The following is a 57,671-nucleotide window of genomic DNA, read 5'->3' on the forward strand; positions in this document are numbered from 1 at the left end:
GCGGTGCTCCCTGCCCGCGAGCGCGGCCCGTGATCGACCCGGCCGGCGCGTTTGGCGTCGGTGCGGTCCGGACGCTCCTGTCGGTCCGGCGTGGCACCGCGCGTCGGCTCGTTGCGTTCGCCGCGTTCGCCGCGAGTGACGTCGTGTCGCCCGCCGTCGGGTCGCCCCGCGTCGGCCCGACCCGGCTCGTGCCGCACCGGCTCCGCCCGCCCGGCCTCCGTCGTGCGCCCCTCGTGCCCACGTCCCTCGTGGCCGCGGCCGTCCGACCCACGCCCCTCGTGCGCCCGCGGGTCCGGTCGCCCGCCGTCGGGTCGGGTCGACTCGTGCCGGCCCGACTCGGGGCGGGACGTCGAACGTCCCTCGACCGGCACCCGCCCGGCCTCCGCCCGTCCCGACTCGGCCCGGCTCGCCGCGGCGCGCTCGGGCCGGGTGTCCTCGTCCCGCCGCGCACCGTCCCGGCGGGCCGCCTCACGCCTGGCCCGGTCCCGATCCCGCTCGCGCGTCGGAGTGGGAACCGTCCGGCCGCCGTCGGTCCGGCCCGCGGCGGCGACCGGGGCCGAGCCGGACGCGGTCGCCGCCGCGGCCGATCCGCGGCTCGGGGTGCCGCGTTCGGCCTCGCGTTGGCGTGCGATCGCGGCCAGCCGTTCGCGTACCTGTTCGGCGGACGGTCGCATCCGGGGGTCCTTGGACAGGCAGGCCGAGATCAACGGCACCACCTGCTCCGGCACCCCCTCCAGATCCGGCTCCTCGTGCACGACGCGGTACAGCAGCGCGTCCACCGGCCCCGACCCGAACGGCGGTGCGCCGCGGCCCGCGTAGGCCAGCGTGACGCCCAGCGCGAATATGTCGGTGGCCGGGGTTACGGTCTGCCCGCGCACCTGCTCCGGGGCCAGAAATCCCGGTGAGCCGACCGCGGTTCCGGTCACCGTCAGGGTGCCCGCGCCGTCCGCGTAGGCGATGCCGAAGTCGATGATCTGCGGCCCGTCGGGAGACAGCAGGATGTTCGACGGCTTCACGTCGCGGTGCACGACGCCGACCGCGTGTACGGACACCAGGCCGTCGGCCACCGCCGAGCCGACCCGGGCCAGGTCCAGACAGCCCAGCGGGCCGCGATCGCCGACTCGGCGCTGCAGCGAGGGGCCTGGCACGTAGACGGTGGCCAGCCAGGGGCGGTCGGCGCTCGCGTCGGCGTCCACGAGGGCGGCCGTGCGATTGCCGCGGACCATCCTTGCGGCGTCCACCTCGCGGGCGAACCGGGAGCGGAACTCCGGGTTCCCGGCCAGCTCTTGGCGGATCAGCTTGAGCGCGACCCGGTTGCCGTGTCGGTCCACGCCGAGATAGACCACGCCCATGCCGCCGGCGCCGAGCCGACGCAACAACCGATACGAACCGACGATGCGCGGATCCTGCCGTCGCAGCCGCACCATCGTCATGTGTGCCCGATCCCCTCGCGTGTTGCCGTCGTCCGGGTGTCGTGTGCCCGAATCCCCTGTGTGCGACACACGTTAGAGGAACGCCGGTGCCCGGCGCGGTAAGGCGCCCCGGAGTCGGCGCCGGACCACCCGCATCGGGGAGACGGTCGATGTCGGACCTGTGGGAGAAGATGGGGGTAATCGGTCGAAGGGGGCACGTATGAAGGGCGATCGGGTCGAGATAGTGGTCGACGCGGGCGACAGCACCAAGACCTACGAGATGACCGCGACGCGCGCGGGGCGCCGGCTGGATGTCGCGGTCCGCCGCGGTGTCGTCGAGGTGAGCGAACTGACCCGGACGGGCACCGTGGTGCGCACCGCGCGGTTCATGGCCAGTCGGGTGCTCGCACTGGTCGAGCAGCCGTTGGACCGCCCCGGCGCCGACTGACGCGTTGTCCGGTGGCTCGGTCGGCCGTCGGGTGCCGGCGGTCGAGTGCGGGCCGCCGGGGGCGGGTTCGCGGATCCGAGCCGACCCGCACCGGTAGCCTGTCCGGTCGAAGATCCGGACATGCCGGTGCGGGAACGGAACGGGGTGCGCCTAGGTGACGAGCCGTCAGGGCAGCGTGGGAGCCATCGCGCGGCGACTCGCGGACGCGTTCACCTGGCGGGAGACCCCGTGGGGCACCTTCGCCGACGCGTCCGGCTGGTGGCACGACCCCGAGGTGTTGGCCATGCTCGGTCCCGGACTCGGCGCGCTGCACGCGGAGGCGCGGCCCACCCTGATCGTCGGCATCGAGACCCGAGGTCTGGTCCTGGGGCCGATCACGGCGCTGCACCTGGGCGTCGGCTTCGTCGAGATCCGCAAGGATCGACGGATCGTGGGCGACGGGGGGCGGCCCGGCGAGGACCCCATGTTGCGCGCCGCCACCCCACCCGAATACCAGGACGGCGGCCTCACCCTGGTGGTCCCCGGCCGGCTGTTCCGCCCGGGCGATCGCGTGCTCCTGGTCGACGAGTGGATCGAGACCGGCGCGCAGGCCAGCGCCGTGCGGCGGATGGTCACCGAGGCCGGCGCCGACTGGATCGGCGCGGCGGTCGTGGTGGACGCGTGCGCGCCGCACGTGCGGGCCCGACTCGACGTGCGTGGCCTGCTCACCGAGGACGACCTGCCGGCCTGAGCCCGAACCGGGCCGCGCCGGCGCGGGGGCGATCGCCCCCGGCGCGGTCAGGCCGCCGTCGTGGTTTTCTCCCGCTCGTGCTCGTGTTCCTGCTCCTGCTCGCGCAACAGCGCGGCGCGTTCGGTCTCGCCCAGACCCGCCCACACACCTCGGCGTTCCGGGACCGACATCGCGTGCTCGTGGCAGCGCCGCCGCACCGGGCAGGAGATGCAGACCTTCTTGGCGACCCGCTCGCGGGCCCGGCGCTCGCCGGGTCGCTCCTGGTCGTCACCGAAGAAGAGCCCGGCGTCCAGGCCCCTGCATGCCGCGTCCTCCTGCCACCCGTAACGCGGTGGTGTCGGTATGGCGATCCGTGTGGTCCCCATCGCCCCGTTCTCCTCCTGCTCGACGGTGCCAACGGTCAACGCGGGTCCCCATCCCGGCGGACCCTCATGCTCCTACCGACGCACCGGGTGGGAGACCGGTTTCCTCCCGCCGGGAATTCGGCTCCCGTTCGCCCAGGGTTGAGGGCGATCCCTCACCCGGGGTGTTTCGGGCACCTCAACAACCAGGTCACAAGTCGGCCGTACGCCTGCCCGATGGCCGACGCCCGCCGGCGGTCCGGGTAGCGTGATCGAAGACCTCCGGCGGGCTGCCGGGGGTTCGTGGACGTTCGGGAGGAATCTGGTGGGCAGCAAGATGCGGCGGATCCCGTCGGCCGTGCCGTTGGCGTTGTCCGTTGTCGTGGTGGCCGCGCTGACCTCGTGCAGCGGCGGCGGCGACGAGAAGAAGGACACGTCCGAGACGACGGCCAGGAACTTCCTGACCGCGTGGCAGAGCGGCGATCTGCCGAAGGCCGCGTCCTTCACGGACAACCCCACCACGGCACAGCAGGGACTGGACACCACGGGCAAGCAGCTCGGCATCGTCAAGGCCGAGTACAAGCCCGGTACGTACACCAAGGGCAAGGACAACGCGCCCGCCACACTCAGCTACAACGCGACGCTGACCCTCAAGGGCGTGACCGACCCGGTCAAGATCGAGTCGACCGTCCCGGTGGTCACCGCGAACGGCAAGACCACCGTGCACTGGACACAGTCCATCGTGCACCCGCAACTCGCCGACACCGGCAAGATCAAGCGTGACCGCACGCTGCCCAAGCGCGGCGAGATCCTGGACCGCTCGGGCAAGGCGCTGGCCACCTCGACGCCGGTGGTGGCGTTGTCCCTGTGGCCGGCCAAGATCACCAACCCGGACGCGCTGTACGCCGCGCTCGCCGACCCGCTGTTCGACCTGGACATAGCCAAGCTCAAGTCCCGGGTCGCGGCCGCGGATCCGAACCAGTCGCTGCCTCTGGTGACCCTGCGCAAGGAGAAGTGGGACGGCAACGGCCAGCTCAAGCTGGCCGGTCTGGGCGGGATACAGGTCAAGGAGAGCACCCAGCAGGCCAGCGACGTGGCGAAGCAGATCGTCGGCACCGTCGGCTCCGGCGACAACGCGGACCTGCTCAAGAACGCCGACCCGAGCGCGTCCTCCGCGGACTCGGTGGGCGCTTCCGGTCTGCAGTATCGCTACGAGAAGAAGCTGGCCGGCACCGCCGCGCTGAAGATCAGCATCGTGGACGCCGCCGGCTCGGAGAAGACCACGCTGGTCGATGTCAAGGGCAAGCCGTCCGAGCCGCTGAAGACCACCCTGGACCCGAACACGCAGAAGCGGGCCGAGGAGGCGCTCAAGGCGGTCACCGGCGGCAACAACGCCTCGATCGTGGTGATCGACGCCAAGACCGGAGGCATCTCGGCCGCCGCGAACACCCCCGCCAACGGCGACAATCGTGCCTTCACCGGTCGGTACCCACCGGGCTCGACCTTCAAGACCGTGTCCTCCGGGGCGCTGCTGCGGGCCGGCCTCAAGCCGACCGACAAGGTGCCGTGCGAGAACACGCTCGTGGTCAACGGCCAGACCTTCAAGAACTACGACGGTCTCCAGCCGATGCCCAACGCGCTCTTCCAGGACGACTTCGCGCAGTCCTGCAACACGGCGTTCATCGGCAACCGGTCGAAGATCGAGAACGACACGCTGAACAAGCTGGCGGCCGATCAGTTCGGGATCGGCGCCAAGTGGGACGTCGGCACGGTGACCTTCGACGGCTCGGTGCCCGCGGCCAACAGCGAGAACGACAAGGCCGCGTCGATGATCGGCCAGGGCCGGGTGCTGGCCAGTCCGCTGGTGATGGCCTCGGTCGCGGCGACGATCGCCTCCGGCAAGTTCAACCAGCCGGTGCTCGCGCCGGACGACGTGCCCGGTCGGGTGCCCTCGCACGATCTGGACCCGGCGATCGCCGGTCAGCTCAAGGCGCTGATGCAGGGCGTGGTGGCCAACGGCTCGGGCAAGATGCTTCAGGGCATCCCGGGCACCGTCGGTGCCAAGACCGGCACCGCCGAGTTCGACGAGAAGGGCGAGACCCTCACGCACGGCTGGATGATCGCGTTCAAGGACGATGTCGCGATCGCGGTGCTGGTGGAGAAGGGCAAGTCCGGCGGCTCGGCGGCGGGACCGGTGGTGAAGGCCTTCTTCGGCTGATCCGCCCGTGATCGGGTGCGGTGTCGGGCAGTTCCCCCGCTCGGGGGCGATCCGGATCGTCCGCGCCGGTCAGCTTGCGCAGCAGGGGCAGTTCCCCCGCACGAGGGGCGATTTCACCCACCTGCGGGGGAGTTCCCCCACACGATCGACGAGACGGCCCCGGCGCACATCGTGCGTCGGGGCCGTCTCGTGCGTCGGGACGCGCCTTGTGCGCTCCCTGTGCCTCCGGAGACACCTGGACACGGTCCGTAGGCGATGCGAGCGTGAGTGGTGACCGGCAATGACAGCGGCGATCGTTTTCGCTCTCCGAAGGGAGTCGACGTCATGTCGAACAATGTCACCCTGGTGGCCCGGGTTCCGGTGCTGCCCTCCGCCGACGCGGATCGTCCGATCGAGTTGAGGTTCGGTCCGCACACCGACGCCGAAGGCCGTCCCACGACCGAGTGGACGGTCGAACGACTGACCGCGGACCAAGCCGTGAATCTGGTGGAGGATCTGGCCGCGATGCTGGGCCTGAGCGTGGTCGCTCCGGCCGAGCTTCGGGTGGTGTCCTGACGGATCTCACCACCGTGCCCGTCCCACTCGCGTGGCGCCCCGTGCGCCGTACGGGTGGGACGTCGGCGTGCTGCGGCGGCTTTCGGGCCGGCGGGCCGCGCTCGCGCCGCACAATGGCCGCGTGAGCAGCAAGACCGCAACAGAACCGAGTACGGCCGCCGGCGATCCGCCCACTCGCGCGCCCGGTGCCGCCGGCCGCCGCGAGCCGCCCTTCGGCCCGGTCGGCGGGCGCCGCAAGGAGGCGGATCCGCGCCCGACGGGCCCGCGGGTACGGATGTTCCTCCCGGACGGACAACACCTGGAGGTCACCCTGGTGAGCTGGCATCAGTACCGGGACGGCAGTTGGCGCGCCCGCGTGCGCTGGCCCGTCTGGGGGGCGTACGGCTTCGCCGCCGACGTGCAGACCAGGGCCTGGGCGATGGAGTCGTTCGTGCCCGCGAGCGTACTGGGCCCGCTCGACGGCCAGGACTACGGCATCGTGCGCCGGGATCGACCGCGCGTGCAGGTGCCCAAACAGCAGTGAGCCGGTCCCGGTCGGGCGCGCGTGACGCGCCGGCGCACGCCGGGCGGGGCACGTCCGGGCACACCCGGGCGGCGAACGCGCGAACGTGGACGGTACAGTCCATAGCTTGCGGTGACGAAACGGCAACACGGTTTCCCCGAAACAACGGGCAACGGGTACATGTGTCCTAAATCCTGTTGCTCCAGGGTTGCCGGCCACCGATGCTTGCGGCATGTTCGATCCGGTCATCACCTCGCATGACGCTCTCCTTGGCCTGCTCCGCAGCGGCCACGGTCAGGGCGCCCGGCGGGCCCTCGTCGCCGACCGCGTCGCTGTGCTCGACGCGCTCGACGGCTGTGTGGTCCGCGATCCCCGTGCCGTTCCGGCCACCGAGTCGCGGTCGCTGTACTACGCACGCCTGTACACGGACCTCGACGCCGGTCTCGACGGCCTCGCCCGACATCTCCTGTGCGACGACGACTGGACGGACGAGGACGCGGACCGCACCGCGCTCCCGCTCGCCGTCCTGGGCACCCTCGCCCGTCTCGGCCGCGCCGACGCGACCGCGCTGCTGCGCGCGTACGTCGAGGAGGGCCGCGACTGGGCGGAGGCGTTGGACCGGCTCGCCGCGGTCGGCCAGGACACGGCCCTGGCCGGTCTGCTGGAGGTGGTCCTGGAGCGCGGCGAGGACGACGAGCTCTACGACTGCGTCAAGCGCTCCACCGGGATGCGCCCGTGGCGGGTCTGGGCGGCCGAGAACGAGCGGGTGCGCGCGGTCGTGGAACAGGTCGACCTGGACTGGTGGCGGTGGGAGTTGACCCGCTCGATCAAGATCCCGACCGGGCCGCCGACCGCGCCCGCGCAGACCGTCGACCAGGTGCTCGCCGAGGCCGCCGACGGTCCCCGACAATCGCTCGCGTGCGGACGACGGCTGAGCGCGGTCGCCGGGCCCGAGCACCGCGGCGCGATCCTGGCCGCCGCGTGGGCCGGGCCGGACGGCGCCAGATCGGCCGCGCTGAGATACCTCGGCGAACAGGGCGACGGCGCACTCCTGGACCTGGCCGAAGGGGCACTCGCGCCGGAGACGCCGGCCGGGGTGCGGCTTGCCGCCGCGCACGCCATCGGCGGCCTGCGCAGCCCGGCCGCGGTCGCCCGGGCCCGGGTCTGGGCCGGCCGCGAGGACCTGCTCGGCGAGGTCGCGGTGCGGATACTGGCCGGCGCCGGGGAAGCCGTCGACGGGCCGATCCTGCTGGACGCCCTGCGCACCCGGGTGGCCGCGCCGATGCGCGTCGGCGACCCGATCACCGATCAGGCCGACCACTTCCGCCTGTGCGACCTGGTCGCCGGCATCGGGCGGCTGGCCCTGGTCGACGCGCTCGACCTGGTCAAGGGCGTCTACCAGGAGGCCGCGTCCGCCGGCCTGCGCGCCTGCGCGGTGCAGACGCTGGCCCGGATAGAGCCCTCGTTCGCCGCCGACACGGCCGTGGAAGCCCTGTGGGACTGCCAGGCCGACACCCGATTGATCGCCGCGCGCCACGTGGACGCGCGCCGCCCCGAGGCCGTGACGCGACTGCGCCGGCTTGCGGGCGACCCGGCCGAGCAGGACGACGTGCGCACCGCCGCCCTGGCCAGGCTGAGCGAGATGTAGCCGCACACCCGCCGCCCCGCGCCCGTTCGGCCCCCTCCGGCGCGGGCGGGCGCCGAACCTGTCGGCGAGACGTCCTAGGCTTTACTCCCATGACCGTTCCCGCCCGAGCCGGCCTGCCCGGGGAAGCGCCGCCGACTTCCGGCCCGGCGCTGCCCCCGGGCGCGGCACACCCGCGCTCCGGGGTGACCGAGGAGGGGCTCGCCCGCCGCCTCAAGGCCCTCGCCTGTACCGCGCCGCTGCACGACCTCGAGGCGCGCAAGGCGAACCTGGCGGGCGAGTACACCGTCTACGCGATGGCCGAGCTCGGTCTCAGCGCGATCGACCTGGTCACCATCACGATGGACTTCGACACCGGGGCCGACCACGACGAGATCGTGGCCCGGCTCCGCCCCCGGGTGGCCGCGCAGGCCCCCGGGCGCGACCCCGCCGAGTACGAACGGGTCGCGCGCTGGGTGTTGGAGAACCTGATCAACGTCGGCAGCGTGGACCGCGGCTTTCGCGCGGTCTACGGGATGTGGACCCGAGAGGGTGAATACATCCGCCGCGACTACGACTTCAAACTGCTCGAAGAGGTCCCCGGCCCGGACGGGCACATCTTTCTGCGCGCCACCGACGAGGCGATCAACGTCCTGGTCGGCGCACTGGACACCGACGTCACCAGCGCCCAGATCGCCGCCGACGTCAAGCTCGAACACCTGATTCGGCGCGGCCGGTTGGCCGAGGCCAGGTTCGCCGCCGAACAGGCCCGCTACCGCACCGTGCAGTACGCCGAATCGCTGCGCCGCGCGCTGGACGCGACCCGGCGCAACGTGCGCGCGGTGGACTGGTTGCAGGGCGTGCCGGACCTGATCGACGAGGCGTTCGAGCACGTCGCCGACCGCTACCGGCACGAGAACGCGATCCTGATCAACATCCGGCGGGCCCGGGACGAGGCCGAGGAGAGCGAGCGCAAACGCGGTGCGGCCGAACTGGTCGACATCGTGCAGGACTGCATCCGGCGGCACACCCAGTTGCAGACCCGGTTGATGGAGGCCGGCCCGCTGTTCCGGGCCGAGCAGGACCGGCAGGCGTTCGCCGCGCCGAGCACCCGTACCGGGCTCGACCTCTACGGGCAACTGCTGGGCCCGCTCCTGGAGTTGCCGGTCGGCGACGCGCGGCGGGTGAGCGACCGGTTCTTCGCCGCGGGCACCGGGCTGCGCACGCCGGTCGCGGTGCGGCTGCACGACCTGACCGAGATGTTGCTCACCCCGCCCGCGCCGCGCGACCACCTGGGCGCCGAACTGCCCGAGCCGGACGTCTCGCTCACCCCCGACGACAGCCGCTACAGCGAGAGCCAGCACGACGCGGCGGCCCGGCTCCTGGACATCCCGCCGGAGACCCCACGCCGGCTCTCCGGGCTGCTCGCCGAGGCCCGCGAAGGGGATCCCGACCTCGGCTACCTGGTCGCGCTGCTCGCCTTCCACGCGGCCTCCCCGCCGGTGGGCACCGCGCTGCGCCAGGGCGATCGCACCCTCCTGGTGGCCGTGGACGACGGCACCGAACTCGACGACCACGAGGTCGGCGGCGCCGACCTGATCATCGGCACGGCGGTCCTGACCGGCGCGCGACCCGAGCCGGAAGGGCCCACCCCCGCATGAACCACGACACGGTCACCGAGGCCGCGCCGATCACCTCGGCCGACGTCGGCGACGCCGCCCGGCTGGTCGCCTTCGGGCTCCAGCCCAAGTTGCTGCCCGCGCGCGACGCCGAGTACGGCGACCTGATCCGCAGACACCGGGAGGACCCGCGCTTCGCCGCGCTGGCCGGGGCGGTCGCGGCCGGGCTGGGGCTGGTGGTGCTGGAGGTGTCGCCGCGCGCCGGGATGGCGGTCACCGCCGGCGAGGACTCGGTGTTCGCGGTCCGGATGGGCGACTACGCGCGCCGGGCCGGTACCGAGTCGGCCGACCGGTTCCTGCACGGCCTCGCCCACCTCGCGGTGGCCGCGATGGCCTTCCCGCGCCCCGAGGACCTCGCCGACGACGCCTACGTGGGCCGGCTCAGCGTGCACGGCGTGGACGCCTTCGTGCGCCAGGCCTGCCTGCGGCTGGAGGAACGCGCCGAGCAGCGCGGCGAGATCAGCGACCCCGAGGTGGACGGCCCCGGCCTGGAGGCGGCCTGGCGGGTCTACGCCCGGCGCAGCGCCACCGGCGCGACCAAGGACGCCCGCAGGTTGGCCGCGTCCACCATCGGGATCGTGGCCAAGGCGGTCGCGTTCCTGGTCGACTCGGGCTTTTTGCAGCGGGTCTCCGACGACGCGGGCGGTACGTACCGCAGCACCGCCCGCTATCAGCTCCAGGTGCGCGACACGGCCGGTTCGGCGGCCATGTCCGAGCTGCTGGAGCTGGGTGTGGTGGCGGTCACCGACGGCAGTCCGAGTCTGCTGGCCGCCGCGATCGACGGCGGCGAGCTGGCGCCCGGCGCCGGCCTGCCCTTCCACGGGGTCTGACCCCCGGTCGTCGCGGCGTCGGGCCGGGCCGTTTCGGGCCGATCCGGCGGCGAACCCGGTCCGTCGTGTGCGGTCCGCGGGCGCCGGGTGCCCCGACCGTCGGGTGTTTTCCCCGCCGGGAGATCGTCCGTCGGACGATCCTCCCTTGTGTGATGTCTTGTCCTGTGCTTCGACCAGAGAGATTTGACCGCCGATGTACGAGCTGTCCCGGGTCCGCCTGTTTTCCATCGGGCCCGCCGGTGCGCGTTACGCCGACACCGTGCTCGACCTGCGCGGCGTCGGTGCGCCCGTGCCCGATCCGGCGCCCAGGCAGGCGCAGCTCTTCGAGGGCGAGCCGGTCGGGCCGCCGCGCCGACCGGCGCCGGCGGGCGTGTTGTTCCTGGAGAACGGCGGCGGCAAGTCGGTCCTGCTCAAGCTGATCTTCTCGGTGATGTTGCCCGGACACCGCAACACGCTCGGCGGCGCCAGCTCGGGCGTGCTGCGCAAGTTCCTGCTCGCCGACGACTGCGGGCACGTCGCGCTGGAATGGCAACACGTGCTCACCGGCGAGACGGTCGTGGTCGGCAAGGTCAGCGAGTGGCGCGGGCGCCAGGTCTCCTCGGACCCGCGCAAGTTCGCCGAGAGCTGGTACTCGTTCCGGCCCGGCCCCGGGCTCACCCTGGACGGGCTGCCGGTGCAGGTCGGCGGGCGGCGGCGGACCATGCGCGGCTTCCGCGACGCGATGAGCGAACTGCACAAGGTCTACCCGGACGTGGACGTGGTGTGGGAGGAGATCCACGACCGCTGGATCGAGCACCTGAACGCGCTCGGCCTGGATCCCGAACTGTTCCGCTACCAGCGCGAGATGAACGCCGACGAGGGTGAGGCGGCGGGTCTGTTCGCGGTCAAGAACGACGCGGACTTCGTCGACCTGCTGCTGCGCGCGGTCTCCGATCCGGCCGACACCGACGGGCTGGCCGACCTGGTCGACGGGTTCGCGGTCAAGCTCGCCCAGCGGGCCGAACTGACCGCCGAGCGGGACTTCGTCGAAGGCGCGGTCGAACTGCTCGACGCGGTGGGCGAGGCGGCCGGCCGGCGTACCCGGGTGCGGGCGGCGCATCGCGGCGCCGAGGACACCGCGCGCGGCCTCGGCCGCGAACTGGGCGCCCGGGCCGAACGCGAGCGTGAACGGGCCGCCGAACTGGCCCGCCGGGTCGCCGAGTCCAGCGCCGCGGTGGAGGCCGCCGACCGGGCCCGGGCACATGCCGCGCTGGTCACCGCCGAGATCACCCACCGGCACGCCGGGATGCGGCTGACCGGCGCGGAGAAGGACGCCGCGCGGCTCAAGCGCGAACTGGGCGACGCCCGCGGGCTGCACTCGGCCTGGTTGGCCACCGAGGCGGTGCTGCGGCACCGGGCGGCGGTGGACCGCGCGGAGCGGGTGGACGTGGCGATCCGGGCGGCCGAACGCGACGCGGCGCCCGCGCTGGCCGCCCGTCAGGAGGCCGCCGGCGCGCTGGTGCGGGCGCTGCACGCCGCCGCCGCCGGGGCCGAGGGCCGGGCGGACACCGAGGAGCGCCGGGCCGCCGAGTTGCAGGAGCGCGGCGAGCGGGCCCAACGGGCCGCCACCACCGCGGCGACCGAGGCGCAGCGCACCCGCAGCGAGGCCGCGCACCTGCGCGGCCGGCTCGCCGAGGTGGGCGCCGAGCTCGACCTCGCGGTGCAGGCGGGCTGGCTCGACGACGACGGTGATCCGGCCGAGTCCGCCGCGCACGCCTCGGACGAGGAGAAGGAGGCCGCCGCCGCGTGGGCCGAGGCCCGGGCGAGCGCCGAACAGCTCGCCGCGGGAGTGCGCGAGGCCGAGTCGGCGCGCGGGCGGGCCGAGTTGGTCGCGGCGCGGGCGGCGGACCGGCTGGGCGTGGCCGAGGCCGACCTGGCCGCGGTGCACACGAACGCGGCGGCGCTGGCGGCCGAGCCGCGGGTGCGCGAACTGCTGGGTCCCGACGCGGAGGAGGCGGTCGGCGAGCAGGCCGCGCGGGCCTTCGACCGGGCCGCCGACGTGCTGCGCGAACTGCTCGCCGAGGCGGTCACCGACGGTGAGCGCACCCTGTTCCAACTGCGCACCGGCGCCGCCGACGACTCGCGGATCCTGGGTGCGCTGGGCGACGGCGGTCTGCTGCCCGCCGGACCGGACGTGCTGGCCGCGGTCGAACTCCTGGGCGAGCACGGCATTCCGGCGCTGCCGGGCTGGCGCTACCTGGCCCAGTCGGTGCCCGCCGAGCGGCACTCGGCGGTGCTTGCGGCCCGGCCCGAGCTGGTCGACGGCGTGATCGTGACCATGCACGACGCGATGGGCCGGGCCGCGGAGGTGCTCGCCGAGGCCGCGTTGCTGCCGCGCTCGGCGGTCGCGGTGGGCACGCCACAGGCGCTGCTCGAACCCGGCCCGGACCGCCCCGACACGTTCCTGGTGCCGCCGAACCCGGCGATGCACGACGAGCGCGCCGCCGACACCGAGCGGGACGCGCTGCGCCGGCGGGCGGGGGAGCGGCAGGAGGCGATCCGGGTGCGGGCCGCGCGCCTGGAGGGCGACCGGGCGTTGGCCGGGCGACTGGCGACCTGGCGGGCCGCGTGTCCGGCGGGGCGGCTCGACGCGCTGTTCGAGGCGGTCACCGACGCGCGGCTCGAACTGGCCGCCGCGCAGGCCGCGGGCGAGGCCGCGGAGATCGCCGCGGTGAGCGCCGAGCAGGCCCGGGCGCAGGCGGTGGATCGCCGCGATCGGCGGATGGACGCCGCGCAGACCGCGCGCCGGCGGGCCGACGCGCTGGCCGGGCTGGCCTTTCGGCTGCGCGAGCGGGCCGGCTGGGGGCGCCGCATTCGCGAGTTGGAACAGGAGACCGGCGAACACGAGGCGGGCGTCGAGGCGGACCGTACGCTGGCCCGGACCGCCGACGAGGACCGCCGGCAGGCGCAGCGCTCCGCCGACGACGCCCGGCGTACCGCGCGGGCGCTGCGTGAGGAGCGGGCCGAGATCACCGGTGCGCTGGAGGAGCAGGTCGCCGACGTGCCGGCCGACGAGGCCGCCGCGCGTGCGTCGTTGCCCGCGTTGCGTGAGGCGTACCGCACGGCCCGCGCGCTCTACGAGAAGGTCGGCGTGGGCGCCGACCTGCGCGCCGAGCAGGCCCGGGCGGAGAGCGAGGAGTCCGCCGCGCAGAGCACGCTGGACCGGCTCAGTGCGAAGGTGCGTCGTCAGGCGGCCGAGCTCCTGGACGGTTTCGACGGCTCCGACGGTCCGTCCCGGTTGGCCGCGGCCGGCCGCGCCGAGGATCACGTACGCACCCTGGAGGGTCGGGCCGACGCGGCCAGCGAACTGCTGGGCCGACTGCGCGGCGAGGTCGAGCGGCATGCGCCGGCCGAGGGCCGCGAGCATCACCTGGACCTGCCCGAGGAACAGCGGCCCCGGGACGGCGCGCACGCGCTGGAACTGCTGCGTGCCGCCGGCTCCGAGCACGCCGCCCGGACCGAGGCGCTGACCTGGGCCCGCGAGACGCACGGCCGGCTGGCCCGCGAGCACACCGACGCCGACCACGCGGCGGGCGCCTTCGGTGAGGTGGCCGCCTCGCTCACGGACACGCTGCCGGCCGTGCCGGTGGACCCCGAGCAGCCGCCCGCCATCCCCTTCGCGGGCCCGGTCGCCGACGCGCGGGACGCGGCGACCACGTGTCGGCGCGCGCTGCGGGCGGCCGCGGCCGACCTGTCCGCCGCCGAGGCCCAGGTCCGAGACCGGACCGAGACGCTCGTGCGGCACGCGGGCGCGGCCCGGTTCGAGCAGGTCCGGATGCCCGCCCGGCAGCAGATCCGGGAGCTGCCGCCGGCCGCGCTGGCCGAGCACGCGCCCGCGTGGTCGGCCGCGTTCGCACCGCGGCTGCGCGTACTCACCGACGAACTGCGCCAGATCGAGCGCAACCGGGACAGCATCGTGGACCGGATGCGCGGCATGGTCGAGGCCGCGTTGACCACGCTGCGCGCGGCCCAGCGGTTGTCCCGCCTGCCGGAGGAACTCGGCGAGTGGTCCGGCCAGGAGTTCCTGCGCATCCGGTTCGACGAGCCGGACGCGGCGGGCCTGGTGGAGGCGCTGGGCGAGGTGGTCGACGAGGCGACGCGCACGATCAAGCGTGGCCGGGACGGCACGGTCGGCGGCGTGCGTCGGGACGGGATGACACTGCTCCTGCGTGGGGTGCACGCGGCGTTGCGCCCGCGCGGGGTGCAGGTGGAGATCCTCAAGCCGGACTCGGTGCTGCGGGCCGAGCGGGTGCCGGTGGGGCAGATGGGCGACGTGTTCTCCGGCGGGCAACTGCTCACCGCGGCCATCGCGCTGTACTGCACGATGGCGGCGCTGCGCAGCAACGATCGTGGTCGGGCCCGGCACCGGCACGCCGGGACGTTGTTCCTGGACAACCCGATCGGGCGGGCCAACGCGTCCTATCTGCTGGAGTTGCAGCGCGCGGTCGCGGACGCGCTCGGCGTGCAACTGGTGTACACGACGGGCCTGTTCGATACCACCGCACTGGCCGAGTTCCCGCTGGTGGTGCGGCTGCGCAACGATGCGGACCTGCGTGCCGGGCTCAAGTACATCTCGGTCGAGGAGCACCTGCGGCCCGGGTTGCCGGTGCCGCAGGATCCGGACGCGCCGCAGATCGTCGGCGAGATCCACGCGACCCGGGTCTTTCGCCGACCGCCCGAGACCGCCGCGGAGCCGATCGGTTAGCGCGGGTCGGTCGGGCCGGACGGGTCGAAGGCGCCGGCCGGGCCGGCGGGAAAGGGCGCGTACACCGCGTCCGTGCGGTCCCGTCGGCCCGTGCGCATGCCCTCGGGCACCGGCCACTGTCCGGCGGCGTCGTCGACCCGGACCCAGTCGGTGACGGCCACCCGGCGGGCGATCCGCCACACGCCCTCGCGTCGGGCGAAGTCGTCGATGTAGCGGAAGCCGGTGATCAGGTTGCCGCTGGGCGCCGGGTCGGCGCTGCGATGGAAGGCCGTCCCGTACGTCTCCGAACGGGCGAGATCGGGCGTGTCGTCGCGGAATTCCACCAGGTGGTTGCCGGTGAGATGCATGGTCGAGGTGTACCGGGGGAGCAATCGCCCGATCCATGCGAGGTATTGGTCCACCGTCCCGATGAAGCTGCCGTGCTCGTCGGTGGCGTCGGGGTGGTAGCACGCGCGGACGGCGTCCAGGTCCATCCGGTCGATGCCCCGGCAGTAGCGCAGGACCACGTCGTGGATGGCCTGACGGTCGATCAGCCTGCGCAGCTCCAGGTCCCTGCCGAAGTCGTTCATGACGCACGACACTACGGTCGGGAGGCATACATCCGGCCGGCCGGGGGGACACCGAACAGTTCCGGGCGGCGACGACGCGGCGACGACGAGGGTGATCAGATGGAACCGGCTCTGCGCGAACACGCGGGCACCGTGCGGGAGCTGGCCTCGCGCTGGCTCGACTCGATGTTGAGCGACCCCGGGGTGCGGGGGGCCGGCGGCGACGTGGTGTGCTCGCCGACCGGTCTGTGGCTCGCGCTCGCGGCGGTGGCCACCGGAGCGGAGGGCGACACCGCGGAGGAACTCGCCGATCTGGTCGGCCTGGCGTGGCGCGAGTCGGCGCCGGTGGTGAGCGCGGTGGCGCGCGATCTGGCCGGCACCGAGGCGCTCGCGGTGGCGACCGGGGTGTGGAGCGCGGTGCCGCTGCGCGAGGGATTCCGGGCGGCGCTGCCGGGCATCGGGTTCGGCGCGTTGCGGGCGCAGGCCGAGCTGGACGCGTGGGTGGCCCGGGCCACCGACGGGCTGATCGAGCGCATACCCGTCGAACTCGACGCGTGGACGCGTGTGGTCCTGGTCAACGCGCTCGCGCTGCGGGCCCGCTGGCACGAGGAGTTCGACGTCGCGCGCACGCACGACCGGCACTTCCACGCCGCCGACGGCACCCGTACCCCGGTGCCGACGATGCACCGCGAGGTGCCGGCTTCCCAGGTGTGGACGATTTCCGGCCGGGACGGCGAGGTCACCGTGGTCGAGTTGGTGTGCGCGGGGGAGCAGCCCGCCCGGGTGCGGTTCGCGCTCGGCCCGGAGCACGCGCCGCCGGCGTCGGTGATCACCGCCGCGTGGGCGCCGCGCGACACGGGAAAGGCGTACGAGGGCGAGGACGTCGAGGTGCGGCTGCCGCGCTTCGAGCTGCGCACCCGGCTGGAGGTGCTGCCGCACCTGATCGACCTGGGGGTGCGGACCGCGTCGACCGACGACGCGGACTTCGGCGGCATGACGGACGAGCCGGTGCGGATCGACCAGGTGGTCTAGGAGTCGCTGTTGCGGATCGCCGAGGAGGGCGTCGAGGCCACCGCGCTGACCACGGTCACGCTGGACTGGATGAGCCACGAGCCCGAACCGGTGCGGCGGCTGGTGGCCTTCGATCGGCCGTTCGCGTGCGTGGTGATGGACGCGTCCGGCTACGTACCGCTGTTCGCGGCCTTCCAGGCCACGGCACCGCGGGACGCGCCCGATCAGGGGTTGTGACGGCGGATCGAGGTGATCGGCCCGCTCGTCAGGCCCAGTGCCGTGCCACCGCCGCCCGCGCGGCGCGTGCGTACGGTGCGGCGCCGAGCCCGACCAGCCCAGGATTGATCACCTCGACGCTGACCAGCCCGTCGTACCCCTTGGTCAGCAGCGCGTCCCGGAACGTGCCGAGCTCGAACACCCCTTCGCCGGGAAAGACCCGTCGCGACATGCACTCGGTGTAGAAATCCGCGCCCGGCGGCAGCAGTTCGGGGTGGTCGTCGATCTGCACGTAGGCGATCTCGGCGACCGGCAACGCGTCGAGTGTGGCCCAGGTGTCCGCGCCCTGGAAGAAGTGCCACGCGTCGACCAGGACACCGGAGTTCGCGGTCCCCGCGTGCGCCACCAGGGTGCGGGCGTCGGCGATGGTGGCGACCGGGGTGAACGGCAGGAACTCGACCGCCGCGCGCGCCCCGGCCTGCGCGATGATCTCGGCGCAGCGGGCGAACAGGTCCGCGCAGCGCGCGTCGGGCGCGAGCATGACCATCCCGAGCGCGAAGTCGGCGCCGAACGCCGCGCACGCCTCGGCCACCTGCCGCGCCCCGGCCAACGCGGCGGCCTCGTCCGCGTCGACCACGAAGCCCAGCATCTCCGGGCAGCGCAGCCCGGCCGCCGCCACCTCGGCGGCGAGTTCGGCGAGCGGCCGACCGTAGCCGAGCACGGAGAACACGTCGAGGCCGATCGCGGTGAACCCGGCGTCGTGCACCGCCGCCAACAGCTCGGGCAGGGACGGGGGTTCCTTCGTCCCGGCGAACGGCGAGAAGGCGAACGTGTTGAGGCACAGGGTCGACATGGCATCTGACGGTACATCAGGTATTCGGCCGGTTGTGGTAGTCCTGATCAACCATCAGGACCGCGGAGGAGCACGCATGAGCCAGTCCCGATACGGCATCACCGTTCCGCTGAACGCGCCGCTCGCCGACCAGCCGCGATTGTTGCGCGAACTGTGCGCGGCCGGCTACACGGACTTCTGGTCGGCCGAAGTGGACGGCCCGGACGGCTTCACCCCGCTCACCGTGGCCGCCCTGGCCGATCCGAACGTGCGCCTGGGCACCGCGATCGTCTCGCCGTACACCCGCGGCCCCGCGACGCTGGCGATGACCGCGGCGGCGCTCGCCGAGGTGGCTCCGGGGCGCTTCCACCTGGGGATCGGCGCCGGGTCCGCGCCGATCGTCGAGGGCTGGAACGGGGCGAGGTTCGACCGGCCGTACCAGCGGGTGCGCGACACCGTGCGGTTCCTGCGCGCGGCGTTCGCGGGGGAGAAGGTGAGTCGGGACTACGAGACGTTCTCGGTGCGCGGCTTCCGGCTGTCCCGGCCGCCGCAGAGCCCGCCGCCGATCCTGGTCGCGGCGCTGCGCCCGGGGATGTTGCGGCTGGCCGGGCGGGAGGCGGACGGCGCGATCCTGAACTGGCTCTCCGCCGCGGACGTCGAGCGGGTGGTGCCGTACGTGCACGAGGGCGGGCCGGACAAGGAGATCGTCGCGCGGATCTTCGTGGTGCCGATCGAGGACCGGGACACGGTGCGGGCGATCGCCCGGCGGATGATCACGAGCTACCTGACCGTGCCGGTCTACGCCGAGTTCCACCGCTGGCTGGGCCGCGCCGAGGAACTGGCGCCGATGTGGGCGGCCTGGGCCGAGGGCGACCGCAAACGGGCCCTCGACCTGGTCCCCGACGCGGTCCTGGACGACCTGATCGTGCACGGCGGCCCCGACCGCTGCCGGGCCGGAATCGCCCGCTACGTCGAGGCGGGCGTCACGGTGCCGGTCCTGGCGATCGTCGACCCACGCCCCGACGCCGACCCGATCCGGGCGGCACTGGCGCTGGCGCCCCGGGCGCGATGACCGGCCCGGCCCGCCCGGTCACAACCCCAGGACCCGCAGCGCGTTGGTGCGCAGGAACCTCGGCCACACCTCGTCCTTGAACCCGACCCCGGGCAACTCGGCGAAGATGCGATCCAGGGTCAGGCCGTACGGGAAGTAGCCCGCGTACAGGATCTTGTCGGCCCCGCGGGTGTTCGCGTAGTCGACGATCGCGCGCGGGTAGTGCTTGGGCGCGAAGGCCGACGAGGACCAGTGCAGCCCGGGCCACTTGAGCATCAGCTTGACCGCCAGGTCGCACCACGGCTCGCCGCCGTGCCGCATCACCACGGTGAGTTCGGGGAAGTCGTAGCAGACCCGGTCGAAGCGCATCACCTCCTGCGCGGCGGCCGGCACCCGGGGGCCGGGGATGCCCGCGTTCACGAACACCGGCAGGCCCAGCTCGACGCAGGTCGCGTAGAGCGGATAGGCCAACCGGTCGTCGATGGGCACCGGCGGTGTGCACCCGCACGGGAAGAAGGTCGCGGCCACCACCCCCGCCTCCTCGCGCGCCCGGCGCAGACCGCGCACGCCCGCCATCACGTCGGTGGGGTCGACCTGGAAGCTGCCGAGCAGCCGATCCGGGTGCCGGCGGACCGCCTCCAGGGTGTCCGGGTCCTCGAACGAGACCGGGATCAGCGCCTTCTCGACGCCGAACCGGTCCATCTCGCGCAGCAGGTCCTCGGCCGAGGAGTCGGTGCGCTCCATCTCGGGCAGGTCCTTGAACATGTACCCGGCCGGGTGGGTCATCCCGGTCCGGCTGTCCTGGTCCCGCAACGTGCCCGCCATCGCGGTGGCCCACCAGCGCCGATCGCGGTTCGGCAGGCCCATCAGCAGGTCGACCACGCCGATACCGTCCGCAAATCCCATACAAACCCTCCGCTGAAACGGAAACGATCCCGGAGTCGAGGGGGATCGGCAGTGCCGAGAACCCCGCCGACCCCGGGACCGTTTCGATGGATCCGAGTGCGCTCTACCGGGTGACGATGATCGACGAACCGTGCCCGAACAGGCCCTGGTTGGCGGTGATGCCCACCGTCGCGCCGGGCACCTGGCGCTCGCCCGCCTCGCCGCGCAACTGCCAGGTGAGCTCGCAGACCTGGGCGATCGCCTGGGCCGGCACCGCCTCGCCGAACGAACCCAGGCCGCCGGAGGCGTTGACCGGGATGCGGCCGGTGATCTCGGTCGCGCCGTCGCGCAGCAGCTTCTCCGCCTCGCCGCGCGCGCAGATGCCCAGGTCCTCGATCCAGTCCAGTTCCAGCGCGGTGGACAGGTCGTAGACCTCGGCCAGGCTCAGGTCCTCCGGGCCGATGCCCGCCTCCTGATAGGCCGCGTGGGCCAGCGACGCCCGGAAGGACAACTCGTTCGGCGCGACCGCCACCGAGGAGTCGGTGGCGATGTCGGGCAGCTCGATCAGCGCGCTCGGGAAGGTCGGGGTGACCGTGGAGACCGCCGAGATCCGCACCGGGGACGTGGTGTGCCGGGCGGCGAACTCCTTGCTGCACAACACCACCGCAGCCGCGCCGTCGGAGGTGGCGCAGATGTCCATCAGCCGCAGCGGGTCGCACACGATCGGCGAGGCCGCGACGTCCTCCAGGGTGAACGCCTTGCGGTAGCGCGCGTTCGGGTTGGCCAGCCCGTTGCGCGCGTTCTTGACCTTGACCCGGGCGAAGTCCTCGACCGAGGCGCCGTACAGGTCGATCCGGCGCCGCGCGTACATCCCGAAGTAGGCCGGGTTGGTGGCGCCGAGCACGTGGAAGCGCACCCAGTCCGGGTCGTCCGGGCGGTCGCCGCCGACCGGCGCGAAGAAGCCCTTGGGGGCCGCGTCCGCGCCGACCACGAGCGCGACGTCGCACAGGCCCGCGAGGATCTGCGCGCGGGCGCTCGCGATCGCGTGCGAGCCGGACGCGCAGGCCGCGTAGGAACTGGAGATGCGCGCGCCGGTCCAGCCGAGCGCCTGGGCGAAGGTGGCGCCCGCGACGAAGCCCGGGTAGCCGTTGCGGATGGTGTCCGCGCCGGCCACGAACTGGATGTCCTGCCAGGCCAGCCCGGCGTCCTTCAGCGCGTCCTGGGCGGCCTTGACGCCGTACTCGACGAAGTTGCGGCCCCACTTGCCCCACGGGTGCATGCCCGCGCCCAGGACGACGATCTCGCGGTCGGTGCTCATGCCTTGACCTCCACGGGCCGCACGTTCCACGTCGTGTAGACGTGCTCGTCGTTCTCGTACAGCACGCCGGGCACGATCTCGACCTCGACGCCCACCTTCAGGTCGTCCACGCCGACCCCGGGCGCGCCCTGGCCGAGCACGATCAGGCCCTCGGCCTCCAGGCGCACCGCGACGATGGTGAACGGCTGCCACTCGGTGTCCGGGTCGGATACGAACGGGGCCGGCGGGCGGTAGCCGGCGTTGGTGTAGGACCAGACCGTGCCGCGCCGGGACAGCGGCACCTCGGCGAACTCGGTGCCGGCGCACGCCGGGTTGCTGCAGAACGTCTCCTGGCGCGGGAAGAACACGGTCCCACAGGCGGTACACCGGGTGCCGAGGAGGGAGAAGTCCTCCCCGGACGTGGTGAACCAACCGGGGACCACGGGCTTGTGGTCCTTCGTCACGGGGCCCTCCAACTCGTCTGGCCGTCTCGTCCGATGTGTGTACGGACCACAGTCTGACGGATCGTCAGTTCCGGGCGCCAACCCGACCGGGGTATTTACGGTCACATCCGCGCGGCGGATGCGCACTCGGCCGCTATATCCGACGCCCCATCAGTCCCGAGGCCCGCCACAGCCGTTGCCCCGGCCCGCCGAGCAGACCGTGCTCGTCGTAGAACGCGATCAGCCGCCGCGACCAGTGGCCCAGGGCGTCCAGCCGATACGGATTCGCCCGCGCCGCCCGCTGCGCCGCAGCCGGGTCCAGGCCCACCGCCGCGTATACCCCCGGATGCACCAGACGGGTGGCGATGATGTGCGCGGCCCGGGCCAGCGCGAGGCGGGTGATCGCCCGCTCGGCCCCGGACATGTGCGGCGCGCCCCGGGCCACCTCGTCACGGGCGTAGCGCACGTGCCGGGCCTCCTCGATCACGTGGATGCGCGCGGTCTGCCGGGTGATCGGCTGGAGCGACTCGTCGGCCGTCATCTCGCGCTGCATCGTGTCCAGCACCTCTTCCGCGATCAACGCCATCGCGAACGCCTGCACGCCCGAACCGAACGTCTTCATCGCCCGCGCGGCCGCGTGCGCGTACGGGCCGGGCCCGTACTCGGGGCAGTCCAATTTCTCGATCAACCGGCCGAACATGGTCGAGTGCCGGCACTCCTCGGCGATCTCCATGAACGCGTACTGCACGTGTCGCGAGGTCAGCGGACGGTCGTAGACGTGCCGGATGAGCAACTGCATCAGCACCACCTCGAACCAGATGCCGACACTGGCCATCGAGGCCACCTCGTGCCGGGACAGGTCGATGCGCTGCCGCTCGCTCATCCGCTCCCAGATCGGCGTGCCGTACAGGCTGACCCGGTGCGCGGGCAGGAAGAACGCGCCGTCGACCAGCGGCGCGTCCCAGTCGATGTCGGTGATCGGGTCGAAAGCGTGCGCGTGTGACGCGGCAAGCAGCCGCTCCGCGACGCGCTCGCGGTCGGTGCCGATGCCGTGCGTGCCGGGCATGCGGGGCCTCCTCTGCCAGACTTGTTTCCCGTCGGTAACATCCCGCGTCCGGCGCGGCGCGTCCAGAGTGGCCACGAAGATCCTTTCGCGACCCGCCCGGGGGATGCGCGCCGGGGCGGGAGATGGCAGGGTCGGGGGGCACATCGCGCGGAGGGGACTTACGACATGACGGAATCGAGCGAGCAGGCCGAGCTGCTGTGGCAGCCCTCGGCCGAACGGGTCGCCGCCGCAGCGGTCACCCGGTATCGCGAGTGGCTCGGCGCCGAACGCGGCGTCCGGGCCGAGGACTACGCACAACTGTGGGCCTGGTCGACCACCGAGCCCGAGGCGTTCTGGGCCTCGCTGTGCGACTGGTTCGAGCTGGACCTGGGCGACCGGGAGGTGGTGCTGGCCGATCGGAGCATGCCCGGCGCCCGCTGGTTCCCCGACGCCCGCCTCAACTACGCGCAGCAGGTGCTGCGGCACGTCGAGGACGGCGACCCCGAGCGGGCCGCGATCGTCCACCTGGACGAGGAACTGCTCCCCCGCGAGATCTCCTGGGCCGAGCTGCGCCGTCAGGTCGCCTCCTGCGCGGCCACCCTGCGCGAGCTGGGCGTGCGACCGGGCGACCGGGTGGCGGCCTACGTGCCCAACACCCCGCACGCGGTGATCGGGCTGCTCGCGTGCGCGTGCATCGGCGCGGTCTGGTCGGCCTGCGCCCCCGACTTCGGGGCCCGCAGCGTGCTCGACCGGTTCCAGCAGATCGAGCCGGTCGTGCTGATCGCGGTGGACGGCTACCGCTACGGCGGCAAGGAGGTCCGCCGCGCCGACGTGGTCGCCGATCTGCGCGCCGGTCTGCCGACCGTGCGACACGTGTTGCATGTGCCGCTGCTCGACGAGCCGGCCCCGGCCGACGTGCTGACCTGGGCCGAGGCGATCGGCCGGGACGTGTCCGCCGCCGACCTCGACTTCGAGCAGGTCGGCTTCGAGCACCCGCTGTGGATCCTGTACTCCTCCGGCACCACCGGCCTGCCCAAGGCGATCGTCCAGGGCCACGGCGGCATCGTGCTCGAACACCTCAAGCAGGCCGCGTTCCAGCTCGACCTGGGCCCGGGCGACCGCTTCTTCTGGTACACCTCCACCGGCTGGATGATGTGGAACATGCTGGTCGGCGGCCTGCTCGCGGGCAGCACGATCGTGCTCTACGACGGCAGCCCCGGCTACCCCGGCCCCGAGGCGCAGTGGACCGTGGTCGAGCGGGCCGAGGTGACCTGGTTCGGCACCTCCGCCGCGTACGTGATGGCCTGCCGCAAGAAGGAACTGACCCCGCGCCTCACGCACGACCTGAGCCGGCTGCGCGGCATCGGCACCACCGGTTCGCCGCTCCCGCCGGACGGCTTCCGCTGGATCTACGAGGCGGTGGACACGGACATGTGGCTGGCCTCGGTCAGCGGCGGCACCGACGTGTGCAGCGCCTTCGTCGGCGGCAGCCCCGACCTGCCGGTGTACCTGGGCGAGATCCAGTGCCGCGCGCTGGGCTGCGCGGTCGAGGCGTGGGACGAGGACGGCCGGCCGGTGGTCGAGGAGGTGGGCGAGCTGGTGCTCACCCAACCGATGCCCTCGATGCCGGTGTACTTCTGGAACGACCCGAACGACGAGCGCTACCGGGCCAGCTACTTCGACACCTACCCGGGCGTGTGGCGACACGGCGACTGGATCACGCTCACCGAGCGCGGCACGATCGTCGTGCACGGCCGCTCCGACTCGACGCTGAACCGGCAGGGCGTGCGGATGGGCTCCAGCGACATCTACGAGGCGGTCGAACGCCTGCCCGAGGTGCGCGAGTCGCTCGTGGTGGGCCTGGAACTGCCCGACGGCGGCTACTGGATGCCGCTGTTCGTGGTCACCGCGCCCGGACACACGCTCGACGACACACTGCGGAACCGGATCCGCACGGTGATCCGCGAGGAGGTCTCGCCGCGACACGTACCGGACGAGATCATCGCCGCGCCCGGCGTGCCGCACACCCTCACCGGCAAGCGCATCGAGATCCCGGTCAAGAAGCTGCTCCAGGGCCGTCGCCTGGAGGACGCGGTCAACCCCGGCTCGGTGGACGACCTCGACGTACTCCGCTTCTACGCCGAGGTGGGTCGGTCGCGGGCCCGCGCACAGGAGGACAAGCAGGAGGCGAAGCCGGGGGAGAAGCGGGCGTAGACGGCCGAACCGCACCAACACCCGGTAATCATCGGAAAAGCACAACGATATGACGCACATGAAGTAGTGCGGAGCAATCGGGCGCGTCCGATGGCGCGATCAGGTCCATGCCCAAGACGTCACGGCGCACCCGGCGTTCGCCCGGACGTCTCCCGGCACCGGCCGCGGTCCTGATCGCGACATCGGTCGCCGCTCGCCTCGCGCTCGCGCCGACCCGACCGGCGACCTGTGCCGGCTCGGCGACCCACGGGTCCGCCGGGCCGGCGGGCGCACGATCGTGGACGTGCGATCCGCTTCACCCACCGGTTGCCCCGCCCGGCCCGGTGTGGCCGGCCCTCGTCATCGGGTGCTCGCCGACGCGTACACTCCAGCCGGGCTCCCCGCGCCGATCACGATCGTGGTGGGAGCGCCGGCGAGCCGACGAAAATGGGCGAGTCGCACCACCGAAGCCGTTACGCTCGATCCGCCGGAACCGCAGGGCCGAACGGCCCCGGGCCGCACCACCCCGGCTCCGGCCGGGGTCCGGGCCGCGTCCGGGAGCATTCGCCGGTTCCCGCAACCAGGCACCGGGCGGGGCCGATCCACCGTGTGGATATCCTGACCCGGCGCCACCCCGGCCAGGCGCCCATTGAACCGTGCAGTTGTGGAGTCCCCGACCGACATGTCCTTCCCCCACGTGCTCGTGACCTCCTGCCGCGAGCTCCTGACGCTCGCGCCCCGCGTCCCGTTCGGGCAAGAGCGCAGCCGGGAAGCCCGTCGGCCCGGTCGCGTCGCCCTGATCGGCGGCCTGCTGATGGTGCTGTCGCTCGGCCTGTGGGTGTTGTGGACCTACCTCGGCCGCCGCGACATGTGGCACATGCTCGACCTGAGCGTCTACCACGACGCCGCACACGAGTTCCGCCACGGCGACGACATCTACACCGAGAACTACGGCTCTTGGACCAACAAGCTGCCGTTCATCTATCCGCCGATCTCCGGACTGCTCTTCTACGTCCTGCTGCCGCTGGGCTTCGCCGGACTCAAGTGGTTCATGGCGATCGTGAACCTGTTGTCCCTGTTCGCGGTGGTCTGGTCCGCGTGGGGGATGCTCGGCTACCGCCGCGGAGCGGGTCGGTTCGGGGTCAGCGCCGCCACCTTCGCCGTGGTGTTGTGGCTGGAGCCGGTCGAGTGGACGCTCGTCTGGGGGCAGGTCAACCTGCTGCTCCTGGCGTTGATCGTGCTCGACCTCGGGCTCCCGGACAGCCGCCGATACAAGGGCATCGGGGTCGGCATCGCGGCCGGACTCAAGCTCACGCCCGCGATCTTCATCGTCTACCTGCTGATCACCCGCAGGTTCCGCGCCGCCGCGGTGGCCGGCGGCGCGTTCCTGGCCACCATCGTGGTGGGCCTGGTCGCCGCACCGTCCGCGTCCGTCTACTACTGGGCACACCTCGTGTCGATCAGCGGCAAGGTCAACAGCAAACTCAGCGTGGGCACCCTCAACAACCAGTCCGTACAAGGCATGTTCACCCGAATGCTCGGCGACGGCGGGGCGGCCTCGGCGCTGTGGTTCCTGCTCTGCGTCCTGCTCTGCGTACTCGGCCTGGTGGCCGCGGCACGTGCCTCGTTGCGCGGGGACGAACTGGTCGGCGTGGTGATCACCGGTGGGCTGTCGCTGTTCGTGTCGCCCATCTCGTGGTCGCACCACTGGGTCTGGGTGGTGCCCGCGTTCGTCCTGCTCGCGCACACCGCGCGGACCCGCGCCCGGCCGCTGTGGTGGTGGCTGACCGGTACCTTCTTCGTGTTCTTCGCCGCCTGGCCGATGCGGCTGGATCTGTTCGGGAACTGGGACGGCTCGCGGACCCTGCAACCCTGGGGCCTGATCTGGCTCGCCCCCCGGGACGACGACCGGGAACGCACCTGGACACCGATCGAGTTCCTGCTCGGCAACGGCTACCTCTTCGCGGGCATCGCCCTCACCCTGATCCTGACCTGGCGCATCCTGCGCGACCGCACCCCGCTGCCCACCCTCGCCGAGCCGATCCCCCCGCCCGTCGCCGCGGATCCGGACCCGGTGAGCAGCGGATCCGCGCGTCACTAGGCTGGATACCGCATACCGAACGAGCTGGACCCAGAACGAGCAGGCCCACCGGCAGAAAGCAGAGGTCCCGTGGAGGCCCACGTGGACGCGGCACCGCCGCACCCCCGGGAGGGCGGCGTGGACGCTCCCAGCGACCGGGTCCTGACCATCCCCAACGCACTGAGCTTCGCCCGCCTACTGGGCGTCCCGGTCTTCCTGTGGCTCATCCTGGCGCCCGAGTTCGGCGGCCCCAAGCACGACCTGTGGGCGCTCGCGCTGCTCATGCTCAGCGGGATCAGCGACTACCTCGACGGCAAACTGGCCCGCCGGTGGAACCAGGTCAGCAAGGTCGGCGCGATCCTGGACCCGGCCGCCGACCGGCTCTACATCCTGGCCACCCTGGTCGGCCTGACCTGGCGCGAGATCCTGCCGATCTGGCTGACCGCGATCATCCTGGGCCGCGAGCTGTTCATGGGCGTGGTGTTGTTGATCCTGCGCCGACACCGCTACGGCGCGCTCTCGGTCAGCTTCGTCGGCAAGGCCGCCACCTTCAATCTGATGTACGCGTTTCCGCTACTGCTGCTCAGTGACGGCACCGGACGTGTCGCAACTCTCGCCGCCATCTTCGGATGGGCGTTCGCCTGGTGGGGTACCGCTCTGTACTGGTGGGCAGGAGTCCTCTACGCAGCCCAGGCCAAGCGCCTCGTGGCCGCGGACAAGGCGAGTCGCAGGGCGACCGCCGGGTAAGCGCAGGGATCGCCGGAGACCCGGGCGATCACCACGTACAGAAGGCACGCCACCCGGCCCCGGCAGTTCAGCCGTGGGTGCGGGTGGTGTGACGCGATAGGAGGACGAGACCGATGAAGGCCGTCGTCATGGCCGGAGGCGAGGGCACCCGCCTGCGCCCGATGACCTCCAGCATGCCCAAGCCGCTTCTGCCGGTGGTGAACCGGCCGATCATGGAGCACGTGCTACGGCTCCTGAAGCGGCACGGGCTTTCCGAGACCGTGGTCACCGTCCAGTTCCTCGCGTCGCTGGTTCGCAACTACTTCGGCGACGGCGAAGAACTCGGCATGACCCTGACGTACGCGAACGAGGAAACCCCGCTCGGCACCGCGGGCAGCGTCAAGAACGCCGAGGAGGCGCTCAAGGACGACACGTTCCTGGTCATCTCCGGCGACGCGCTCACCGACTTCGACCTCACCGCCCTCGTGGAGTACCACCGGGCCAAGGGCGCGATGGTCACCGTATGCCTGACCCGGGTGCCCGACCCTCTCGAATTCGGCATCACGATCATCGACGACGAGGGCCGGGTGGATCGGTTCCTGGAGAAGCCGACCTGGGGCCAGGTCTTCTCGGACACCGTCAACACCGGCATCTACGTGATGGAACCCGAGGTCTTCGACTACGTCGCCGCGGGCGTGTCGGTGGACTGGTCGGGCGACGTGTTCCCCAAGCTGCTCAAGGAGGGCAAGCCGATCTACGGCTATGTCGCCGAGGGCTATTGGGAGGACGTGGGCACGCACGAGAGCTACCTCAAGGCCCAGGCCGACGTGCTCACCGGCAAGGTCGACGTGGACATCGACGGCTTCGAGCTCTCCCCGGGCGTATGGGTGGCCGAGGGCGCCGAGGTGGACCGGGACGCGGTCCTCAAGGGCCCGCTGTACATCGGCGACTACGCCAAGGTCGAGGGCGGCGTGGAGATCCGCGAGCACACCGTGCTCGGCTCCAACGTGGTGGTCAAGCGCGGCGCCTTCCTGCACAAGGCGGTCGTGCACGACAACGTCTACGTCGGCCCGCAGACCAATCTGCGCGGCTGCGTGATCGGCAAGAACACCGACGTCATGCGCGCCGCCCGGATCGAAGAGGGCGCGGTGGTCGGCGACGAGTGCCTGATCGAGGAGGAGTCCCTGGTCGCCGGGGACGTGCGGATCTACCCGTTCAAGACGATCGAGGCCGGCGCGGTCGTCAACACGTCGGTGATCTGGGAGTCGCGCGGGCAGAAGTACCTGTTCGGCCCGCGCGGGGTCTCCGGCATCCTCAACGTCGAGATCACCCCGGAACTGGCCGTGCGCCTGGCCGGCGCGTACGCCACCACGCTCAAGAAGGGCGCCACCGTCACCACCGCGCGCGACCACTCGCGCGGCGCCCGGGCGCTCAAGCGGGCGGTCATCTCCGCGCTCCAGACGTCCGCGATCAACGTGCGAGACCTGGAGAACGTGCCGATGCCGGTGGCGCGTCAGGAAACCGCCCGCGGCTCGGCCGGCGGGATCATGATCCGCACCACGCCCGGGGTGCCGGACTCGGTGGACATCATGTTCTTCGACGAGCGCGGAGCGGACCTGTCCCAGGCCGCGCAGCGCAAGCTCGACCGGGTCTTCTCGCGCCAGGAGTATCGCCGCGCGTTCCCCGGCGAGATCGGCGAACTGACCTTCCCCGCACGACCGTTCGACAGTTATTCGGGGTCGCTGCTGAAGGCGCTGGACATCACCGGCGTGCCCGAGTCCGGGCTCAAGGTGGTGGTGGACGCCGCGCACGGCAACGCCGCCCTGCTGCTGCCCAGCATCCTGGGCCGGCTGGGCATCGACGCGCTCACCGTCAACTCCGGCCTGGACGACGCCCGGCCCACCGAGACCGCGGACGAACGGCAGGACGGGCTCACCCGGCTGGGCGAGATCGTGGCCTCCTCCAAGTCCGGTTTCGGCGTGCGCTTCGACCCGGTCGGCGAGCGCATGTCGCTGGTGGACGAGCGGGGCCGGATCATCGACGACCACCGCGCGCTGCTGGTACTGCTGGACTGCGTCGCGGCCGAGCGCGGCGGCGGGAAGATCGCGCTGCCGGTGACCACGACCCGGATCGCCGAGCAGGTCGCCGCCTATCACGGGGTCCAGGTGCAGTGGACCACCACGTCGCCGGACGACCTCGCGCGGGTGGCCATGGCCGACGACACCATCTTCGGCGGCGACGGCCGCGGCGGCTTCGTGATCCCCGAGTTCAGCACCGTCTTCGACGGCACGGCCGCGTTCGTCCGGCTGATCGGCCTGGTCGCCCGAACCCAACTCACGCTGAGCCAGATCGACGCGCGGATCCCACGTGCGCACGTGCGCCGGCGGGACGTGCCGACCCCGTGGGCGGCCAAGGGCATGGTCATGCGCCGGGTCGTCGAGGCGGCGGGCGAACGGGAGATCGACACCACCGACGGCGTCCGGGTCGTGGAGGCCGACGGCCGGTGGGCGCTGGTGTTGCCGGACCCGGCCGAGGCGGTCACCCACGTGTGGGCCGAGGGCCCGGACGACGACGCCGCGGACGAACTCCTCGACGAGTGGAGCCGGGTCGTGGAGCACGCGGGCGACTGACCGCGGGCCTTCGGGCAGCCGGGCCCGAGCGGGCCCGGTAACGGTCTTGTAGGGTCTTCTCCGGCCGTGGATCGCCTGCCGTGATCCGCGGCCGGAACCGGTGTCGGACCCTGCATCGAGCACTCCGTCGGGCATGGAACGATGGGGCGCATGTCATCGCGGGAGACACCAGGCACGAGCCGGTACAGGCGACCGGACGCCTCGATGTCCCTGCTCGTGGACATGATGACGAACAGCCTCGACGCGGGCTACGCGGAGGCCACCGCGCGCCGTGCGGTGCGCGGCGACACGGGGATGAACAAGGGCCCGCTGGCCCGCGTGCTGGCCGTGGTCGGCGTCGCGCTGATCGCGATGATCCTGATGGTGGCCGCGATGAAGGTGCACGCGGCCGCTCCGCAGGCCGAGCGCGAGCGCCATCAACTGGTGGACCGGATCCACACCGACGAGACCGAGGTGGATACGCTCACGGCCACCGTCGAGCGGTTGCGCGACGAGGTCGACGCGATCCAGGAGGTCTCGCTGCCCAAGGCCGCCAAGGACCGGGTACAACTGCTCGCGCTGCTCACCGGATCCGACCCGGTCGAGGGACCGGGCCTGAAGGTGATCGCGGACGACGCCAAGGGGTCGGACAATTCGGACGGCTCGAGCGATCCGCGCCAGGCCGAGGCGGCTGCGAACGGCCGGATCCTGGACCGCGACCTCCAGCGACTGGTCAACGGCCTGTGGAAGGCCGGCGCCGAGGCCATCTCGATCAACAACCAGCGGCTGACCGCGCTGTCCGCGATCCGCGCCGCGGGCGCTTCGATCCTGGTCGACAACCGGCCGCTGGCGCCGCCCTATACGATCCTGGCGATCGGCAACGCCAAGCCGATGCAGGTCGAGTTCATGGTCGGTGCGGACGGGCGCGCGCTGCGTCGGCTCGAAGACGACTACGGGATCCGGATCAACATCAGCGCGCAGAAGAAGATGAAGCTGCCCGCCGCGCTGGGCACTTCGCTGCGCTACGCGGGGGTGCCGGGCGCCGCGCCCGGGAGTCCGCCGCCGAGCACGCCGGCGCAGCCGACCCCCGGCACCCCGCCCGCCACACCCACGGGTCGCGGCGGGTCGCCGAGCGCCTCGGCCCCGCCGGCCGCCTCATCGACAGCGTCGCACAAGCCGACCGAACGAAAGGGTAAACCGTGATCGCCGTCCTCGGCCTGGTCCTCGGGGTCGTGGTCGGGTATCTCGCCCGACCCGTGATCCCGCACGAGCTGGAGCCGTACCTGCCGATCGCGGTGGTGGCCGCGCTGGACGCGGTCTTCGGCGGCCTGCGCGCCCTGCTCGACGGCATCTTCGACGACAAGGTCTTCGTGGTCTCGTTCCTGTCGAACGTGGTCGTCGCCGCGCTGATCGTCTTCCTCGGCGACAAACTGGGCGTCGGCGCGCAGTTGTCCACCGGCGTGGTGGTCGTGCTCGGCATCCGGATCTTCTCCAACGCGGCGGCCATCCGCCGACACGTCTTCCGGGCCTGACGGGGAGTCACACATGGCCGACGAAACGGACGAGACGCGCGGGCGGCACGCCCGCCACGACGAGGACCCCCGCGAGCTGGGGATTCCGCGCACCGCCGAGGAGCCCGAACGCGAGCCCGAGCCGGAACCCGAGCCGGTGCCGGAACCCGAACCCGGACCCGGGCCCGCGGCGGAGCCCGAGGCGCCGTCCACGCGCAAGCCCACGGTCGAGACCCGGCGCCCGGTCGACCTCTACCACGAGGGCCGGCACATCCGGGAACGCATCCGCGAGCAGGCCGCCGAGGTGACCTCGGAGATCCCGCCGATCACCGCGCCGGTGCGCGAGTCGGCGCACGAGCTGCGACAGACTCCACCGCCTACACCGCGGCCGGTCCGGCCGCAGCCGGACCCGCGGGCGCCGCGCGTGCCGATACCGCCGCTGGTGCCCGCGTCGTCCGCCGGAGTGAACCGGCCGCACGCGGCGCCCGGTCCGCATGATCCGCGCGACCCGCATGCGCCCTCGCACACGGGAGCGCATGCGGCGGCGCGCGACACGCCCGAGCCGGAAACGGATTCGAACGCGGTTTCCGAGCCGCACGCGCACGACCCGGTGGACGATCAACCGGGTCGGCGCAGGCTGCTCGACGCGTTCTGGCCGCCGCGGGTGAGCCGGGCGCAACTCGTGGGCGCGGTGCTGCTGTTCGCGCTCGGCGCGGGGCTGGCCATCCAGGTGCGTTCCAACACCGAGTCGGACCCGCTGCGCGGCGCGCGGCAGGAGGACCTGGTCCGGGTGCTGGACGAACTCGGCGAGCGCACCCGGCGGTTGGAGGACGAGAAGCACCGTCTGGAGAACAGCCGCACCCAACTCCAGAACAGCAACGACCGGGTCCAGGAGGCGCGCGAGCAGAACGCGGCCAAGGCGGACGCCCTGGGCGTGCTGGCGGGCACCGTCAAGGCCACCGGGCCCGGTATCACGCTGACCATCACCGACCCGCAGCGCACGGTCAGCGGCGACGTGCTGCTGGACACGCTCCAGGAGCTGCGCGCGGCGGGCGCCGAGGTGATCCAGATCAACGACGTGCGCGTGGTGGCGGGCACCTGGTTCAACGGCACCCCGCCCGGCGACATCGAGATCGACGGCACCAAGGTACTGCCGCCGTACGTGTTCAAGGTGATCGGCAATCCGCAGGATCTCCAGCCCGCGCTGAACATCCCCGGGGGCGTCGTGAAGACCCTGGAGAAGAAGCAGGCCGGCGCCATTGTCACACCGTCGCAGGAGGTGCTGATCGACGCCTTGCGGCCCGCGAACAAGCCTGGTTACGCTCGCTCGGCACCGGGCGCCGGTAACGGGTGAGTACACCTGACAGAATCAGTCCGCCGGTCGCCGTCGGTGCACCACTCGTCAGGCAAGAAGGGCAGGCTGTCCGCATGTACCCCGCAGATCTCGCGTACACGACGGAGCACGAATGGGTGCGCGTCATGGAAGAGATCTCCGGGACGGTGCGGATCGGTATCACCGAATTCGCGCAGGACGCGCTCGGCGACATCGCCCACGTCACGCTGCCGCCGGTCGGCACCCGCGTCGTGGCCGAAGAGCCCTGTGGCGAATTGGAATCGACCAAGAGTGTCAGCGACCTCTTCGCACCGCTCGACGGCGTCGTGACCACCGTCAACGACGCGCTCGACGGTGCACCGGAGCTGGTCAACTCCGATCCCTACGGCGACGGTTGGCTGTTCGAGGTACGCCTCGACGACCCCGCCGCACCGGCCGCGCTCTTGGACGCGGCCGCCTATCAGAACAGCCTGGGCTCCTGACGGCCCGGCGAAGCGGTAGGCAGTCCATCACCACGACCCACTCCTCCTGCCCCACGGGCGGGCCAGGTTCTCTCGGGGAGGTTCGCCCGTGAAGTTGTTCGCGAAATTGTTCGGTCGTTCCCGTCGCTCCGGCGACGCGCCGGCTGCCGATGCGGGGAGGTCCGGCAACCCGCCGGCCGCCCCGCCGACCATGCCGCCGGGCACCCCGTACGGGGCGTCCGCCGGCTCCCCTCCCGCACCCGCTCCGCAGCTCGGCGAGTCCGACGCGACCGCCGGGCATGTCGCTGTTGACCACGAACACACGGCGCGCATAAGTTTCGGGCAACTCTCGACCGAAGGTCGAGGTTCGACCGGAACGGGTCAGGAGGCCGACGTGGTGGTGTGCAGCACGTGCGGGCATCACAATCCGCCCGGTGGCCGGTTCTGCTCCAACTGCGGCTCGCGCCTGGGTGCGGGTGCCGAGCGCGCGTCCGAGCAGACCTCGACCATCTCGATCAGCGGTATCGAGGCGCTGGACGCGGAACCCGCGCCCCGCGAGATCCTCACTCCCGAGGCGCAGGCCGCGGTGGACGCGCTGCCGCCGGGCACCGCGCTGCTCGTGGTCCGCCGCGGGCCCAACTCGGGCAGTCGCTTCCTGCTCGACTCGGACCGCACCACGGCCGGCCGGCATCCGCAGAGCGACATCTTCCTCGACGACGTGACGGTCTCGCGCAAGCACGCCGAGTTCCGCCGCACCGCCGGCGGCTTCGCGGTCGCCGACGTGGGCAGCCTGAACGGCACCTACGTGGGGCGCGAGCGGATCGACGAGGTCCCGCTGACGCCGGGCGACGAGGTACAGATCGGTAAGTACCGACTGGTCTTCTTCCCCAGTCGGCAAGGGCAGATCGGGTGAGTCCGGCGGCGGCCGGATCGGTCTCCTTGAGCATCGGCGGGGTGTTGACCCTGCTGCGTCCCGAGTTTCCGGACATCAGCATCTCCAAGATCCGGTTCCTCGAGGCGGAAGGGCTCATCGAGCCGCAGCGGAGCCCTTCGGGCTATCGCAAGTTCGGCGCCGCCGACATCGAACGACTGCGTTATGTGCTGCGCGTGCAGCGCGACCGCTATCTGCCGCTTCGGGTGATCAAGGATCAGCTCGACGCGATGGATCGCGGTCTCGAACCGGCCGGCCCGACCCCGGCCGAATCCGAGCGATCCGAGGACGCCGACGGCGATCCGGGTTCGGCCGGCCGGGACGCCACCATGGTGCTGCTCGACCGGCCGGGCCTGATCGCCGCAGCCGGCATCCAGGACGTGGACCTGGCGCGGCTGGAGGAGTTCGGCCTGATCCAGCCGCACCGTCCGCGCCCCGGCGACACCGACGGCGAGCACGCGGTGGTCTACGACGGCGACGCGCTGGTGGTGGCCCGGTTGGTGGCCGCGCTGGGCCGCTACGGCGTCGAACCGCGACACCTGCGCCAGACCAAGGCCGCCGCGGACCGCGAGGCCGCGCTGGTCGAACAGATCGTCGCGCCGCTGCTGCACCGCCGGGGCGCGCGGGCCAAGGCGGGCGCCGAGGAGACCGTGCGCGACCTGCTCGCGCTCACCTCGCGGCTGCACACCGTCCTGGTCACCACCGCGCTCGCGCCCCGGCTGGGCCGCTGAACGACCCGGCGCGCGGCCGTGAGTGATTTCGCCCGCCCGGCGCACCGGGGGCGGGCACGCCGCGTCACGAAGAAAAAACGACGAATCCCCGACCTATTCGGCCCCCGGGGATCGGTGACCGACAGTCGGGCGCGCTAGTGTGGCGATGTGAACGAGCTAGAGGTTGTGGGCGTCCGGGTGGAGATGCCCTCTAACCAGCCGATCGTGCTCCTACGGGAGACGGGGGGCGATCGTTATCTCCCCATCTGGATCGGCCCGGTAGAGGCGACAGCCATCGCGTTCGCCCAACAGGGCGTGGTACCCGCGCGTCCTCTGACGCACGATCTCTTCCGGGACGTGCTGGAGGCGTTGGGACAGGAATTGACCCAGATCCGGATCACCGACCTGCGCGAGGGCGTGTTCTACGCCGAGCTGGTCTTCTCCGGCGGCGTGGAGGTCAGCGCGCGCCCGTCGGACGCGATCGCGCTCGCGCTGCGGACCGGGACGTCGATCGTCGGCAGCGACGCGGTCCTGGACGAGGCGGGCATCGTGATCCCCAACGAGCAGGAGGACGAGATCGAGAAGTTCAGGGAATTCCTGAACGACATCTCGCCCGAGGACTTCGGCACCACGAGCCAATAGCCGGCCCGCCCGGGCCCGGTGCGCGTCCGAAGCCGCCGACCGTCTCGCCCGCCGTCCCGGCGAGGGGCATGGTCGGCGGTTCTTTGCGTTCGGACGCGCCGCGGGTCGCCCGCCGGCCGCCGCGCCGCGGACCACGACGCGCCGACGGACGAGGTCGATCCGACCCGTTCGGTTAGTGATCCGTTTCGATCGGCCGCAAAGTGGCCAGATCTACCCGTGGAACGCGGCTTCAAACCACTCGTGCGAGGAGCGTCACTCGGCGTGCCGAACGGCGCGGTCGTTGACGCGCTGTTGGTGACTGCCTACCGTCGAAAACGACAGTTCCGGGATGACCCCTGCGCGTTGCACCTCGCCGCCTGCGGCCCGGGACTGAAGAGACTCTCCGCGCCGTACCCGGGCGCGGGGAGACGAAAGGGAGGTCGGCGTGAGCAGCACCGGCGACATCACGGCGGCGGAACGCGCCCGCACGGCACGTCCTCTGCCGGCGACCGACCCCGGTGCGGGCCCCCGGCGGCAGGATGTCCCGCCCGCCGGCACCCCGTCGGAGGATGTCGGCTATCGAGGCCCGACGGCCTGCGCGGCGGCCGGCATCACCTACCGCCAACTCGACTACTGGGCGCGCACCGGTCTGGTCGAGCCCACCGTCCGCCCGGCTCACGGCTCGGGCACCCAACGCCTGTACGGCTTCCGCGACATCCTGGTGCTCAAGATCGTCAAGCGGCTCCTGGACACCGGCGTCTCGCTGCAGAACATCCGGATCGCGGTGGCCCACCTGCGCGGTCGCGGCATCGGCGACCTGGCCGGGATGACGCTGATGAGCGACGGCGCCAGCGTGTACGAGTGCACGTCGTACGACGAGGTGATCGACCTGGTGCAGGGCGGGCAGGGGGTCTTCGGGATCGCCGTGGGGGCGGTGTGGCGCGAGGTCGAGGGCTCGCTCGCGCAGCTCCAGGGCGAGCACACCGGCTCCGGGGAGTCGATCGCGCAGGTCCATCCGGGTGACGAATTGGCGCGCAGGCGGCGCGACAAGGCGGTCTGAGGCGGGTCCGAGGCGCCCGAGGCGGATGGGAACCGGTCCGCCGGGCAGGACGTCCCCATGGACGTGATCATTCGCCGGCCGACCCTGCCGCGTTCGCGGCGCGCCCAACGACGCGGTTACCAGGCCGCCGTCCTGCTCACCGTGGCCGGCCTGGCCCCGATCACGGGGCTGCACCTGTACGCCGGGGGACGGGTGCGCACGCCGGCGAACGTGCCGTATCAGGACGTCACGATGGTGCTCGGCGCGGGTGTGCACGGGGACCGGCCGTCCGATCTGCTGGCCCGCCGGCTGGACGTGGCACTCGGGTTGTACCGGACCGGCCGGACCCGGGTGATCCTGGTCAGTGGCGACGGCGGCGGCAACCGCTACGACGAGACCGGGGTGATGCGGCGCTACCTCGCGGAGCGTGGAATACCGCAACACCGGATCGTGACCGACGAATCGGGATTCTCCACCTGGGAATCCTGCATTCGCGCGAAGCGCGTCTACGGGATCGACCGGGTCATCGTGGTCACGCAGAGCTTCCATCTGCGGCGTGCGCTCGGGCTGTGCAAGGCCGCCGGAATATCCGCGTACGGCGTTCCGGACGAGTCCTTCACGTGGGGCCACGTCGGGCCCACCGTGTACGGCACCGGACGCGAGGTGCTCGCCGCGATCAAGGCGACCGGGCAGATCGTCTTCCGACCGGATCCGCGGGCACACGATCCGAGGAACGACGAGATCCGCCGCGCCCTGAGCGACTGAGCGAGCGCCCCGAGCGAGCCGACGCGGGCCGATGTCGGTCCCGTACGTCATCATTGCCCGGTGTGAGACACGCGCCGGGCATCCTCCATCTCGACATGGACGCGTTCTACGCGTCGGTCGAGCAGGTCGCCAAGCCCAGCCTGGCCGGCAAGGCGGTGATCGTCGGCGGCATCGGCGCACGCGGTGTGGTGGCCACCGCCTCCTATCAGGCCCGGGTGTTCGGCGTGCACTCGGCGATGTCGATCGGCGAGGCCCGCCGACGCTGCCCCAACGCCGCCTTCCTCAGCCCGCGCTTCGCGCTCTACCGGCAGGTCAGCGACACCGTGATGGAGCTGCTGCACCGGCTGTCGCCGCTGGTGGAGCCACTCAGCCTGGACGAGGCGTTCGTCGACCTGGAGGCGGGCCCGCACGGCGGCACGCTGGACACCGAGCGGGTCACCGCGATCGCCGTGCGCCTGCGCGCCGACATCCACGCGGCCACCGGGCTGACCTGCTCGGTCGGCGCGGCCACCTCCAAGCTGCTGGCCAAGATCGCGTCCGAGGCGGACAAGCCGGACGGGCTGTGCGTGGTGGCTCCCGGCACCGAGCGGGCGATGCTGGACCCGCTGCCGGTGCGCGCGCTGCCCGGGGTCGGGCCGGCCACCGGCGACGTGCTGCGTCGGGCCGGCCTGGACACCGTGGCCGACCTGGCCGCCGTCGACGAGAGCGAACTGGTACGACTGCTCGGCCAGGCGCACGGACACGGCCTGCACGTGCTGGCCGCCGGACTGGACGCCCGCCCCGTGGTCGCCGACCGGGACGCCAAATCGGTGTCGGTGGAGGACACCTTCGCCACCGACCTGGTGGACCGCGAGCGCATCACCCGCGAGTTGGACCGGCTCTCGATCCGGTGCGTGGAGCGGTTGCGCGCCGCCGGGCGCTCCGGGCGCACGATCGTGCTCAAGCTGCGCCGCTACGACTTCGGCACGCTGACCCGCTCGGAGACGCTGCGCGGGCCCACCGACGATCCGGGCGTGGTGCGCGAGACGATCCGCCGACTGGCCGCCCAGGTGGACGTCACCGGCGGGGTGCGGCTGCTCGGGGTGGGGGTGAGCGGCCTGGCCGACTTCGCCCAGCAGGACCTGTTCGGCGCGGCCGGGCCCGGGCCCGGGGAAGTGGTCGAGGAGGACCCGGTGAGCGACCCGGAAGTGCCCGCGGCGGCCGAGCCGGAGCGGGTCTCCTGGTCGCCGGGCCAGGACGTGCTGCACGAGGAGTTCGGGCCCGGCTGGGTCCAGGGCAGCGGCGTCGGCCGGGTCACCGTGCGTTTCGAGGTGCCGGGCGGGCGGCCGGGTCGGGTGCGCACGTTCGCGATCACCGATCCGGCGCTGCGACCGGGGGAACCGATTCCGCTGCCCGCGCTCGACCGGGGATAGCCGCGTCGATCCGGGGCAGGCGCCGGGCAGACGACTCCTCGGGGGTGTCCCCACCATGACTGATGTCAAAGAGCGGCCGATACGAGGGCAGGGTGCCTTTCGATCGGCTCGCCGCAGGCTCGGACTGCCGGCCTTCCTGGTCACGCTGCTGGTCGGCTTCATCGTGCTGGCGCTGGTGCTGGTCGGCCTGGTCAATCTGTTACCCGGCAAATTCAATCCGTTCGGCGAGACCACCAAGGACCACAGTGGGCCGGTGATGCTCAAGGCGGTGCAGGACCTCAGCCGCTACGAGGCGGTCAGCGGCACCTTCCAGGTCGTGGTGGACCTGGAAAAGGACGCCAAGTTCCTGCCGGACGCCGTGCGCGGCCAGCGCACGCTGTTCGTCGGCGTCGGCCAGGTCGGCGGTTTCGTCGAATTCGGCGGGATCGGCCAGGACGCGATCCGGACCTCGCCGCAGGACAAGAGCGTGACCATCAGGCTCCCGCACGCGCGGCTCGCGCCCGCCGCGCTGGACCAGAAGAACAGCCACGTGATCGCCCAGGATCGGGGCCTGTTCGACCGCATGGGCGACTTCTTCTCCGGCAATCCCGGCGATCAGCAACAGTTGTACGTGCTCGCGACCAAGAAGATCGACGACGCGGCGAAAACCGCCGGACTGGTGGAGCGCGCGGAGCGGAACACCACCGGCATGCTCCAGGGCATGATGCGCTCCCTGGGCTACCCGACCACCACTGTGACCTACGCCTAGTGCGCAGGCCGCGGCCGGTGTCACGCTGATACCGTTGAGGTCGCCCATTACGTTCGCGCGGGAGAGTCCTCGTGTCGTGCACACGAGGCGCCGAAGGAGCAACTCCTCCCCGGAATCTCTCAGGCACCCGTACCGCGTGGTCGTGGGCACTCTGGAAAGCAGGATCCGTACGTGGCTCGCCGAGTCGGGTCGGGTCCTCGCCGACGGTGCAAATCGCGCCCGCGGGAACCGGTTCGACCGGTGCTCCGGGCGCGGTGAAGCTCTCAGGTACCGATGACAGAGGGGGAGGCCGGTGGACGCGCGACCCGCGTGTCCGTCCAGGAGCGATCCAGGAGGCCTTTCGCGATGACCCCGCGCACCCCTGCCCCGACGCGTGCTCACGCCGTACTCCCCTCCGGTCCCGGCTCGTTGACCGGCCTGGAGGCCGCGTCGCCGTTCACCGGCCGGCACATCGGTCCGGACACCGACGAGCAGGCGAAGATGCTCGCCGCGATCGGCTACGGATCCCTGGACGAGCTGACCGACGCGGCGGTGCCCGCCGCGATCCGCGCGCTGGAGGGCTTCGAACTGCCCGCCGCGCGTTCCGAGGCCGAGGTGCTCGCCGAACTGCGCGAGCTGGCCTCCCGCAACAGCGTGCTGACCTCGATGATCGGGCTCGGCTACCACGGCACCTTCACTCCGCCGGTGATCACCCGCAACGTGCTGGAGAACCCCGCCTGGTACACCGCCTACACGCCCTACCAGCCGGAGATCTCGCAGGGCCGGTTGGAGGCGCTGCTCAACTTCCAGACCGTGGTCACCGACCTGACCGGGCTGGACGTGGCCGGTGCCTCGCTGCTCGACGAGGCCACCGCCGCCGCCGAGGCGATGACCCTGGCCCGGCGGGCCGGCCGGGCCAAGAGCGACGTGTTCGTCGTGGACGCGGCCACGCTGCCGCAGACCATCGCGGTGGTGCGCACCCGGGCCCGGGCGCTGGGTATCGAGGTCGTGGTCGCCGACACCACCGACGGGCTGCCCGAGGGCGGCTGCTTCGGCGTGTTGCTGCAGTACCCCGGCGCCGACGGCCGGGTCCGCGACCTGACCCCGGTGATCGAGGCGGCACACGCCCAGGGCGCGCTGGTGGCGGTCGCCGCCGACCTGCTCGCGCTCACCGTGCTGCGCGCGCCGGGCGTGCTGGGCGCCGACGTCGCGGTCGGCACCACGCAGCGATTCGGCGTGCCGATGGCCTTCGGCGGTCCGCACGCGGGCTACCTGGCGGTCCGCGAGAAGCTCACCCGCAGCATGCCGGGCCGGCTGGTCGGGGTGTCCGTGGACGCCGACGGCGCGCCCGCCTACCGGCTCGCGCTGCAGACCCGCGAACAGCACATCCGCCGGGAGAAGGCGACCAGCAACATCTGCACGGCGCAGGTCCTGCTGGCCGTGATGGCCGGCATGTACGCGGTCTACCACGGGCCGGACGGGCTCACCTCGATCGCGCGGCGCACCCACCGGTACGCGGCCGTACTCGCGGCCGGGCTGCGGGCGGGCGGCGTCGAGGTCGTGCACGGCGACTTCTTCGACACCGTCACGGCGCGGGTGCCGGGTCGGGCCGAGGAGGTGCTCGCGGCGGCCCGTGCGGCCGGCATCAACCTGCGCCCGGTGGATGCCGACCACGTGGGGATCACCTGCGACGAGACCACCCTGCGGGCGCATGTCGAGGCCGTCTGGGGCGCGTTCGGGGTCACCGGCGACGTGGCCGCGCTGGACGCGGACACCGTCGACGCGCTGCCCACCGCGCTGCTGCGCGACACCGGCTTCCTGACCCACCCGGTCTTCCACACGCACCGTTCCGAGACCGACATGCTGCGTTACCTCAAGCGGCTCGCGGACAAGGACTACGCGCTCGACCGGGGCATGATCCCGCTCGGCTCGTGCACGATGAAGCTCAACGCCACGGTCGAGATGGAACCGATCACCTGGCCCGAGTTCGCCGACCTGCACCCCTTCGCACCGGTGGATCAGGCCGCCGGATACCTGGAGCTGATCGACGGTCTGGCCGAATCGCTGGCCCGGATCACCGGCTACGCCAAGGTCTCGCTTCAGCCCAACGCCGGTTCGCAGGGCGAGCTGGCGGGCCTGCTCGCGGTGCGCGCCTACCACCACGCCAACGGTGACACCGCCCGCGACGTGTGCCTGATCCCCTCCTCCGCGCACGGCACCAACGCGGCCAGCGCGGTGATGGCGGGCATGCGCGTCGTGGTGGTCAAGACCGGCGAGAACGGCGACGTGGACCTGGCCGACCTGCACGCGAAGATCGACCTGCACCGGGACACGCTCGCGGTGCTGATGGTGACCTACCCGTCCACGCACGGCGTGTTCGAGGAGGGCATCGAGGAGGTCTGTGCGGCCGTGCACGAGGCCGGCGGCCAGGTCTACGTGGACGGCGCGAACCTCAACGCGCTGGTCGGGCTGGCCCAGCCGGGCGGTGCGATCGGCGCCGACGTGTCGCACCTGAACCTGCACAAGACGTTCTGCATCCCGCACGGCGGCGGCGGTCCGGGGGTCGGCCCGGTCGCGGTGCGCGCGCATCTGGCGCCGTACCTGCCCAATCACCCGCTCCAGCCCACCGCCGGCCCGGAGACCGGCGTGGGGCCGATCTCGGCGGCTCCGTGGGGCTCGGCGGCGATCCTGCCGATTCCGTGGACGTACCTGCGGCTGATGGGCCCGGACGGGCTCAAGGAGGCCACCCAGGTCGCGGTGCTGGGCGCCAACTACATCGCCAAGCGGCTCGCACCGCACTTCCCGGTGCTCTACACCGGCCCGAACGGCCTGGTGGCGCACGAGTGCATCATCGACGTGCGCGGGATCACCAAGACCACCGGGGTCAGCGTCGACGACGTCGCCAAGCGGCTGATCGACTACGGCTTCCACGCGCCGACCATGTCGTTCCCGGTGCCCGGCACGCTGATGATCGAGCCGACGGAAAGCGAGAACCTGCACGAGATCGACCGGTTCTGCGACGCGATGATCGCGATCAAGGGCGAGATCGACCGGGTCGCGTCGGGTGAGCTGCCCGCCGACGACAACCCGCTCGCCAACGCGCCGCACACCGCCGCGCTGCTCGCCGGCGAGTGGGCGCACGCCTACACCCGCGAGGAGGCGGTCTTCCCGGCCGGTGTGGTGCCGGCCGAGAAGTACTGGCCGCCGGTGCGCCGGATCGACGGCGCCCAGGGCGACCGCAACCTGGTCTGCTCGTGCCCGCCGATCGAGGCGTACGGCAACAACTGATCCGAGCGGCGTGCGGTCCGCTCCCGATCAGGGGCGGGCCGCGCCGTGGGTCAGCAGGTGCGCCACCGAGGCGGCGAACCCCGGCTTGGCGGCCAGATCGCTGCCCAGGACACCGAACATCAACGCGCCGCTGAGCGATTCGAAGAGCAGATCGGCGTCCACGTCCGGGCGGGCCTGGCCGCGGGCCACCGCGTCCGCCACGAAGGCCCGGAAGATCGCCCGGACCGGATCCATCCGGGCCACCAGCAGTTCCTTGAGCTCGGGCTGGTCGCGGTACTCGGCGAGCAGCCCGGGCACCGCGGCCGCGGTCTCCGGGCGACGGAACGATTCGAGCGCGGCCTCGGCGAAGCGCAGCACGCCGGTCGCGAAGTCCTCGTGCGGCAGCGGCCGAAAGCTCATCTCGCGAGCCGGGTAGACCGCCTCGTGCACCAGGTGCGCCTTCGAGGGCCAGCGGCGGTACACGGTCGGCCTGGTCACGCCCGCCCGACGGGCGACGGCGTCGATGCTGACCCGGTTGTAGCCCTGCGCGGCGACCAGTTCGCGGGCCGCGGCCAGGATCAGTTCGTCGGTGCGTGGATCACGCGGGCGGCCGGGCCGAGGGGTGCCGCCAGTGCCCATGGGGATGGAACTCCCAGTCGTCGTCGCGCTCGACCTCGTGTCGTCGCGGTACGGCTTGTCGCCGCTCGGACTGTACCGGGAAGGCGGCGCGCCCGGCTCGGGGCAGGCGAGAGCCGGAGGCCCTTCCGAGGAGACCTCCGGCTCGATGGGGCCGTGCGAACGGATCAGGCCGCCGAAACCAACCCCACACGGGGGCGGTGCGGGGCGATGGTGCGTCCGTCCGGCAGCAGTTCGCCCGTGTCCTCGAACAGGACGACGCCGTTGCAGAGCAGGCTCCATCCCTGTTCGAAATGGGCGGCCACAACGGCGGCGGCCTCACGATCGGGACTGTCCGCCGGTGGGCAATGCGGTCGGTGCTGGCACATCCTCGTACCTTCTCGGTGTCTGCGCGGAGCGCGTCGGGCAGCCTTGCCCGGCAGCTCACAGTGTCCGCCTCGAAAGGCCCGCGCGCAGGACTTCTCGCAGTTCTCACCCGACTGCGCCCAAGATGTGACCACACGTGTGAACGGCGGGGTGTGATCAGCTTTCCGGAGCCCCCACGGCGGCCGGCCGGCGGGTGCGCACGGCCAGTACGCCGGCCAGTTCGGCCGCGGTGTAGCAGCGCAGCGCCTGCACTCCGCACGGCGCCGGCGCGAGCGGGATCAGCAGGTCCACACCGCCCGCCTCGTCGGCCAACCACAGCGCGACCATGTACATCCCGGGCACGTTCAGCAGGCGCGCCTCGTCGCGGCGGAGCACCGTCTGCGGGAGCGCCCGAGCCGCCGCCGCGGCCGGCGCGGTGGCGACGGTGAACGGTCCCTCGACGAATCGGCCGACGCCGTGACCGGTCGGGTCGGGGCGGACCTCGATGCCGCCGACGACCGTGTCGTCGGACCACATGAGCCAGCGCCAACCCACCGGGCGGGCGCTGCGTACGCCCTGATCGGCGACCAGGTCGTGCAGGTCGATCTCGAAGACGCGGTGCGGGAATCCGGCCGTGAGCGCGGCTTGATCGGCGCGGCAGTCGGCCGGGAGCAGGGTGCGGGATTCGAGCACGGCTCGGGCCGCTCGACGGGCCGACTCGGGAGCCTCGGGCACACGCAGGACCATGAGACCGCCTCATTTCGATGCAGGAGTCCAAAAACCCGGAGAATCCGGGGAGGGGAAAGCGGCGCTGTGCAGTGGGGAACCGGGTATCCGGCCGGGGGACGACCCGGCGGCGTACAGAGGGACCCGGCAGGGCCGGTCAGCGCATTGTACCGAAACGGCTTCGAAAAGTAACGGTGTATTGCGAACTGACACCCGTTTGAAGACCTTTTGGAACGATCTCGATCAGGGGAACAACGAGGACATCACGTCGTCGAGCGTGACCAGGCCCAGCGGCACCGCGCCCGGCTCGCCGACCAGGGCCAGGTGGGTACGGGAACCGCGCATGCGGGCCAACAGGCTGGTCAGCATGGCGTCCGGGCCGACCGTGACGAGGGGATAGATCGGCACCGAACCGTCCGCCTCGGGGGCCAGCACGTCGAGCACGTGCACGTAGCCCACCGGCCGGGCGGCCGGGTCCAGGACCGGGAAGCGGGACAGGCCGGTGCGCACCGCGACCTCCTCCAGGGCCGTCGCCGAGACCGGCCGGGGCAGTGCCACCACGTCGGTCCACGGCCGCATCACCGAGGCGGCGGGGCTGGAGTGCAGCGCCAGGGCGCCGGCGAGCCGGTCGTGCTCGCGCACGTCGAGCAGGTCGTGCTCGCGCGACTCGGCCAGCAGCGCGGGGAGTTCCTCGGCCGTGTACACGCTGCGCACCTCGTCCACCGGCCGCACCCGAAAGGCGCGCAGGAACAGGTTGGCCGCGTGGTTGAGCAGCCACAGGATCGGCGCGGTCAGCCGGGCGATCAGCAGCAGCGGCGGGGTCAGCCACAACGCGCATTCCTCCGGCCCGGCCAGGGCGATGTTCTTGGGCACCATCTCGCCGAGCACCATGTGGCAGAACACCACCACCGCCAGGGCGAGCACGAACGCGATCGCGTGTACCGCTTTGCCGGGCAGTCCGCTCGCCCGGATCGGGCCGGCCAGGGCGTGCGCCAGCGCGGGTTCGGCGACCGCGCCCAGGCCCAGCGAGGCCACGGTGATGCCGAGCTGGGCGGCGGCGAGCATGGTGGACAACCGGCCCATCGCGGTGAGTACCATCGCGGCCCGGCGCGAGCCCGCCTCGGCCTGGGGTGCGATCCGGGTGCGGCGGGCCGAGATCACCGAGAACTCGGCGCCGACGAAGAAGGCGTTGGCCGCGAGCAGGACCAGGGAGAGCAGCAGGTCGCCGATCACGAGTCGACCTCCGTGCGCAGCTCGACCTCGTCGATCCGGTGCCGGTCCATCGCCACCACGGTCAGCCGTCGGCCGTCCACGTCCACGTGGTCGCCGACCTCGGGCAGTCGACCCAGCCGGGCCAGGATCAACCCGGCCAGGGTGCTGTAGTCGCCCTCCGGCAACCGCCAGCCGCTGGCCTCCTCGACCTCGTCCGTGCGCAGCAGGCCGGACAACCGCAACACGCGCGAGCTGGGCACCCGTTGCGGCGGCGCGTCCGGCTCGTCCGCCGGGTCGTGCTCGTCGGCGAGGTCGCCCACCAGCTCCTCGGCGAGGTCCTCGGCGGTGAGCACGCCGGCCGTGCCGCCGTACTCGTCCACCACGATCGCCAACTGGGTCCGACCCTCGCGCAGCCGTTCGACCGCCCGCTTGAGGTCGAGCGAGGTCGGCACCAGGACCGGGGCGCGGGCGATCCGGGCGAGCGGGGTGTCCGCCCGATCGGCGGCCGGGACCCGCAACGCGTCGCGCAGCACCGCCACGCCGACGATCTCGTCCAGGTCCTGACCGCGGACCGGGATCCGGCTGTGGCCGCACGCGCGGGCGGTGTCCAGCAGTTCGCCCACCGACGCGTCGGCCGGCAGGGTGACCAGCTCGGTGCGCGGGGTCATCGCCTCGGCGGCCTGCTTGTCGGCGAAGCGCAGCGTCCGGTGCAGCACCCGGGCGGTGTTCACGGGCAACACCCCGGCGCGGGCCGAGTGCCGGACCAGTTGGCCCAGTTCGTCGGGCGAGCGGGCCGAGCCCAGCTCCTCCTGCGGCTCGATGCCGAGCCGGCGCACGAAGAAGTTGGCCGAGCCGTTGAGGAACACGATCAGCGGGCGGCACAGCCGGGAGAAGCCGACCTGGAACGGGCCCGCGACCCGGGCGACGCCGAGCGGGCGGGCGATCGCGGCGTTCTTGGGCACGAGTTCGCCGAGCAGCATCTGCAACCCGGAGGCCAGGACCAGGGCGGTGAACCTGGGCAGTCGAAAGGCCGCCTCGGCGAGGTAGCCGGCGATCAGCGAGGTGAGCGTGATGCCCAACTGGGCGCCGGACAGTTGGAAGGACAGGGTGCGCAGTGCGCCCAGCACCCGGCCCGCACCTCGATCGCCGGCCTCGGCCCGGGCCGCCACGTCGCCGCGCTCGACGGTGACCAGGGAGAACTCGGCGGCGACGAACATGCCGTTGCCGGCGATCAGCAGCACGAGCAGCACGAGGGCCAAGGCGGCGTCGATCGGGCGGCCTCCCGGGGTGCGGGGTGTGCGGGCCTGGCACACATGCCCGGTGGGCGCCCGGACACACGTGCCCGATGGGCGCGGTTGGGCCGGACGGGGGTCGGCGCGGGTGCGGGTTTCCTCGAACGCCTTACGGGCCGGGGCGGTTGGGGGCGTGCGGTTGCCCTCGGGTGGTGTCTTCGCACGCCGGACGGGCCGGAGCGGGTCGGGGAGCGTGAGGGTTGCCGTCGGGCGGTGTCCGCAAACTTCGGAGCGGGTCGGTGGGTCCGGGCTTGTCGTCGGGTGGCGGCCGCACGCCGGCCGGGCCGGCGTTGGGGGCTACGGGATGACGAAGGTGTAACCGGCGGACTTGAGTTCGGGGAGGAGGCGTTCCAGCATGGCCATCGTCTGGCTGCGTTCGCCGCCGCCGTCGTGGCACAGGATTATGCCGCGCGGGCCCAGTTGGCTGTGGACGTTCTGCAGCATCTTGTCCACGCCGGCCTTCTGCCAGTCGTTGGTGTCCACCGTCCAGTGCAACGAGCCCATGCCCAGCGACGCGGCGGTCTGGCGCACCTCGTCGGACCAGTTGCCGCCCGGCGCGCGGAACCAGCGCACGGGGGTGCCCGGGGACGCCTTGTGGATCCAGTCCAGGGTCTGTTGCATCTGGCCGCGAATCTCGTCCGGCGTGCGCTTCTTCAGGTTGATGTCGTGCGTCATGCTGTGGTTGCACAGCCCGTGGCCGGCGGCGACCACCTTGCGGACCAGGTCGGGGTGGTCCTTGGCCTGCTGGCCCACCATGCAGAAGGTGGCCTTGATGTCGTACTGGGCCAGCAGCGAGAGGGCCCGGTCGGTCCACTCCGGCCACGGCCCGTCGTCCAGGGTCAGCGCGACCAGCTTGCCCTCGCCCTTGACCTTGGAGACCAGGGTGGAATCCACCGGGGGCGGCGGAGCGGCGGGCGGGGTGGCCGGCTCCAGGGCGTTCGGGTTGCCCGGCGGCAGCGGCGGGGCCTGAATCTCCTTGGGCGCATTCGCGGCCCGAGGTGAGGCGGCGGCTTCCGACCACCGGCCGGCATTGCCGACATTCCAGATGAGGGCACCGCAGACGAGTATCGAGATCATCGTGATCACGACCTGGAAACGCAGTCCCTGTATCGGCAGTGCCCGAACCGACTCCCGCACGGCAACCCCCAAGATCTCGCTACGCCCGCCACGGCAAGAGGACACCCTAGGTGATCACCGGCAAGCGGTGAAGATCGACCGGTGGGTGCTTCCTCGATGTGATCAGTGACGTGATTGCCGGCCCTGCGGTTCCCCTGTGATTCGTCACGGTCGATCGGTAATGTTCCCAATGTCGGCCCGATGCATCGGTTTGGGAGAACGTCGGCGGGAACGATCAGGTCGTCCCGATCCGGCAGGTACCGGATTGCGATCACTCGACCGGCTCCGCGGGAGTCGGGTACACGGGGGAGGGGCATTCATGGGCGAAAAGGTCGAGGTCACCGAGTTCAGCCGATCCGATCGGCAGCGATACCGGCACAAGTTGCGCCGCTGTCTGGAAACACTGCAGCGCATGCTGGACGAGGACCGGTTCGAGAGCGCCCGCAAACTCATGGGCGTCGAGATCGAACTCAACCTGGCCGACGCCGCCGGCCGACCCCGGATGAGCAATGCCGAGGTGTTGCGCCGGATCGCCAGCCCGGATTTCCAGACCGAGCTGGGTCTGTTCAACATCGAGGTCAATATTCCGCCGCACCGGCTTACCGGACCGGTGTTCTCCGAATTGGTGGAGGAACTGCGGACGAGTCTGGACTACGCCGACCGCAAGGCCGCGGAACTCGATGCGCGAATCGTGATGATCGGTATTCTGCCGACCCTGACCGATGCCCACATGGCGTTCGAGACGATATCCGACAACGCCCGCTATACCCTGCTCAACGATCAGATCCTCAATGCCCGCGGGGAGGACATACGGCTGCATATCGGAGGTGTCGAGCGGCTCGACACGACGTCCTCCACGATTGTGTCCGAGGCCGCCTGTACGTCCGTGCAGTTCCACCTCCAGGTCACCCCGAAAAATTTCGGTGCGCTGTGGAACGCGGCGCAATCCATCACCGGGGTGCAGTGCGGAATCGGGGCGAATTCACCGTTCCTGTTCGGCCGCGAGTTGTGGCGCGAGACCCGTCCGATCCTGTTCGAGCAGGCGTGCGACACCCGCCCCGAGGAACTGATCGCGCAGGGTGTGCGACCGCTGACCTGGTTCGGCGAACGCTGGATCGATTCGGTGGTGGACCTGTTCGAGGAAAACCTCAAATACTTCCCGTCGTTGTTGCCGATCTGCGACGACGAGGACCCGATCGAGGCGCTGGACCGCGGCGACGTCCCGCACCTGCGCGAACTCAAGTTGCACAACGGCACGATCTATCGCTGGAATCGCCCGGTCTACGACGTGGCCCGCGGCAAACCGCATCTGCGGGTGGAGAACCGGGTGTTGCCGGCCGGGCCGACCGTGGTCGACATCATGGCCAACGCGGCGTTCTACTACGGCGTGGTGCGTTCGCTGGTGGACGACGAGCATCCGGTCTGGGAACGCATGCCGTTCGAGGTCGCCACCGAGAACTTCCACGCCGGTGCCCGGTACGGAATCGACGCGCGGCTGAACTGGCCGGGCCACGGCACCGTCCCGGTCACCGAACTGGTGCTGGAGGACCTTTTGCCGCGTGCCTACGAGGGCCTGGACCGGTGGGGGATCGATCCGCGCGAGCGGGACGAGTACCTGGGCATCATCGAACAGCGCTGCCGACTGCGCACCAACGGGGCGACCTGGCAGAGCGCGCAGTACCACCACTATCGGGACACCAAGGGCATGGACCGGTTGGAGGCGCTGCGCGCGATGACCCTGCGCTACGCCGAACACATGCGCGGCGGGGACGCCGTGCACACGTGGCCCGTGGGCTGACGGCGGGCTTATCCGCGCTCGGTAACGTGTGCGGGTGATCACCGAGCCCGAGTCCGTCGAGACCCCCACCGTGCCCCGGCGCCGAGTGCTGCGCTCGGAAGTGGTGCTGGTGCTCGCCCTGTCCCTGGGCGCCTCCGGGGTCTCCTCGCTGATCTCCTTCCTCGGCTCGTTGACCGCGCCGGGCGGCCTGGGGCACAAGGCCGCGGTGCTCAACGGCTCCCGGGCGCTCGATCGGCCGTGGCTGGACCTGGCCTGGCAACTGTTCGGGATCGCCACCGCGCTGGTGCCGGTGTTCCTGGTCGCGCACCTGCTGATGCGCGAGGGCCGCTCGCTGCGGGTGCTCGGGGTCGACCGGACCCGGCCGTGGTGGGACCTGGGTCGCGGCGCGGGGGTCGCGGCGGCGATCGGCGGATCGGGGCTGGCGCTGTACCTGGGCGCGCACGCGGCGGGGGCGAATCTGACCGTGGTGCCCACCACGCTGCCGGACGTGTGGTGGCGGATTCCGGTGCTGGTGTTGTCCGCGATCCAGAACGCGGCCCTGGAGGAGGTGATCGTCCTCGGCTATCTGCTGCGCCGGCTCGGGCAGTTGGAGGTGCCGTGGGTCAAGGCGGTGGCGATCAGCGCGGTGGTGCGCGGCTCGTACCACCTGTATCAGGGCATCGGCGGGTTCTTCGGCAACGTCGTGATGGGCGTCGTGTTCTGCCTGCTGTACAAGCGTTGGGGTCGGGTGATGCCGTTGCTGGTGGCGCACGCGCTGATCGACATCGTGGCGTTCGTGGGCTACGTGCTGCTCGCGGGCCGGGTGGACTGGGTCCCGACGCCGTAGCGGTCGATTTATGCGCTCGTTAAGACGTCTGGCGCGCGTCGTTGGTGTCTGATGGTCATTGTGGGCATACCTCTCTCGTCCGAGAGGGGTTCGTCCCGACACGTGCATATCGGGCGACACGGGGACGCAGGGGGTCGTATGGACAACCGGAGGCGGGTGGAGTTCTTCTCCACCCCGACGCCCATCGGCGGGCCGCCGCGTGGACGGTTCGGATTGAACGCGCTGAGTCGGCATCCGGTCCGGATCCTGATGGTGGTCGGCGGACTGATCCTGTTGGTGATCGTCTTCTTCGTGGCACTGCTCACGGTGGACGGCGGCGGTTCGGGCGACAAGAAGACCAAGACGGCCGGTACCGGTTCGAGCAAGAGCTCGTCGGCCACGCCGAGCCCGGGCAAGTCCGGCACCGGCAAGGCCACTTCCGGTACCGGGCAGAGCGCGGCCGGGCCCAGGCCCGGTTCCGTGGCGGCGACCGTGCACACCGGCGGCCGGCTGGTGATGTACAAGGGCACGTCGTACCAGTCGGACAAGGTCGTGCAGATCAAGACCGGCACCCAGGTCCGGGCGAACTGCCATGCGGAGGGCTCGATCGCCTACTACGCGGGCTCCTCCAGCCGCACCTGGGCGCAGATCGACGTGGAGGGCAAGACCGGTTACGTGCCCGCGATATATCTGGAGAGCGGCGGTGACCTGAGCAAACAGGTTCCCGCGTGCACGAGTTGACGGATCGGGTGGGACGGCGCCGGAAGTGACTCCATCGGGTCGGTTGGATCACTAACGTACGGCGGGCAAGGGCGGATCGACTTCGTATCCGGGGGAGCCCATGACCACGATTGTTTTCGTGCACGGAACCGGCGTGCGGGAAATCGCCGACTCGGCGGCGGTGCGTACCGTCACCGCGAAGGTCGCCGAGCGGCTGCCGGGCGTAGCGGTGGAAGCGGTCGACTGGGGCGCGGCGTGCGGCGTCGAGGTGTCGCCGACGCTGCGCACCCTGATCGGCATCGCCGACCCCGAGGAACCCGGCCGGGCCGTGGAGGTCGATCCGGAGGAGGCCGACCTGCGCCTGGGAGCGACCCTGGAGGTCGACCCCCTGCACGAGTTGCGCGCCGTGGCCGAGGCGCGGGCCCAGGCCGGCGCCCTGCGGCGCTCCGAGGCCGGCGACGACCTGCGCTGGGCCGTGCGGCACGCGGTGGTGGAGACCGCGCTCGCGGACGTGTTGCCCGGTGGGCCGGCCGAGTGGGGCGAGTCGTTCACGACGGCGGCCCGGCGGGTCGCCGAGTCGGTCGAGTTCGAGGCGGCGGCGGACGTGCTCGCCGCGTCCGCCGACTACGACGTGATCGGGCGGGCCGTGGTGGGGGCGTTCGGCCAGGCCCTGGGCGGTCGGGCGGACGGACCGGGTCCGTGGCCGGTGGAGTGGCGCGGCCTGCTCGTCGCGGGGGTGCGGGACGCCTGCGGTGGCGACGCGGCGGGCGGGCGGATCTCCGGCGCGCTCAAGGGCAGCCTGATGTACGCGAGTTGGCCGCTGCAGAGCCTGTTGCGCGGGGGCACCCTGGGCGGCAGCGTGCCCGCGATCGGCGACATCCTGTACTACCAGGCCCACGGGGAGAACCTGCGCGCCTACCTCGCGGCGCGGATCGCCCGGATTCGGGGACCGGTCGTGGTGCTCGCACACTCGCTCGGCGGCATCGCCTCGTTCGAGACGCTGACCCAGGCGCGGTCGGCGAGCGAACCGGACCAACCCCGATACCCGTTGCCCCAGGTGCGCGCACTGATCACCGCCGGCTCCCAGATCGGCTACTTCGGCGCCCTCGGCGCGCTGGCCACGCAACCCGCGTCGAGCGGCCCGCCCAGGTCCCCGTCGATTCCGTGGATCAACCTTTGGAACGCGCGCGACTGGTTGTCCTTCCGGGCCCACCCGGTCTTCGCCGACGCGGTGCACGATGTCGAGGTACGGGTACGGCGCCCGTTTCCGCAGGCGCACGGTGTCTACTGGAAGTGCGACGAGCTGTACACGGAGATCGAACGTGTGGTGCGGGGCGGCCGGTGACGACGCACGCCCTGTTGGTCTGCGTCGAGCACTATCCCGAGCATGCCGGGAGCCCGGGCGACCTGCCCGGTGCACCGGCCCAGACGCTGGAACTCGTGCAGTGGCTGACCGAGACCGGTGCGGCGGAGCGCGAGCACATCACCGTGCTCGCCTCGATCGCCGCGGCGTCCGAGCCGGTCGCCGAACGGTTGGCCGAACTGGTCGGCGAGCACTCGGTGTTGCTCGGTCCAGGCGGCTCGCCCGGCGAGTTGACGTCCATGCACTTCGAAGCGGCGATCGACCGGGCGCCCGTCGACTGGCGCGACGGCGACCGCTTCCTGCTGCACTGGGCGGGCCACGGCTACCGCAACGCGGGCAGACGGCGGCTCGAACTGCCCGCCTATCACGTGCCCGGCTTCCCGCAACCGTGGCAGCGGGCGATCGACGTCGACGATCTGCTGTCCCGATTCACCTCGGTGGCCTGTCGGATCGACCAGTTCGCGGTGTTCGAGGTGTGCGCCGACGACCGGGCCGACGCGCAGGGCACGGTGGTGAACGTGCTCAAGGAGGAGCCGGTCAAAAAGTCGGGCAAGGCACGTCTTTCCGCGGCCTTCGCGGCGGGCGAGGGGCAATTCGCGCGCCGCATGGCGGACGAGGCGATCTTCACCCGAGCCCTGATCGAGGAGTTGCGGGCCGAAGGCCCGGACGCACTGACCGAGCGCCGGTTCCGGATCATGTCGGAGACGATCGACACCAGGCTCGTACGGTCCGTTCCCGGCGGCCGGCGCCTGACCCAGTCGATGCTGTATCGCGGACCGAACACGACCGACTGGCGCGCGGTCGAACGAGACCCGGACCGGCGCTTCGAGGCGGACGGCAGCCGCCTGCTCTCCGCGTTGCGGGGCGCCCGGATCGGCGCGGACGAGCAGAAACTGCTGCGCACCTACCTCCGCGAGCAAGGGGTTCCCCCGGGCGTCTTCGTCGAGGAGGATCCCGTCGAGTGGGCGACGGCACTGATGGCGCTCGCGGCTCCGACGGGCGAACATCCGATTCGGTACCTGCTGGAGTGGCTGTACGTGCGGTCCGAGCAGACGTGGGTGGCGGAATGGGCGGAGCGACTCAAGGGCCGCGACATCGAAGACTTCCGGCCCGCCGACGTAGCCGAACGTCAACCGTTGACCCTGGTGGTGTTCATCCGGGAGAACGACCAGTCGCCCGACGACCCGACGCTGGTCCGATACGACGCGGAGCCGCTGTTCTACGTCGGCGCCGACCGCTTCGCGCTGCCCGAGGGCCTGCCGTCCGGGGCGGACCTGCCCCGCGATCGACTGGTGCCCTACCTGGTCGAGTTCTATCGGGCGGTGTGGGCCCAATGGACCTCGGTCGCCCAGGCGCGACTCCAGGTCGTGCTGCCGACCGAACTGTTCAACGAGCCCTTCGAGTTGGCCGATGCCGGTGACGGCGAGCAGGTCTTCGTGCTCGGCGAGCACCACGAACTCGTGCTCAGGCCGATCCTGCGACACGGGGTCGCCCGGCCGATGCACTACGCCACGTGGACCGAATCGTTGCACCTGCGCTCGGGGCCCGCACTGGCGCACCTGAACCGACACCACTGCGGTGACCGCCTGGAGCGTTGCCCCGGGGAGGCCGCGGGCTTTTTCCAGGACTACCGATGGGAGCACCACCCGGATCGGCGCGGGCGGGTCGAGTACCAGCTCGATCGCGGAAAATGGGCGCTGGTGTGGACACACGGGACGACGTGCACCGGCGACTGCACCGGCACGAACGGCGCGAACGCCCCCTGTCCCGGCGCCGATGTGGGAAACCTCCTGCACCGAACGCTGGAGGCGGAGAAGCAAACGCTCGGCGGATTGCCTTCCGCTGTGATGCGCCTGCGGCACACCCTTAATGACGATGGACCGTCATCGCAACGAGTCGTGCTCCTGTTCGACGACCCGGGCTGGTGTCCATGGGCCGGTACGGGACGGCTGAACAGCGTCTTGGTGGAAAAGGGGACACGGCATGGTTGAGTCGGTACCGGACGCGAACGCCGCGAGTATCGTCGGTGCGGACGGCCCGCCCGCGCCGTGGTGGGTCTATCGCGGCGACAACGGCCACGACGCCCGGTCGGCCGGCGAGACCGATCCGATCCCGCTTCCCGACCCGCCACCCTGGCGCAGCTTCGGCACGAACGACACCGGGCCGGAGGTCGCGGCCGACGCGAAGCTCCCCGGTGATCGACCCGGTGAGCCGTATTCGGGCGAGTTCTACGGCGACCCGACGGTCTACAACCTCGTCAACGCCGCGATCTATCTGCGCCGTCCGCTCCTGGTGACCGGGAACCCCGGTACCGGCAAGACCACGTTGGCCAAGAGCATCGCCACCCGGCTGGCTCTGGGGCCGGTGCTCCGCTGGGGGATCACCAGTCGTTCCACGCTGCGCGAGGGACTGTACGAGTACGACGTGCTCGGTCGGCTGCACGATATGAATCTGCGCCTGAACGCCGCGCGGGGCGGCGGCACCGCCGGCGAACTCGACGCACGCGATGCCCGGGAGCAGGGGCGGGACGCCGGCGCGGACGCCGGCCGCGATGCCGGCGACGACATCGGCAGCTACATCAGACTCGGCCCGCTCGGCGACGCCCTGCTGCGCCGGCCCCGACCGCGCGTGTTGTTGATCGACGAGATCGACAAGGGCGACGTCGACCTGCCCAACGACCTGCTGCACGTCTTCGAGACGGGTGCCTTCGAGATACCCGAATTGCGCCGGGCCCGACTGAATACCGCGAAAGTGACGCCGTACGACGGCGACTTCGGCGATTCGGTCGAGGTGCGCAACGGTCTGGTGCAATGCGCCGCCTTTCCGATCGTGGTCCTCACCAGCAACGGCGAGCGGGCGTTCTCGGCGGCGTTTCGACGGCGCTGCGTGCCCCTGCATCTCAAGCTGCCGCAACGGGACGTGCTGCTGCGGATCGCCCGGAGCCGGCTGGACGACCGCGTGCGGATCGACGAACGCCTGCTGGACGACTACCTGAACCGGGCCCAACGCAACGACGGATGCCTCTTTCCACCCGATCAACTGCTCAACGCCCTCCAGTTCCGCGCCCAGGTCGAGGATCAACCGGATTGCGCCGGGCAGTCGTTGGACAACGATCTCCTGGCCACTCTCCTGTTCCATGACCTGAACGAGGGGTGAGCGATGGCCGAAGCGGACCCCGACGGGGTCACGGTCGACTCGATCCTGGACTGGGCCTGGATGCGCGCGGTCGTCGGCGCGCCGAACGAGCGCCACCGGGCGGACCGGGCCGAGCCGCCCCCGGTCGTCCCCGTGCCCACCTCCGCGCCCGAGCCCGGCCCGCCCCCGGAGATACCGAGCGGGCCGCCGGTCGGCATCCCGCCACCACGGGTGCCGGGGCCGGAGACGGCGGCCGGCTCGGCCGCGGATGCCTCCGGCCCGGACACCCATTCCGGCTACACCGTGAAATCCGGCACCGACGAGGCGCCCGACGGCATCGGCAGCGGCTCGCGCGCGGCCGGGTTGCGGCTGCCGGAGTGGCTCGGCGAAGCGCCCGCGCCGGCCGCGTTCGTGCTCCCCGATCGGCTCGAACTGGCCCGACTGCTGCGCCGATTGAGACAGTTCGGTGCCGCGCCGAACTCGGTGGTGGTGGACGAGGACGCGACCGCCGAACACGCCGCGCTGACCGACCTGATCGTGCCGGTCCTCGCGCCGGCCCGGGAGCGCTGGTTCGAACTCGCGCTGGTCGTGGACAGCGCGGCCTCGCTCGACCCGTGGCGCCGGCTGCTCGCCGAGTTCGCCCGACTGCTGGACGGGAACGGCACCTTTCGCGCGGTACGGACCTGGTCGCTGGACACCGAGGTGGACGGCCGCGCGGTGTTGCGAACGCCGATCGGGACCACCAGTCGCAGCGCCGCGCCCGTGGGTGTCGCCGGGCGGCGGATCATCATGGTGATCAGCGACGGCGTCGGTCGCGCGTGGTCGGATCCGGGCACCGCGGCGATGCTCGCGACGTGGGCCAAGCAGGGGCCGGTCGTGTTCTTGAACCTGCTGCCCCGTCGGTGGTGGGAACGCTCGCGGATTCCGCTGACCCCGGTCGTCTTTCGCAGCCAGGGCACCGGCCCGGCACGCCGGTCGGCCTTTCGGGTCCGGCACGGCAAGCGCTGGACGTATTCGCACGAACGGGTCGCGATCCCGGTGATCGGCGTGCATCCGGACGGCCTGCGCCCGGGCGACCCGCCGGACCGGCGGTCCGGCCGGTGGAGCGAATTGTCCCGGTGGACGCGGATGATCACCGACGAGCGCGGCAGCGAGTTCGCCAACCCCGCGTGGGTGCTCGATCCGCGGCGTCGGCCCGAGGCCGCGGAACCGGCGTTCGTACCTCCCGAGGACACACGCACCCCGGCGGCGCGGCTCGCCGACTTCCGGGCCGGTGCGTCCGCCACCGCCGTCGAACTGCTCGGCAAGCTGGCCGCCGCGCCGATCAGTCTCGCGACCGTACGCGTGGTGCAGTCCTCGGTGTTGGCGGCGGAGGATCCGGCGTTCGCGGCCGAGGTGTTCCTCAGCGGTCTGCTCGTCGCCTCCCGCGACCGGGTGACCGAGGCGAGAGCGGACGACGAGCTGTACGACCTGGACGTGGGCGTGCGCGAGACGCTGCTGAGCGGGATGAGCCGGAAATCGGCCCTGGAGGTCTACTTTCGGGTCGCGCAGTTCATCGACGATCGGTTCGGCCGGGTCGAATTCGACTTCCACGACCTGCTCACCGCGCGCGAGCCGCTCCCGGTCGGTCTGATCGGCCCGCACAGTCGCCCGTTGGCCCGGGTCGGCGCGGCGCTGCTGCACGGGTTGGGACCCGACTACCAACAGGCCGCGAGCCGCCTGGCGGC

49 protein-coding genes and 1 riboswitch (2 of these 50 cut by a window edge) are annotated in these 57,671 nt (G+C 71.9%); of the genes, 35 read left to right on the forward strand and 14 right to left on the reverse strand.

Annotated features, from left to right (window positions below):
* On the reverse strand, window positions 1-1,433 hold the 5' portion of the coding sequence (locus ACFXMF_RS01970; RefSeq protein WP_380020490.1) for a protein kinase. 625 nt of this gene lie to the left of the window's left edge; 1,433 of the gene's 2,058 nt are visible here — the first part of the coding sequence; its start codon is at window positions 1,431-1,433; the stop codon falls past the left edge of the window.
* Window positions 1,434-1,632: 199 nt separating this feature from the next.
* Here ACFXMF_RS01970 and ACFXMF_RS01975 point away from each other — a divergent pair, with 199 nt between their 5' ends.
* Window positions 1,633-1,860, forward strand: coding sequence for a hypothetical protein (locus ACFXMF_RS01975; protein ID WP_020548744.1), 228 nt, complete (start codon window positions 1,633-1,635; stop codon window positions 1,858-1,860).
* Window positions 1,861-2,014: 154 nt separating this feature from the next.
* Complete coding sequence (locus tag ACFXMF_RS01980) at window positions 2,015-2,590, forward strand: phosphoribosyltransferase family protein (protein ID WP_360306237.1); 576 nt, start codon at window positions 2,015-2,017, stop codon at window positions 2,588-2,590.
* 47 nt (window positions 2,591-2,637) lie between these two features.
* Here the strand turns inward: ACFXMF_RS01980 and ACFXMF_RS01985 are convergent, their stop codons facing one another.
* Window positions 2,638-2,994 (reverse strand): WhiB family transcriptional regulator, encoded by a 357-nt coding sequence (locus tag ACFXMF_RS01985; protein WP_360306235.1) that lies wholly within the window; start codon window positions 2,992-2,994, stop codon window positions 2,638-2,640.
* Between the two features lie 262 nt (window positions 2,995-3,256).
* Between ACFXMF_RS01985 and ACFXMF_RS01990 the strand changes: the two genes are divergently transcribed.
* From ACFXMF_RS01990 to ACFXMF_RS02020, 7 genes are all read left to right on the forward strand, one after another.
* The gene (locus tag ACFXMF_RS01990; protein WP_360306233.1) at window positions 3,257-5,149 is read left to right on the forward strand and encodes a penicillin-binding transpeptidase domain-containing protein; all 1,893 of its coding nucleotides are present in this window, start codon (window positions 3,257-3,259) and stop codon (window positions 5,147-5,149) included.
* A 324-nt stretch (window positions 5,150-5,473) separates the two neighbouring features.
* The gene (locus tag ACFXMF_RS01995) at window positions 5,474-5,704 is read left to right on the forward strand and encodes a hypothetical protein (protein ID WP_360306231.1); all 231 of its coding nucleotides are present in this window, start codon (window positions 5,474-5,476) and stop codon (window positions 5,702-5,704) included.
* Between the two features lie 121 nt (window positions 5,705-5,825).
* A complete protein-coding gene (locus tag ACFXMF_RS02000; protein WP_379992418.1) occupies window positions 5,826-6,227 on the forward strand; it encodes a hypothetical protein in 402 nt (133 codons plus the stop codon).
* 211 nt (window positions 6,228-6,438) lie between these two features.
* Window positions 6,439-7,854, forward strand: coding sequence for a HEAT repeat domain-containing protein (locus ACFXMF_RS02005; RefSeq protein WP_379992419.1), 1,416 nt, complete (start codon window positions 6,439-6,441; stop codon window positions 7,852-7,854).
* A gap of 89 nt (window positions 7,855-7,943) precedes the next feature.
* A complete protein-coding gene (locus ACFXMF_RS02010; protein WP_360306225.1) occupies window positions 7,944-9,491 on the forward strand; it encodes a hypothetical protein in 1,548 nt (515 codons plus the stop codon).
* Entirely contained in the window at window positions 9,488-10,339 is an 852-nt protein-coding gene (locus ACFXMF_RS02015; protein ID WP_360306223.1) for a hypothetical protein, read from the forward strand. Before ACFXMF_RS02010 ends, ACFXMF_RS02015 begins: the two co-directional genes overlap by 4 nt.
* Before the next feature lie 193 nt (window positions 10,340-10,532).
* Window positions 10,533-15,083, forward strand: a complete 4,551-nt coding sequence (locus ACFXMF_RS02020) for a hypothetical protein (RefSeq protein WP_380017637.1) — start codon at window positions 10,533-10,535, stop codon at window positions 15,081-15,083.
* Here the strand turns inward: ACFXMF_RS02020 and ACFXMF_RS02025 are convergent.
* Window positions 15,080-15,652 carry a nuclear transport factor 2 family protein gene (locus ACFXMF_RS02025; RefSeq protein WP_379991509.1) on the reverse strand — a complete coding sequence of 191 codons (573 nt, stop codon included), beginning with the start codon at window positions 15,650-15,652 and terminating at the stop codon, window positions 15,080-15,082. The two genes, ACFXMF_RS02020 and ACFXMF_RS02025, sit on opposite strands and share 4 nt — an antisense overlap.
* Window positions 15,653-15,751: 99 nt before the next feature.
* Here ACFXMF_RS02025 and ACFXMF_RS02030 point away from each other — a divergent pair, with 99 nt between their 5' ends.
* Together ACFXMF_RS02030 and ACFXMF_RS02035 are read left to right on the forward strand one after the other, a co-directional pair.
* Entirely contained in the window at window positions 15,752-16,663 is a 912-nt protein-coding gene (locus ACFXMF_RS02030; RefSeq protein ID WP_379991510.1) for a serpin family protein, read from the forward strand.
* Between the two features lie 9 nt (window positions 16,664-16,672).
* A complete protein-coding gene (locus ACFXMF_RS02035) occupies window positions 16,673-16,879 on the forward strand; it encodes a hypothetical protein (protein ID WP_379991511.1) in 207 nt (68 codons plus the stop codon).
* A gap of 28 nt (window positions 16,880-16,907) precedes the next feature.
* Here the strand turns inward: ACFXMF_RS02035 and ACFXMF_RS02040 are convergent, their stop codons facing one another.
* A complete protein-coding gene (locus ACFXMF_RS02040) occupies window positions 16,908-17,711 on the reverse strand; it encodes a sugar phosphate isomerase/epimerase family protein (protein ID WP_379991512.1) in 804 nt (267 codons plus the stop codon).
* A 76-nt stretch (window positions 17,712-17,787) separates the two neighbouring features.
* Here ACFXMF_RS02040 and ACFXMF_RS02045 point away from each other — a divergent pair, with 76 nt between their 5' ends.
* On the forward strand, window positions 17,788-18,762 hold the full coding sequence (locus ACFXMF_RS02045; RefSeq protein WP_379991513.1) for an LLM class F420-dependent oxidoreductase: 975 nt from the start codon (window positions 17,788-17,790) through the stop codon (window positions 18,760-18,762).
* An 18-nt stretch (window positions 18,763-18,780) separates the two neighbouring features.
* On the opposite strand, the gene ACFXMF_RS02050 is transcribed toward ACFXMF_RS02045, so the two are convergent.
* The 4 genes from ACFXMF_RS02050 to ACFXMF_RS02065 form a co-directional block, all read right to left on the reverse strand.
* Window positions 18,781-19,647, reverse strand: a complete 867-nt coding sequence (locus tag ACFXMF_RS02050) for an amidohydrolase family protein (protein WP_360306211.1) — start codon at window positions 19,645-19,647, stop codon at window positions 18,781-18,783.
* Window positions 19,648-19,750: 103 nt separating this feature from the next.
* Window positions 19,751-20,944: a lipid-transfer protein gene (locus ACFXMF_RS02055; protein WP_360306209.1), complete on the reverse strand. Its 1,194-nt coding sequence runs from the start codon at window positions 20,942-20,944 to the stop codon at window positions 19,751-19,753.
* Window positions 20,941-21,387, reverse strand: a complete 447-nt coding sequence (locus ACFXMF_RS02060; RefSeq protein ID WP_360306207.1) for a zinc ribbon domain-containing protein — start codon at window positions 21,385-21,387, stop codon at window positions 20,941-20,943. Before ACFXMF_RS02060 ends, ACFXMF_RS02055 begins: the two co-directional genes overlap by 4 nt.
* Window positions 21,388-21,520: 133 nt before the next feature.
* Entirely contained in the window at window positions 21,521-22,432 is a 912-nt protein-coding gene (locus ACFXMF_RS02065) for a diiron oxygenase (RefSeq protein ID WP_360306205.1), read from the reverse strand.
* Window positions 22,433-22,597: 165 nt separating this feature from the next.
* Here ACFXMF_RS02065 and ACFXMF_RS02070 point away from each other — a divergent pair, with 165 nt between their 5' ends.
* The 16 genes from ACFXMF_RS02070 (at window position 22,598) to gcvP (ending at window position 42,817) form a co-directional block, all read left to right on the forward strand.
* Window positions 22,598-24,625 carry an acetoacetate--CoA ligase gene (locus ACFXMF_RS02070; RefSeq protein ID WP_379991514.1) on the forward strand — a complete coding sequence of 676 codons (2,028 nt, stop codon included), beginning with the start codon at window positions 22,598-22,600 and terminating at the stop codon, window positions 24,623-24,625.
* Window positions 24,626-25,268: 643 nt separating this feature from the next.
* On the forward strand, window positions 25,269-26,705 hold the full coding sequence (locus ACFXMF_RS02075; protein ID WP_380017638.1) for a glycosyltransferase 87 family protein: 1,437 nt from the start codon (window positions 25,269-25,271) through the stop codon (window positions 26,703-26,705).
* Window positions 26,706-26,822: 117 nt separating this feature from the next.
* The gene (locus ACFXMF_RS02080) at window positions 26,823-27,431 is read left to right on the forward strand and encodes a CDP-alcohol phosphatidyltransferase family protein (RefSeq protein ID WP_360306199.1); all 609 of its coding nucleotides are present in this window, start codon (window positions 26,823-26,825) and stop codon (window positions 27,429-27,431) included.
* Window positions 27,432-27,544: 113 nt separating this feature from the next.
* Entirely contained in the window at window positions 27,545-30,040 is a 2,496-nt protein-coding gene (locus tag ACFXMF_RS02085) for a mannose-1-phosphate guanyltransferase (protein ID WP_360306197.1), read from the forward strand.
* 204 nt (window positions 30,041-30,244) lie between these two features.
* Complete coding sequence (locus ACFXMF_RS02090) at window positions 30,245-31,222, forward strand: DUF881 domain-containing protein (RefSeq protein ID WP_360306195.1); 978 nt, start codon at window positions 30,245-30,247, stop codon at window positions 31,220-31,222.
* Window positions 31,219-31,551 carry a small basic family protein gene (locus tag ACFXMF_RS02095; RefSeq protein WP_020548716.1) on the forward strand — a complete coding sequence of 111 codons (333 nt, stop codon included), beginning with the start codon at window positions 31,219-31,221 and terminating at the stop codon, window positions 31,549-31,551. The genes ACFXMF_RS02090 and ACFXMF_RS02095 overlap by 4 nt, the downstream gene beginning before the upstream one ends.
* A 403-nt stretch (window positions 31,552-31,954) precedes the next feature.
* On the forward strand, window positions 31,955-32,884 hold the full coding sequence (locus ACFXMF_RS02100) for a DUF881 domain-containing protein (RefSeq protein ID WP_380017639.1): 930 nt from the start codon (window positions 31,955-31,957) through the stop codon (window positions 32,882-32,884).
* Window positions 32,885-32,958: 74 nt separating this feature from the next.
* Complete coding sequence (gene gcvH, locus ACFXMF_RS02105; RefSeq protein WP_360306193.1) at window positions 32,959-33,345, forward strand: glycine cleavage system protein GcvH; 387 nt, start codon at window positions 32,959-32,961, stop codon at window positions 33,343-33,345.
* A 373-nt stretch (window positions 33,346-33,718) separates the two neighbouring features.
* Window positions 33,719-34,237, forward strand: coding sequence for an FHA domain-containing protein (locus tag ACFXMF_RS02110; protein WP_360306191.1), 519 nt, complete (start codon window positions 33,719-33,721; stop codon window positions 34,235-34,237).
* A gap of 26 nt (window positions 34,238-34,263) precedes the next feature.
* Window positions 34,264-34,986 carry a MerR family transcriptional regulator gene (locus ACFXMF_RS02115; RefSeq protein ID WP_379988731.1) on the forward strand — a complete coding sequence of 241 codons (723 nt, stop codon included), beginning with the start codon at window positions 34,264-34,266 and terminating at the stop codon, window positions 34,984-34,986.
* Window positions 34,987-35,133: 147 nt separating this feature from the next.
* Window positions 35,134-35,607 carry a bifunctional nuclease family protein gene (locus tag ACFXMF_RS02120; RefSeq protein WP_020548711.1) on the forward strand — a complete coding sequence of 158 codons (474 nt, stop codon included), beginning with the start codon at window positions 35,134-35,136 and terminating at the stop codon, window positions 35,605-35,607.
* A 424-nt stretch (window positions 35,608-36,031) separates the two neighbouring features.
* A complete protein-coding gene (locus ACFXMF_RS02125) occupies window positions 36,032-36,646 on the forward strand; it encodes a MerR family transcriptional regulator (protein WP_360306187.1) in 615 nt (204 codons plus the stop codon).
* Between the two features lie 57 nt (window positions 36,647-36,703).
* Window positions 36,704-37,390, forward strand: a complete 687-nt coding sequence (locus ACFXMF_RS02130) for an ElyC/SanA/YdcF family protein (RefSeq protein ID WP_360306185.1) — start codon at window positions 36,704-36,706, stop codon at window positions 37,388-37,390.
* Window positions 37,391-37,452: 62 nt separating this feature from the next.
* Entirely contained in the window at window positions 37,453-38,802 is a 1,350-nt protein-coding gene (locus tag ACFXMF_RS02135; RefSeq protein WP_360306183.1) for a DNA polymerase IV, read from the forward strand.
* Between the two features lie 55 nt (window positions 38,803-38,857).
* A complete protein-coding gene (locus tag ACFXMF_RS02140) occupies window positions 38,858-39,550 on the forward strand; it encodes a DUF4230 domain-containing protein (RefSeq protein WP_360306181.1) in 693 nt (230 codons plus the stop codon).
* Window positions 39,551-39,598: 48 nt separating this feature from the next.
* Window positions 39,599-39,695: riboswitch (glycine riboswitch) on the forward strand.
* Between the two features lie 200 nt (window positions 39,696-39,895).
* Complete coding sequence (gene gcvP / locus ACFXMF_RS02145; protein ID WP_379988730.1) at window positions 39,896-42,817, forward strand: aminomethyl-transferring glycine dehydrogenase; 2,922 nt, start codon at window positions 39,896-39,898, stop codon at window positions 42,815-42,817.
* A gap of 27 nt (window positions 42,818-42,844) precedes the next feature.
* Here gcvP and ACFXMF_RS02150 read toward each other — a convergent pair whose 3' ends face one another.
* The 6 genes from ACFXMF_RS02150 to ACFXMF_RS02175 form a co-directional block, all read right to left on the reverse strand.
* Window positions 42,845-43,435: a TetR/AcrR family transcriptional regulator gene (locus ACFXMF_RS02150; protein WP_360306177.1), complete on the reverse strand. Its 591-nt coding sequence runs from the start codon at window positions 43,433-43,435 to the stop codon at window positions 42,845-42,847.
* A 164-nt stretch (window positions 43,436-43,599) separates the two neighbouring features.
* Window positions 43,600-43,800 (reverse strand): DUF5999 family protein, encoded by a 201-nt coding sequence (locus ACFXMF_RS02155; protein WP_078978673.1) that lies wholly within the window; start codon window positions 43,798-43,800, stop codon window positions 43,600-43,602.
* A gap of 154 nt (window positions 43,801-43,954) precedes the next feature.
* Window positions 43,955-44,524, reverse strand: a complete 570-nt coding sequence (locus ACFXMF_RS02160) for a hypothetical protein (protein WP_360306175.1) — start codon at window positions 44,522-44,524, stop codon at window positions 43,955-43,957.
* A gap of 222 nt (window positions 44,525-44,746) precedes the next feature.
* On the reverse strand, window positions 44,747-45,736 hold the full coding sequence (locus ACFXMF_RS02165; RefSeq protein ID WP_379988728.1) for a hemolysin family protein: 990 nt from the start codon (window positions 45,734-45,736) through the stop codon (window positions 44,747-44,749).
* On the reverse strand, window positions 45,733-46,965 hold the full coding sequence (locus ACFXMF_RS02170) for a hemolysin family protein (protein ID WP_360306455.1): 1,233 nt from the start codon (window positions 46,963-46,965) through the stop codon (window positions 45,733-45,735). The genes ACFXMF_RS02165 and ACFXMF_RS02170 overlap by 4 nt, the downstream gene beginning before the upstream one ends.
* A gap of 339 nt (window positions 46,966-47,304) precedes the next feature.
* On the reverse strand, window positions 47,305-48,144 hold the full coding sequence (locus ACFXMF_RS02175; protein ID WP_360306171.1) for a polysaccharide deacetylase family protein: 840 nt from the start codon (window positions 48,142-48,144) through the stop codon (window positions 47,305-47,307).
* 298 nt (window positions 48,145-48,442) lie between these two features.
* On the opposite strand from ACFXMF_RS02175, the gene ACFXMF_RS02180 reads away from it, so the two are divergent.
* The 7 genes from ACFXMF_RS02180 to ACFXMF_RS02210 all read left to right on the forward strand — a co-directional run.
* Complete coding sequence (locus ACFXMF_RS02180) at window positions 48,443-49,921, forward strand: glutamate--cysteine ligase (protein WP_360306169.1); 1,479 nt, start codon at window positions 48,443-48,445, stop codon at window positions 49,919-49,921.
* A 28-nt stretch (window positions 49,922-49,949) separates the two neighbouring features.
* On the forward strand, window positions 49,950-50,747 hold the full coding sequence (locus tag ACFXMF_RS02185) for a CPBP family intramembrane glutamic endopeptidase (protein ID WP_360306167.1): 798 nt from the start codon (window positions 49,950-49,952) through the stop codon (window positions 50,745-50,747).
* A 138-nt stretch (window positions 50,748-50,885) separates the two neighbouring features.
* Window positions 50,886-51,467 (forward strand): hypothetical protein, encoded by a 582-nt coding sequence (locus ACFXMF_RS02190; protein WP_360306165.1) that lies wholly within the window; start codon window positions 50,886-50,888, stop codon window positions 51,465-51,467.
* A gap of 100 nt (window positions 51,468-51,567) precedes the next feature.
* The gene (locus ACFXMF_RS02195; protein WP_360306163.1) at window positions 51,568-52,791 is read left to right on the forward strand and encodes a hypothetical protein; all 1,224 of its coding nucleotides are present in this window, start codon (window positions 51,568-51,570) and stop codon (window positions 52,789-52,791) included.
* The gene (locus tag ACFXMF_RS02200; protein ID WP_379988727.1) at window positions 52,788-54,800 is read left to right on the forward strand and encodes a caspase family protein; all 2,013 of its coding nucleotides are present in this window, start codon (window positions 52,788-52,790) and stop codon (window positions 54,798-54,800) included. The genes ACFXMF_RS02195 and ACFXMF_RS02200 overlap by 4 nt, the downstream gene beginning before the upstream one ends.
* Complete coding sequence (locus tag ACFXMF_RS02205) at window positions 54,793-55,965, forward strand: AAA family ATPase (RefSeq protein ID WP_379988726.1); 1,173 nt, start codon at window positions 54,793-54,795, stop codon at window positions 55,963-55,965. Before ACFXMF_RS02200 ends, ACFXMF_RS02205 begins: the two co-directional genes overlap by 8 nt.
* Before the next feature lie 3 nt (window positions 55,966-55,968).
* Window positions 55,969-57,671 carry the 5' portion of an SAV_2336 N-terminal domain-related protein gene (locus ACFXMF_RS02210; RefSeq protein WP_360306157.1) on the forward strand. The gene runs 1,036 nt beyond the window's last position, so only the first 1,703 of its 2,739 coding nucleotides appear in the window; it begins with the start codon at window positions 55,969-55,971; its stop codon lies off the right edge, out of view.

This window comes from Embleya sp. NPDC059213, from assembly GCF_042754445.1.
Classification (GTDB): domain Bacteria; phylum Actinomycetota; class Actinomycetes; order Streptomycetales; family Streptomycetaceae; genus Embleya.

Bases quoted from the DNA above. Each gene is read 5' to 3' on its own strand.
- ACFXMF_RS02195 (WP_360306163.1), top strand. From the start codon at position 51,568: ATGACCACGATTGTTTTCGTGCACGGAACCGGCGTGCGGGAAATCGCC.
- ACFXMF_RS02015 (WP_360306223.1), top strand. From the start codon at position 9,488: ATGAACCACGACACGGTCACCGAGGCCGCGCCGATCACCTCGGCCGAC.
- ACFXMF_RS02090 (WP_360306195.1), top strand. From the start codon at position 30,245: ATGTCCCTGCTCGTGGACATGATGACGAACAGCCTCGACGCGGGCTAC.
- ACFXMF_RS02010 (WP_360306225.1), top strand. From the start codon at position 7,944: ATGACCGTTCCCGCCCGAGCCGGCCTGCCCGGGGAAGCGCCGCCGACT.
- ACFXMF_RS02085 (WP_360306197.1), top strand. From the start codon at position 27,545: ATGAAGGCCGTCGTCATGGCCGGAGGCGAGGGCACCCGCCTGCGCCCG.
- ACFXMF_RS02020 (WP_380017637.1), top strand. From the start codon at position 10,533: ATGTACGAGCTGTCCCGGGTCCGCCTGTTTTCCATCGGGCCCGCCGGT.
- ACFXMF_RS01995 (WP_360306231.1), top strand. From the start codon at position 5,474: ATGTCGAACAATGTCACCCTGGTGGCCCGGGTTCCGGTGCTGCCCTCC.
- ACFXMF_RS01975 (WP_020548744.1), top strand. From the start codon at position 1,633: ATGAAGGGCGATCGGGTCGAGATAGTGGTCGACGCGGGCGACAGCACC.
- ACFXMF_RS02180 (WP_360306169.1), top strand. From the start codon at position 48,443: ATGGGCGAAAAGGTCGAGGTCACCGAGTTCAGCCGATCCGATCGGCAG.
- gcvP (WP_379988730.1), top strand. From the start codon at position 39,896: ATGACCCCGCGCACCCCTGCCCCGACGCGTGCTCACGCCGTACTCCCC.
- ACFXMF_RS02040 (WP_379991512.1), bottom strand. From the start codon at position 17,711: ATGTCGACCCTGTGCCTCAACACGTTCGCCTTCTCGCCGTTCGCCGGG.
- ACFXMF_RS02065 (WP_360306205.1), bottom strand. From the start codon at position 22,432: ATGCCCGGCACGCACGGCATCGGCACCGACCGCGAGCGCGTCGCGGAG.
- ACFXMF_RS02130 (WP_360306185.1), top strand. From the start codon at position 36,704: ATGGACGTGATCATTCGCCGGCCGACCCTGCCGCGTTCGCGGCGCGCC.
- ACFXMF_RS02160 (WP_360306175.1), bottom strand. From the start codon at position 44,524: ATGGTCCTGCGTGTGCCCGAGGCTCCCGAGTCGGCCCGTCGAGCGGCC.
- ACFXMF_RS02005 (WP_379992419.1), top strand. From the start codon at position 6,439: ATGTTCGATCCGGTCATCACCTCGCATGACGCTCTCCTTGGCCTGCTC.
- gcvH (WP_360306193.1), top strand. From the start codon at position 32,959: ATGTACCCCGCAGATCTCGCGTACACGACGGAGCACGAATGGGTGCGC.
- ACFXMF_RS02050 (WP_360306211.1), bottom strand. From the start codon at position 19,647: ATGGGATTTGCGGACGGTATCGGCGTGGTCGACCTGCTGATGGGCCTG.
- ACFXMF_RS02140 (WP_360306181.1), top strand. From the start codon at position 38,858: ATGACTGATGTCAAAGAGCGGCCGATACGAGGGCAGGGTGCCTTTCGA.
- ACFXMF_RS02150 (WP_360306177.1), bottom strand. From the start codon at position 43,435: ATGGGCACTGGCGGCACCCCTCGGCCCGGCCGCCCGCGTGATCCACGC.
- ACFXMF_RS02190 (WP_360306165.1), top strand. From the start codon at position 50,886: ATGGACAACCGGAGGCGGGTGGAGTTCTTCTCCACCCCGACGCCCATC.
- ACFXMF_RS02205 (WP_379988726.1), top strand. From the start codon at position 54,793: ATGGTTGAGTCGGTACCGGACGCGAACGCCGCGAGTATCGTCGGTGCG.
- ACFXMF_RS02045 (WP_379991513.1), top strand. From the start codon at position 17,788: ATGAGCCAGTCCCGATACGGCATCACCGTTCCGCTGAACGCGCCGCTC.
- ACFXMF_RS02155 (WP_078978673.1), bottom strand. From the start codon at position 43,800: ATGTGCCAGCACCGACCGCATTGCCCACCGGCGGACAGTCCCGATCGT.
- ACFXMF_RS02030 (WP_379991510.1), top strand. From the start codon at position 15,752: ATGGAACCGGCTCTGCGCGAACACGCGGGCACCGTGCGGGAGCTGGCC.
- ACFXMF_RS02055 (WP_360306209.1), bottom strand. From the start codon at position 20,944: ATGAGCACCGACCGCGAGATCGTCGTCCTGGGCGCGGGCATGCACCCG.
- ACFXMF_RS02070 (WP_379991514.1), top strand. From the start codon at position 22,598: ATGACGGAATCGAGCGAGCAGGCCGAGCTGCTGTGGCAGCCCTCGGCC.
- ACFXMF_RS02025 (WP_379991509.1), bottom strand. From the start codon at position 15,652: ATGAACGACTTCGGCAGGGACCTGGAGCTGCGCAGGCTGATCGACCGT.